The following is a 57,671-nucleotide window of genomic DNA, read 5'->3' as shown; positions in this document are numbered from 1 at the left end:
ATGGCTGTTCGGAGTCCTTTGTTGCCCCATAAGAGCGAGCGCTCTTTCCGATACCTGCACTCATTCATACCCCTTGCGACCCCGTTCGGGCGGCATCTTAGGGGGGCGGAGCTGCCATGCTGGAGAAGGTGGTTTACCGGCCGTCCGCTCTTGGGAGCGCCGAAGACGTAGCCTTCGGACAGGATGCGGCCGCTAACGACCACTTTCAGCCACGTCCCGATGGCCCGGGAACGTCTGCTCACCCCCAAACCGGCCACTGGCTTTCCATTAAGAGGTCAGACAGCAGTGCCGGTTCACGAAGCACCGCCTGTCACCGGCTATTCTCGAAAGCCGCCAATCTTCCAGATGTGCGGTTACACGCAGAGAAAAGGCTTGAAATGTGGCTAACGGTCCGCCGCTCGGGATCAGATTGGGATCGTTGATGACCGCGGGCTTGCCTCGTACTTCGCCTCTCCGTCGGCATCCACAGCCATCGCCTTCAACAGCGCGTCGAGCAGTCCGGGGAAGCGCGCGTCCAGCTCGGCGCGGCGGAGCGCGTTGAAGTGCGTGGTGCCTCTGGTCCGGGTGCAGATCAGCCCGCTATCGCGGAGGACGCGGTAGTGATGGGACATGCTCGATTTCGGACGGCCGGCGTTGAGCACGGAGCAGGTCGCCTCGGACATCTTAGCCAAGCGACCGACGATTTCGATCCGAACGGGATCGGTGAGTGCCTGGCACACGTTCTCCAGTGAGATATCGTCGAGGGCGGGGTGGGAGATGCCTTTCACCGGACGGTCGATAGCACAGGTCGGTAGGCCGCACCATTGTACGCTTGTAGTCGAACAATAGAACGACTACTCCGCTCGCCTGCTTTTCCCGCCGGAGATCGCGCGTGCCTACGTTATTTGACCCGTATGCCCTGAAGAGCGCCACGTTGCGCAACCGCATCGCCGTTTCGCCCATGTGCCAGTACATGGCCAAGGACGGCGAGGTGAACGACTGGCACCGCGTCCATTACGAAGGCCTGGCTCGCGGCGGCGCAGGGCTGGTCGTAGTGGAGGCGACGGCGGTTGCGCCGGAGGGGCGGATCACGCCTGCAGACCTCGGCTTGTGGAACGACACGCAGACGGAGAAGCTGCGTCCCGTCGTCGAATCGATCAAGCGCTGGGGCGCGGTGCCCGGCATCCAGATCGGGCATGCCGGTCGCAAGGCGAGCGCAAATCGGCCTTGGGAAGGCGATAATCACATTCCTGAGGGCGATCCGCGTGGATGGGAAACGATCTCGCCCTCTCCGCTGGCATTTGGCGGCGACCTGCCACGCGTGCCGAGGGAGATGACCGTCGATGACATTGTCCGTGTCCGCAGCGACTTCGTCGCCGCCGCCAGGCGCGCCCGCGACCTCGGGTTCGAATGGCTCGTGCTCCACTTCGCGCATGGCTATCTCGCCCAGAGCTTCTGGTCAGATCACGCCAATCAGCGCGCCGACGGGTACGGCGGCAGCCCGGAGAACCGCGGCCGTTTCCTGATCGAGACACTGGCGGCCGTGCGCGAGGTCTGGCCGAAGGACCGCCCCCTTACTGCGCGTTTCGGGGTCATTGAATTCGACGGCCGCGATGAGGAGACGCTGGCACAATCGATCGGCCTCATCCGGCAGTTCAAGGCTGCGGGGCTCGACTTCGTCGATGTCTCGGTCAGCTTCTCGACGCCGAATGCCGAAATCCCTTGGGGCGCTAATTTCATGGCCCCGGTCGCCGAGCGTGTCCGACAGCAAACAGGCCTGCCGGTTTCGACCAGTTGGTACATCAGCGACGCCGAGCAGGCGAACGCACTGGTGGCAAACGGGCAGGTCGATCTCGTCATGCTCGGTCGCCCGCTACTTGCGGATCCGCATTGGCCCTACGCCGCCGCGCGCAAGCTCGGCATCGACAAGCCCGCCTGGGTCCTTCCTGCACCCTACGCCCACTGGCTGGAGCGATATCGCTCCGCCTGAGCGTCATGATTGGCCTCGTCGCCTGTGGCGAGGTCAATTTGGTCAATTCCACACGCACGACTGCCGGGACCAATTATCACAGGGCCCGGCGTTCCGCGTTTTTTAGAACCCCGGCCGGTGCCAGAAAGGCGGCGGTCCGAACGAGAATGGGGCGGACGACAGGGTAATCACCTAGATGCAGGCCGCGCGCGGGACTGGCTGGGGTGCCCGGACCCAGGCTCGCATCAATCGATCCGCCGCAAGCGCTCCACTGCCGGTGGCCCGGCCAGCAGCGTGTTGAACCGCGCCGCAAGGCTAGTGAAAGCTGGCGCCTGCATGTGGGCGTCGAGTGCGGCCTGATCTGCCCAGGACTCGATCATCACAATGACGCCGGGCTCGTCGCGGCTCTCATGTGCAGCATAGGTGAGGCACCCAGGTTCACGGCGCACCTCGGGTATGATCGCCCCAACCGCTGCGGCGAGATCGGCGGCCTTGCCGGGCAGGGGAACAAGGCGAGCGACCACATGGACCACGGCATCAATCAATGTCGGCCTCCCAGCCCTCAAGGACGATCTTCCCCCGCGTAGTCGTGCTCTCGAGCTGGCGGTGGGCGGCGATCAGGTTCGTGGCATTGATCGGCGATAGCCGCTCGGTCAACGTTGTGCGGATCGCGCCGGCATCGACCAGGTCGGCGACGGTGTCGAGCAGGCGGCCTTGCTCGCCCACGTCGGGTGTGTCGAACAGCGGTCGTGTGAACATCAATTCCCAATGGATCGACACTGCTTTGCGCTTGAACGAGACCACATCCAGGCTCGAGGGGTCATCGATTAGGGCGAAGCGGCCCTGCGGCGCGATGAGTTGGGCAATATCGGCCAGGTGCCGATCGGTGTGCGTCGTGGAGAAGACGAACGCCGGCGCGCCCAAGCCGAGCGCGTCCACCTGGCCAGCAAGCGCCTGCCGGTGATCGATCACGTGGTGCGCGCCCAGTGCACGGACCCAATCCCGGGTCTCGGGCCGAGAGGCAGTGGCGATGACCGTCAGGTCGGTGCGCGCGCGGGCAATCTGGATTGCGATCGAGCCGACCCCACCAGCGCCGCCGATGATCAGGATCGTGGCCGCGCCGCCAGAAGGCTTGTCATTGACGCGTAGTCGGTCGAACAACGTCTCCCAGGCGGTAATAGCGGTGAGCGGCAGTGCCGCGGCCTCCGCTGCGCCAAGACTCTTCGGCCGGTGACCGACGATGCGTTCGTCGACGAGCTGATACTCGGCGTTGCTGCCGTCGCGCGCGATGTTGCCGGCATAAAAAACCGGATCGCCAACCCTGAACCGCGTGACATCCGGACCCACCATTTCAACGACGCCGGCCGCATCCCATCCCAGGATGCGCTCCGATCGGCCCTCAAACGGTTCCGCGCCGGCACGGACCTTGGTGTCGACGGGGTTCACCGACACCGCCTGCACAGCGACCAGGATGTCCCGACCGCCCGGAACGGGACGCGGGAGATCCAGATCGATCAGTGCATCAGGCCGGTCGATCGCTCCGGGCTTGCGATAGGCTATGGCGCGCATCCTGTATGCTCCTCCCGTTGGTGACAATCCCGACATAGCTATAGCGGGACGTGACGGGACACATACAATCGGGCCACGGTGTAAATGTATTCGCTCTGACCGCTAAACAACGCCATTGTGCGCTCGATCGGCCGGCGAATGCGACGCTCATCGGTTAAGCGCCGCCATCTGCGGGGCGGCATAGCGGGTGCCGGCCGCCGCGCCGGGCGGCAGCACCTCATCAATTCGGGCGAGGTCGGCTCCGCTCAGCATCACCTCAAGCGCGCCGAGATTGTCCTCGAGATATTTGCGGCGCTTGGTGCCGGGGATCGGCACGATGTCTTCGCCCTGGGCCAGCACCCATGCGAGAGCTAGTTGCGCGGGCGTGCAGCCCTTGTTCGCAGCCATTCCCTCAATCGCCGCCACCAGGTCGAGGTTCTTGCCGAACGCCTCGCCTTGGAAGCGCGGGGCATTCCGCCGGTAGTCGTCGGCTGGCAGGTCGTTGGGGCTCTTGAACTGCCCGGTCAGGAAGCCTCGCCCCAGCGGGCTGTAGGGAACGAAGCCGATCCCGAGCTCGCGCACGGTCGGCAGGATCTCGTCCTCCGGATCGCGGCTCCAGAGCGAATATTCCGTCTGCAAGGCGGTGATCGGGTGAACCGCATGTGCCCGGCGCACGGTTGCCGGCGCCGCCTCGGAAAGTCCCAGATACTTGACCTTGCCCGCCGCTACGAGCTCCGCCATGGCGCCCACCGTCTCCTCGATGGGCACATCGGGGTCGACTCGGTGCTGATAGTAGAGATCGATCACGTCGAGCCCCAGGCGCTTCAGGCTGGCGTCGCAGGCCTGGCGAACATAGTCGGGGCGCCCGTTGATCCCGCGAAAGCTCCCGTCGTCGCCGCGCACGTTGCCGAACTTGGTGGCGACGACGACCCACTCCCGCCGGTCGCGCACCACGCGGCCGACCAGCTCTTCATTGGCACCCACGCCGTACATGTCGGCCGTATCGAGGAAGGTAACGCCGAGATCGAGCGCACGGTTAATCGTGGCGATCGACTCGGCATCGTCCCGCCCGGCGTAGAATTCCGACATGCCCATGCAGCCGAGGCCGAGGGCTGAGACTTCGAGGCCCTGGGAGCCGAGCTTGCGCATCTTCATGGTGTCGTTCCTATCTGGGGCCGCATCGTCCGCCACGAGACGCAGATCTGGTGCGGGTGCAGCGATGCGGTTGTAAGTCGTGCCAACACACGTGACCGTCTAGAGTTGCGTAGCCCTGCCATCGGCGAAGCGTTGTTGGCGGACGATCTGCCGCCTTCGTCGGCTCAGCCAGGCAGGGGCCACCGCGCTGATGGAGCACGGATGTCTGGAACACAGCACGCGGAGCATTCAGCTCATCCCGGCAGCCCGCCGCACAGCCATTGCTACGCTTGCCCAGTCGATGTCTTCGCCTTCTTGGGCGATCGCCGCGCGCAAATGATCGCGGATGACGCCGAGCACCGGCATCGCCACGCGCGAGGCCGTTGCCGCCGCGTCGACGAGGTTCATGTCCTTCAGCCCCAGAGGCGCTGCGAAACCCGCCGGGCGAAAGCGGTCTTCGACGAGGATATCGCCATAGGTTTGGTACACTGGGGCACCGAACAGGGTTCCCGTCAGTACCTCGAGCAGGGTCGCCCGGTCGACGCCGCCCTTCTCTGCGAGCGTCATCGCCTCGGCCATGGCTTCGACGGCGGACATGATCATGAAGTTACCGCTGAGCTTCACCAGGTTCGCTGCCGAGGGCGTCGTGCCGACCCGGAACACGCGCTGCCCGATCGCCATGAAGAGCGGCTCGCACGAATCGACATGCTCGGCAGCGCCTGCGGCGACAACGAACAGCTTGCCTGCTTCAGCCGCCACGGGTCTCCCGAACACAGGAGCCGAGACAAAGCCGCCCTCGCCCGTGTGATCCGCTGCGAGCCGGTCGGCAAGCGCCACGCTGATCGTGCTGTGCGAAACGTGAAGCGCGGGGCCGCCGAGAATACCATCTTGTCCGTAGACCGCCGCTTCCACGGCTGCGTCGTCAGCAAGCATCGTCATGATAACATCACCGTCAGCCGCATCGGCCGGGCAGATTGCTCGGCGGGCACCCGCGTCGACCAGTGCGTCGGCCTTCCCCGGCGTGCGATTCCACACCGCCAGCTCATGCCCAGCCTTGAGCAGGTTGGTGGCCATGGCGCTGCCCATTCGGCCGAGGCCAACGAAACCCACCTTCATGCCGCACCCCCTTCCATGTGCGCCTTGAACGCTTCGGCATGATCTGGATGCCAACGCGATAGCGCCGGACGGTTCTCGATGATGTCGCCTGCGCCCCAGGCGATCCGGCGCTCGTCAATCTCGCGGGTGACGTCGTTGTCCGGGCACAGGATGTAGAAGTCGCCCTGTGCCATGCCCGCGAGCATGAAGTCGGCGACCTGCTCGGCCGTCCATGCCGCTGCGGGCTTCTCCGCGACGCCGCGACGCTTGGTGAAGCCGGTGTAGGTGAAGCCGGGGATCAGCAGATGGGCGCTCACCCGGCCCCTTGTCTCGAGCAGGTCGTGCGCGAGCGACTCCGTGAGCGCCTTCAGACCGGCCTTGCTGACGTTGTACGCCGTGTCTCCGGGCGGAAGAGTGATGCCCTGCTTGGAGCCCGTGTTGACGATCGCGCAAGGCCAATCCGCCGCGATCATGCCGGGAAGGAACTGCTGCACGCCGTAAACCACACCCATCAGGTTGGTTGCCATCGTGCGCTCCCAAACGTCCGACCCCGCGAGGATGCCGCCGCCGCCCTCGCGACCTGCATTGTTCATCAGCAGCGAGACGGGGCCGAGTGCATCGGCGGCCTGTTTGAGCGCCTCGACCTGATCTCGGTCGCTGACATCGGTGGGCACCGAATGCACGTCAACGCCTTGCCCCCGGAGATCATCCGCAGCAAAGGCCAGCTGGTCCTCGTCTATGTCGGCAATCACGAGGCGCATGCCGGCGGTACCGAGCCTCTGAGCAACTGCAAGGCCGATGCCGCTCGCGGCGCCCGTGATTACCGCAACGCGATCCGCTAAGATGGCGGGATGCTGATCCATATGTTGTCCTCGGAAATCAGGGAAGAATGCGCTGCCGCTTCAGACTGTCGATCGCGCCTCACCCAACGCGCGAAAGGCCAAGAAGGCTCGGCAAAGCGCCGCGGCTAGAGCACAGGCTGACGAGCGCGCTTATCTCGTGAGGAATACCTGCTTTGGGCTATGCATACTGACAACGGTTGGGCGCTGGGAGATGTCGGCTCCAAGCGGATGCCGATATCTTCCGGAAGGATCAGGAACGACCGCAATGTTCTTCGACGATTCGCAGTTCGTTCGCGGCGGTAATCGACCAGAACCGGTCGTTCAGATCAGCAGCCGCGAACGTCTCCTCGTGACAGAAGCTGTCGATGGGGCGCCCTGAAGCGGATCGTCAGCAAGGCGCTCCAGCTTCGGTCATTCAGGCTGACCCGCCGCAAGTTCGTAACCTGCCGTTTGCTAATATTGTCCTCTACACCTCAAGACGCTGGCCAAAGGAGCGCACCTAATCGTTGTGCGGCCAGTGTACATGCTCCTCCGCTTTGCCGTCCAACCACAGCAATCCATTGTAGCGGACGCGGATATCTGGGTGCCGTTTTCTCTTGAGCGTTGTCGCACGGCGTTCGCCGATCACCGTCCAAATCGGCTCGAGGTCGTTCTTCCGTGCCAAGTCTAGGAAGGGGTCGCGGCGGACAAGGACGTAACTGCCCCGATCGCCACCCCTGGCACTCCCCGTGACGATCGTCGGTACTCCTTTCGCATCGAGGAAGACGCCGAGGTTATTCGTATCCGCCGTGAGTCCCAGACCACGGATCAACCAGGGTATCGGCACGTGCCGGGAGAACCCGTTGGGCAGGCTTCCGTCGAGATGGCTCTCCCAGAGGAAGTCTGCGATGGGCCGTATACCCCTGTAGCTGCAGGCCTTTCCGATCAGGCGAGCGTCGAGTGTCGTCCACGGTTCATCGCGCCACGTGTCGCGTCGCGCCAGCTCGCCGATGTAGGGACCGTCGGTCGTCTGGCCCGGAAGCCATTCGTGGAAGTCGTATGCGTCGGCGACCGCGTCTTTGATCAGGCGCGCCCTGTCGTCAGGAGAGAGGAGGACGGCGGCGAGGGAGTGGAAGTCGCTCTGGAGCCACGGCGCATCCAAGTGCCGGTCCTCTTGTTCGGCGTCGATGTCGTGTCCTGCGTAGCGATAGAGGGTCAGCCAGCCCGGCTCGCTAACGTCACGGCATGTCGCCAGGGCGAGACGGCTGCTAGGCAGGCCCGGATCCGCCACCCAGTCGCCCCTCCGCTCGACCGGCAGCGGTTCGCAGACGAGTGGCGGGACCTGCGGCAGATCGGCTCGCGTCGTCACCTCCTGGTCGGCAGGCATGATCGAAGGTTCGAGGTCGCGGGTGAACTCGACGTCGAGCGGATTGTCGTAGATCGCGGCACCGCTTCCCCATTGCGGCTTCATCCAGAAATTGTCGGCCAGGCGCGCCAGCAGTTCCATCATGGCGATCCGTTGATACTTCTTGCCGATCCGCTCGATACGACCGCCCCGCTCGCTTCTTCCGGAAAGATCGGTCGCAAGGAAAGCGATCCGCCGTCCAGCCGAACGAAAGCGCTCGGTTAGCTACCCAGACCTTGCATTTCTGCGCATCGAATTTCGCGCCCTTGCCCTTTCCTGGGATGATCCACTCGTGGCCACCGCTTCCCGTCACCCAAGCGTTCGCCTCGGCCGCGTAGCGCCTGCGCTGCGCCGGCGTCAGGAGCGCCAGGAGCGATGCCGTCGCGCAGACGATCCGGCGACGGTCGGCGGGAGGGACGATTACCTTAAAAGAGTCGCGATCGAAGCTGACGCGCCTTTCTGCATAGGCGGCACGGAGCTCAGAGAACGCGCTTTCGACGTCGCTCCGGCCGGCGACGATCTCCTGAAAGAATGCCTCCCCGCTTTCTTCGGCCGTCACCGGACGCGGCCCGGACAGGCGAGCTTCCGAAAAGCGATGCACGCGTCCTTCCAAGACGTAGCGGCCGAAGTCGGCTAGGCCGTCGTAACAGGAACTCAGGATCGAACGCGCGCCAACCCGCTCGCCGCGGGCGTCGACGCGAGACTTCGTGACGTTGAAGCTGGGTGCTGTCGATCCGCAAGGCGGGCGGCAGCGCGCTAGATCGATGGATGGATCGCACAAGCCCGCCGATACGGCCAGTTCTATGGTGCCGCGCGCATAGTCCCTGGCAAGCAGGTGAACCGGGGGGGTGCCCTCGAAGCAGTTGCTCCAGGCAACGCTCGCGAATTTGCTTAGGGTGGCGGGATCCAGCGTCCTCAGCGCTGCTCCGTACAGCGCGGCGTAGAGCCGTTCCACGACGTAAGGATCGTCGCAGCCGGTGAACCGCTCGAACAACGGCGCGGCAAGCACGGGGCGGGTCGCGAGGACCGAGAGAACCGCTTTCGACGCCGTGTCGCGGATGCGGGCGCTCGTGCTGGCGCAGCTCCAGGCAAGGGTCACTAGCGCGAGGCCCAAGGTAGCGTCGGAGGCTTGGCCGACGCCTGAATTCAGGCTCCAATCCGTGAGGCGGACGAGTGGGTGACCAGGATCGTCATGGGCGGCGTTGATCGCGACTGTCCAAAATGCGTCGCGCTCGGCGATGGTTCGCGAGATGAGGTTGCGGTGGAGGAGCTCGACGTTCCAGGGGTGATCCTCGATGACCGCGAGTTCGACCAGCAGCGCGGTGATGTCCTCCTCATGTCGGCTGAGGCGGTTGAGCAGTTCGAGCGTCCGATCGGAGAAGGCCGTTGGCGAACGCCAGCGGATGCTGTCGACGAAGGCGTCCTCCACCGGCCACTTATCCCACCAATCGTCGAGTCCGCCCGGCAGCTCATCGACTAGTTCCACGCCATAGCGGTCGGCGAAATGCAGGAAGAGCGCGTAGAACAGCCCGCTCCACTCGTAGGCGACACCATATTGCGCGAGGAGAAAGGCGAGCTTGCCGCCGGGATCGAACAGGCCAGCGGGGGATGGCACCCCTTCGAGCAGTGCGCGGGCCACGAGATGGTCGCCGAACCGCTGGAACGAGAAGCGGACCACGTCGACAGGGACCGCGAGCGGATCCTTGGTGTCGGTGTGTGGGTCGGGATCGTATCTGAGCAGCCCTCGGAAGCGCAGGGTCTCGAGCCAGGTCTTGCTCGCTGGAGGGGCGAACCCCTCGAACGCCTGCTCGACGATGCGGTGCGCGTCGCCGCGCGGGACGCTGTCCCGCATCGCGTCCCCCATGGACGTCGCCAGCGCCAGCACGGCCGAGCGCAGCGCTCCGACAAGTACATCGCTACCGTCATAACTCGTGCCGAGATGCCGACCGGTCGACGTCAAGTAGAAGTTCAGCACCTCGCTGGTGCCCCGCATCCCGCGGGGGAAAGCGGTACGCCCCTCGGCCTGGAGCGCAAGGCACGTTGTCCGCAGAAACAAGGGATTGGAGAATTCGGGGTTTAGCCAAGGCGTTGCCGGGCGTACGATCCCGCGTTTGTCCATGTAGACGCGCGCGGCCCGCTCGATGTCGGCGGGGGTCTCGAAGCCCGCGATCTCGACGGTCGTCGCCATCTGCGCGACCGCGGGCATGATCAGGTGGTCCAAATATTCGCGCCGGCATGACACGCACAGCGCCAGATTGGGAAACGCAAGCACCCGTCGCGCAAACCCCTGCAGCGTGCTCCTCCAGAGCGCCGCACCGGCACCTTCATTGAGCGCGTCGATCGCGACAAGTCCCCGTGTCCCTTCCGCCTCGGCCCGGGCCGACAGCGCACCCAGCATCTTGTCGAAGGTGGACTGGCCCCATTCGAAGTGCGCGAGCATCTGGTTCTCGGGCGTGCCGTGAGTGGTGAAATCCGTCCCGATCATGAATAGCGCCGGCGCGCGGCTTGCCAGCGCGCGCTCGATCTCGGAGGCGATGAGGTGCGATTTGCCCGAGCCTGCTCTCCCGTCGAGCAGGGCGAAGCGTGTCGCATCGGCCCTGCACGCGCTGGACGCGGTCAGTTGCAGTACGTCGCCGACGGCGTCCTGCAATTTTCGTAGGCCGTGGAGATGATAGTCGAGGGACGCTCGGTCATAACCTTCCTCGATAGGAGTCGGCGTCGCCTCATCGAACGGAGTGGCCTTAGTCTTGTCCTCGGCCTTGCTCAGGAGGTCACCGTCGGCTTGGATCGACTCGAACAGTAGCTTCCGCAGTTCGAGTGCGGTGCTCTCCCAGCCGGAGTATGCTGCTGCGTCGCGCGGGCCGGGAGGCTGCGCCATGCTGTCGATCAGCTTCGTAACCAGCGCGTCGACCGTATCCAATCGCGCGCCGTAGGCGCTGTCGAGCAGGGCCGGTCTACGGCCGAGTCTTCGTACATCGACGAGAGTTGCACGCGTGGTCGCGATGGTCTGACCGAGGGCCGAGTTGTGCAGCAGCCCGTCGAAGACAGACCGAGTTGAAACATCGACGTGATCCTCGGGATGGTATCGTTCCTCTAGTGCGTCGACGGTTCGTTGGCATTCCGCCGCAAGCCGCTTTGGCGTCAGTTCGATCGCGCCGAACCAATAGTCTGAGAGCCCGATCGTCTCCGGTCTGGTGAGCAGTTCCTCCAAGTCGGGAGCAGTCCAGGGGACGAACTCGACCACCCGCCCTAGGGCCACCGCATTGGAGGTCCACTGGGTCCGGTGCGCATCCCAATCGCTCCAGCCGTTCGCGGTGGGCGCGCCCGCCTTGGTTCGCCGCTTCGTAGGTCCGGTGAGAGAGCAAGCGATGGCGATGTGCATCGTCGTCATGGCCGGGTGGGTCGAAAGCGCGGTCTCGACCGAATTGTCGATCGCGGCCCAGTCGATGCCGGCGGAGGTGACGTAGTACTTGGCCTGATATCCAACTTCCTCGCCGTTCTTCAGCAGCCAGACGGCTTCCACCCCGCCGTCGCCCCCCGCGCCATGGATCCGTCGGAACTCGGCGCTTCCGTTCGGCGGCACGCGCCTGGCGATCTGGCAAACTAATTCCTCGAACGTCTCACGCTGACCGGCAACGCCGGCGATGATCCGGGTAAAATCAAGCATCCCGTGGCACCTGATGGACGTTCCCGCTAACTCTTGTCGCGATCTTCATCGGCACACTGAAGTCACTTTGTGGCGCCTTGTCGATACCCGCGGTACCGACTCAACGGCTTCTCGCAGGGAAAGCGCCTCCGCTTTGATCGCGATCCGAGCGTACGCACGGCAGTTCGCGACCAGAATGCGTCGTTCGCCGATTGAGCTCTGAACGGCAGCTTCCGCCAGAACCGGTCATTCGATCAGCGCGAAGGCGTCCGGCTGCAATGCGCCAGTAGCTGCCGCTCCGAGCTCCACCCCTGCTTCCCGTAAGCTGCCATCCGTTCACATTAGCCTCTTGATCGAAATGACCCAGAAGGCGACGTTCTTGGTTGCACCCGCGCTCTTCAGCCGACCGGTTACGTCCGGAACTGGGCCGAAAGGAAACCGGCGGCTTTCAAGTGAAATCACGCGGTAAGCCGCCCTTCGCTCATCTTGCCAGATTCAATGCAGTCGGGCGACGGGCCCCGGGCCTGGCTGGCGCCGTAGAGCCGGAGCATGCCGTCGGCATCCGCACTGCACGACAGACCGCAGAAATTGGTGATGCGCAGCCGCCCGGCATTGTCTGGATCGGCATGCGTTGCTTCGACGACGATGACAGTCGCTCCGGCGGCTTCGGCGGCGGCGATGCCGGCAGGGGCGTCTTCCCAAACCAGGCAGTCGCGGATCTCGACGCCGAGTGCCTTGGCCGCGGCGATGTAGCAATCGGGCGCGGGCTTGCCGTTGACGATGTCCTCGGCCGTCACCAGGAGCGGCGGTGACGGAAGCCCCGCAGCTTCAATCCGCCGGGTCGCCAGGGCCCGTGGGGCCGAGGTGACGACAGCCCAGCGATCGTGTGGCAGGCTTTCGAGAAAGGCCCGCGCCTGCGCGATCTCGGCAATCCCGTCCACTTGCGCAATCTCGGCCGCGGTGATGCGCTCGGCTTCCCGATTCACGTCCATCGCACCGGTAGCGAAGCGCTGCACCGTGTCGCGAACGCGCACCCCGTGCAGCACCGCGATGACCTGCTCCGCGTCGAGCCCATGGCCCTCCGCCCAGTCGCGCCACACGCGATTGGCGACGGTGGTGCTGTCGAGCAGCGTGCCGTCCATGTCGAACAGGAACGCCGCGAAGCTGCGTGCCAGAGGGTGCGGTGATGTCATCGGGTCGCCTTTCACCGGATTAGCGCACATCGACGCGCGTTCCCGTGCGAAAGGCGCCGAGCGCGGCATCCCAGCCCTGCGCCTTGCCACTATCGTCGGCGTTCGCAGGCCGAACCGCGTAGCGCGAATCGTTCGCGAGGCGCGCGCCGGGATCGGGAAAGGCGACCAGTAGATCATAGGTTCCGCGCGGCATCAGGCGCGGCAGCGTCGTTGCGAGCGGCAGCGCCTTGCTCTCCCCCGGCAACCATCCGCGCAAATCGACATCGCCGTTCAGGCGCACCAGCGCGCCGTCCGCACGGTTGCGCAGGATCAGCACGGGCACGCGCGGATTGAACGGCCGCGCCCAGCCGTCGTTGCGAACCGTCAGGTCGAGGCGGAAGCCGCCCCCCGCTACGGCCTGCGCCGGATGTGCGACCGAAACCAGCGCCAGCCGGTATCCCATCTTCGCCGCGACCGCCTCGTGGCAGCCGCCGCGCGCCCACGCTTCGTGGAACAAGCGGCGATAATAATCGGCGTTGAGATAGGTCAGATTGTACCGCGCGCCTTCGCGAAGAATGTCCGCGCACGCCGTTCGTGGCGTCGCGCCGGGATCGTCGGCGGGGTTGCACGTCTCGCCGCCGAACGGAGCGACCTCGCCGAGCCGGTCGAGATAGGCGTGCTCGGCCGTACGCGTGCCCGCATCCTCGCTGAACGTGCCGACATCGGTCTGGCTGGCGAGGAAGCAGTCGTTATGGAAGCCGATCCGGAACCCCTGCGCGATCGTGGTTGCGGGCGTCGGCAGCTCGGGTGCCCAGTCGCGAATATAGGGCGGGTAGCGGAACTGAACGAAGCGGTCGGCCGGCGCAGCGTCGAGCAGCGCGTCCTTGATCGCGCCGCGCGCCGCCGGTTCGGTCAGCCCGTTGGACGAGGTGTGCCACTCGCCCCACGCCCCGACAAAACCCGCCTGCACGAATGCGATCGCGTCCGCATTGGCCTGGAGCACCGGCTTGAGCTGCGCGAGATGGCGCAGCACCATCGGCAGCGCCGCATCCTTGGCATCGCGATACTCGGTCTCGCCGCGGGGATAATTGTACACCGCACGGACGATCAATTTGACCCCAGCGCGGCGAGCAGCGGCAAATCCGGTCTCGAGGCGGCCCAAAAAGTCGGCGGGCAGCGGCGCGGTCCGATACGGCTCGAGATTGATCCGCGCATAGATCAGCCGATAGCCGTCAAGATAGGCAGCATCGAGGAACGCCGGATCGATCCGGTCGAGATCGCCCCGGCTCGCGCGGTAGAAGCCGCGCTCTGGGTTGGCCAGCGGCGCCTCGCTCGGGGCGAAGCGGGCCTCCACCCCCTCTTGCGCACCGGCGTGCCCGACCGCTCCCGTGGCGGCGAGCAGCGCCAGCGCCGCCCGGCGCATTGCACCTGACCCACGCATCAGCGCAGCGCCGCCTCGGCCCACGTCGTGACGAGCGGCAGGTCGCTGGCGCTACCCTCCGCCGTCACGACGATCTCGACCAGCTTCGCTCCGCTAATATCGGCGCTGAGCGGCCGCGCGGCATCGCCGAAGCGCATCGGCGCGCTCTCGGCAAGCAGGCGCCCGTCCCCGTAGACCCGGAAGCGCGCCTGGTCCTTGGTATTGCGAGTTGAGTCGTCGACCCCGACCAGCGCCTCGAAGCGCTTGCGCCCGCTGGTATTGCGGATCTCCAACCGCGAGCGGGCAAGGATGCCGATCCCGGTATCGAAGCGCCGCCCGGCGATCTGAAGCGCCTGATCGTAGGGGGTGGCATCTGCCTGCGCCCCGCCCCAGCCGGCGTAGATCGGCCGCTCGCCATTGTCGCGCGTGCCGCTCCACTGGCCCATCATGCGATGCACCACCGGATCGGCTTCGGGCGCGACGATCCCGTCGGTGGCGACGTTGATGTCGCCGGGGATCTCGGAGAGATAGACGCCATCGGCCAGGCGGCGCTCGCCGGTCGCCTCGAAGATCAAAGTCTGGCGCGGCGCCAGGGTGAAGCGCGTCTCGCCCTTGAACGGCGCCAGCGTCGACTTGTCCCACAGGTTGCGCAGATTGATCGGCGCGTTGTCGGCGAATTTGAGGTGAGCGGCGGTCAGGTCGACCTGCGCCTGGCCTTGCCCGCGGTTGAACAATGCGACCGCCTTGCGACCGCCGCTCAGCGTCTTGACGATGATCTGCACGTCGTCGCTGGCATAGGCGATCACGCCCTGGTGACCGCCCTTGTCCTGGTTCACCGCGACGATGTCGGCGTTGCTCCAGATATCCATCAGGCTTTGCGGCGCGTTGCGCAGGTCGTAGCCAATCAGCAGCGGCGCGTTGATGATCGCCCATAAGGCGAAGTGCGACTGCGCCTCGATCAGATGGCGCTCATCGAAATCGCCATGGCCGACGAACAGCATGTCGGGGTCGTTCCACGCGCCCGGCTTGGCATAGAGCGCGCGGGTCGAGGCGCTGTCAAAATTGTGTAGCATCCGCGTCCAGTTTGGCGTGATATCGCCGCTGGTGCGCCACATATGGCCGACCTGCTTGCCCCAGCTGCGGACATCGGCGCTTCCCCAGGCGCATAGCGAGAAGATATAGTCGCCGTCGGGATTATGCCGCGCCAGCGCCGCGCCGACTGCTTCATAGAGCCCGCGCACCGCCGGAACGTCGGTGCGGTTGATCGAGGCCTGGTCGATCAGCGGCGTGACCGGAGTGTAGGCATATTGCTTCACGATCGCGCTGCCGGGCGCATAGACGTTGATCCCGCAGGCATCGACCTTGAGATAGTCGAACCCCCATTCGCGGAAGTAGAGCGCGACGTCCTGGTCGACATGCCCGAATAGCCCGACTTCGCGCTCGGCGGTGGTGCCCTCGGGCAGATTGGGCGAGTGGAGGTCATAGGCCTGCGAACAGGCATTGCGGCCGATATCGCTGTAGAGCCCGGCCTTGAGCCCCACCGAATGGATCCGGTCGACGAACGGACGGAAGCTGGTGTTGCCGCCCTTACCCGCTGCTGAGGGAAAGATTTTGGTGCGGATCTGCATCCGCCCGTCGCTCGTGCGGCGCTTGAGCCACCAGCCGTCGTCGACATTGACATAGACATAGCCGAGCTTGGCGAGCCCGCTATCGACCAGCTTCTGCGCCGAGCCGATCACCTTCGCCTCGTCGACTTCGGTGCGGAACGCGTTCCACGAGCTCCACCCCATTGGCGGAGTCAGCCCCTGCTTGCGCTCGGGCAGGCTCCAGCGCCCGGTCGGCGCGAGGGGATCGGCGGCCGCCTTGGTCTGCGCCGCAGCTGGCGACGCGGCGGCGAGCAGCAGCCCGAGGGTAAGGAAGGAGGCCGAAAGCGTGCGCTTGGACATGGATGGACCTGTACTGGAGGGAGCGTCCGGCCGCTGCGTCACGCGGCAGCCTTGCTGATGCATTGATCGATATAGGCGGCGTGGTCAGGTAGCCCGGCAAGCCGCGCGGCGACGGCCTTCCGCATCCGGCCAAGCTGGGTGTCGAGCGCCTCGAGCGGCGCCGCGTCAGCGACCGGGTGGTGGCGCTTGGGCATCATCCCCTGCCCGATCAGCACCGAAGCCCAGCTCGGCTCCTTGAACAGATCGTGCGGCTGCTCGATGAACAGGCTCTCCTCGGCGAAGAGGGTGAGCCGCTCGGCCAGGCTGTCGGGCACCGCCATGTTGCGGCAGTGGGCCCAGAACGGCGTGTCGTCGCGCTCGGTGACCTTGTAATGCGCGATGATGAAGTCGCGCACCCGCTCCCATTCGGTCGCCATCATCGCGTTGAAGCGCGCGACCGTCGCCGGGTGCGCGCGTTCGCCGCGCGGGAACATCGCCATCAGCTTGGCGAGCGCCGACTGGACCATGTAGATCGACGTGCTCTCGAGCGGCTCGACGAAGCCGCCCGCCAGTCCGAGCGCGACGACGTTGCGGTCCCAGCTTTTGCGCCGCCGCCCCGTGACGAAGCGCAGCATTCGCGGTTCGATCGTCGCGGGGCCGTCGAGCCGCGCCAGTAGCGTTGCGCTCGCTTCGTCTTCGGAAAGGAAGGCGTCGCAAAACACATGGCCGTTACCGGTGCGGTGCTGGAGCGGGATCCGCCACTGCCAGCCGGCATCAAGTGCGGTCGAGCGGGTGAACGGCGACAGTTGAGAGAGCCGCCCGCTCTGCACCGCCACCGCCCGGTTGCACGGCAGCCATTCGCTCCAATCGTCATAGCCCGCGCCGAGCGTCTGCTCGATCAGCAGCCCGCGAAATCCCGAGCAATCGAGAAAGAAGTCGCCGGCGATCTCGGGCCCGTCGCGCAGCACCAGCGCGGTGACCTCGCCGGTTTCGCCGTCGCGCCGCACCTCCTGCACCATCCCCTCGACGCGAGTCACCCCGAGCCGCTCGGAATAGCGCCGCAGCATCGCGGCATAGAGCGCCGCGTCAAAATGAAAGGCGAAGTGGAGCTGCTGCTCACCGGGCTGGCGCAGCGGGGTCATCCCGAACCGCCCCGCCATCGCGGCGCGGCTTTCGAGATTATAGTCGATATAGGCACCCGCACCGCCTTCGGCACGGTGACGCAGCCAATGTTGCAAAAAGCCGACGCCGTTGAGGTCGGCACCTATCGGCCCGAACGGGTGCAGATAGCGCTCGCCGCGCCGGCCCCAATCGACGAACTCGATGCCAAGCTTGAAGGTTGCCTCGCAGTTGCGCAGCACGTCGAGCGCGCTGATCCCGAGGATCTGGTGGAAGGTCTCGATCAACGGGATCGTCGCCTCGCCGACGCCGATCGTGCCGATCTCCTCGGATTCGACCACGGTGATCGAGCGCCCTTCGGTACCCAGCGTGCGCGCCAGGCCCGCCGCGGCCATCCACCCCGCGGTGCCGCCGCCCAGGATCACGATCCGTTGCATGCCTCTTCCTTCCGAACAGCGCCACACGCCGATGTCTTTGAACATCGGCGCCCGACCACCCCAGGGGTCAGAACTTGGCGCGCACGCCAAACTGGAAACGACGATCATACTCGAACTGGCCGCCGGGCAGGAACATTACTTCACGATCGGGATCGACATCGGTGGGTCCACTGACCTGCGACTTCATCTTGATCCGGGTCTTGAGCAGGTTCGACCCTTGTAAGTTGAACTCCAGGCTCGGCGTGATCGCAACTCGCAGCGACGCGTCGAGGAACCCTTCCGCCTGGTTCCACACCGGGAAGCCCAAGCAGCAATCGTTGATCGAGTTCACATATTCGGAGCGCCAATTATAGGCGAGGCGGGCGCCGACCGGCCCCTTCTCGTACAGCAGCATGGCGTTAAACGAGTGATCCGAGAGATTTTCCAGGCGATCGACCTGGATCATGCCGGACAGCGCCGAGCGGGCAACCGCACTGCCGCCGGTGGTGTCGACCACCAGCTGTGCATTCTTGACGCCGTCGTTCTTAATATAGGTGTAGTTCGCCTGCACGCCGAACCCGCTGAGCAGGCCGGGCAGGAAGTCGAAGTAGCGCTGGAAGGCTGCTTCGAAACCATAGATCGAGGCACCATCGCCGTTCACCGGTCCGGTAACGATGACATCGCGCGTCACGCCGCCATTGGTCACCGGCACGGAGAAGGTGCCGTTCTGGATATAGTCGCGGAACCGTTTGTAGAAGCCGGCGAGACTGAACGATCCGACGTCACCTGCGTATTTTTCAATCGAGATGTCGAACTGATCCGCCTGAATTGGCCGCAGGCGCGGATTGCCTGTCTGAGCAGTATAGGCATAGTTATACGCGATCGCGTTGCCGCCCGCCTCGAGAACGATGTTTGGATTCCCGACCCGGATCTCCGACTGCGGCAGGCCGCCACGGCGGATTTGCGTGAAGTTCTTCAGCAGGCCGATATCGGGCTTGGAAATCGCGCGCGATGCCGCGAAGCGCACGAACAGATCGTCGCCCAGGCCGAAGCGGAGGTTGAGACTAGGCAGCCAGAATTCGTTCTTGTTCTCCACCGTCGAGGCGAGGCTGCCGCCGGTCGAGAACGACTGATCCGAGGTCGAGCCCGCCGCAAGGCAGCCCGGCGAAATTGCATATTGACCCGGCCCAAGCTGACCGATCTGCTCGGGGGTCAGCGGAACGCAGAGTGTCTCCGCTGCAGTGAACGCATCGGCGTAGATCAGCGAACCTTCGCTACGGGTGCTCAGGTTGACGTAGCGAACCCCGATGTTGCCGGTCACGCTGATGCCGCCGAGCGTCGCGCTGTCGCCGCCGAACTTGGCCATGACGTATCCCGACTTGGTCTTCTCCTGCACGTTGAGGAGTTCACCCGGCGTGAAGCAGCTGCCCTCGATCTCCTCCGGACGGTGGCAGATCGGGTTCCACTGCGAAGAGGCGACGCCCCCGTCGTCAGTCTGCCCGCCGATGCTGAAGCGGTTGTAGGTTTCGTTCGGATTGGCAAGAATGTCCGAACGCATGAACAACAGGTTCGGGTTGGTGATCACACCGCCGCCGAAGATCTGCTGCCCGTACGGACGAACCTCCCAATAGGGGGAACCGTAGCCCTCGAAGAGGATCGGATTGCCGTCCCCATCCCGTCCGGTGGTATTACGGCCGCTATTCGCGAACACCGAGCCCGCCGGGTTGGTCTGCCAATCAGAGGTGATGCTCTGCCAATTGTAGACGGACCACTGATGCTCCTGCTGCCGATTGGCATAGCGGCCGCCGAAGCGGATTTCGGAGAGCCATGGCGACTCGAAGCTGTAGCCGCCATCGAGACGGAACGCGTCCATCTGGCCGGTGCTGTCGGTAATATGGTCCATCGCCGAGGCGGGCGTGTAATTGTTCGGGTTGGTCAGCCAATCCGAGCCCGTGGTGTTGTAGCCCGAGGGTGAAAGCAACGAGACCTGCGGAGTCGCGCCGCGCAGATCCAGGCCGATGTCCGCCCAGCTGCGCATGTTGAAGGTGATGTCGTAATTATAATTGGTCGCCTTCACCCGCTGATAGTCGAAGTTGAACATCAGCCGGTCGGTGGCCTGCCAGACGAGGTTGAACGAGGCGTCGGAGACAACGCGGTCCTCGTTGGAATACCGCGTGGCAATGTCCAGAGGGGAGCCCGCGCGGCAAGGGCGGCCGCCGGTCGTGACATCGGTATTGAGGCACGGCTGATACAAGGGCAGCCCATTGGGTAGCACGCCCAGATTATCGGTCGATCCGGGAACGTATTCCCCGGTTGCCCAGTCGGCGATGCCGCCAAACCCCCAACCACCACGCGAGGCGGTGATGGTGCCCGTCTGGAACAGCCCATCCTCCCCGAAGGTGAAGGGCGTTCCATTCGGTGCAGTCGGCCCAAGTGGGCGAGGCGACTGGATCAGGGTGGGGTCGGTCCAGACCGTCGAGTGATTGGTGTTGGCCGGATCAACCCAGGTCCAGTAGCTGAGGAGCTGGTGCTCGACCCAGGCCGTCTTGTAGCTTGAGCGATTGTACTGGGCGGTCGCGACCAGGCCACCGTCGTTGCTCTTCCACTGGCCTGCGACGGCGATCCCGAAGCGCTTGCGGTCATAGTCAGTCTCGGAGAAGCCGATCCCCGAGGGGATATAGACCATCCGGTCCTCATAGACGCCGGCCGCGAACGGCATGATCCGCGGAGTGGTGATGCCTTGCGACCGGGTCACCACCTGCGAATAGGCGGCATTGGCCAGCAGGCCGAACTCGCCGATGCCGGTGGACCATCGGTCGGAAAACAGGCCCGAGATGTCGGGCGTCGCGCGCTGGCTGATGTCGCCGTAGTTCTGCGTCGCACTCAGCGTCAGTACGCGGCCGGACTGGTCGAACGGCTTGCGCGTCCGCAGGTTGACCGTGCCGGCGATGCCGCCCTCGATCATCTCTGCGGTCTGGTTCTTGTAGGTGTCGACGCCCGCCATCAACTCCGGGGAGACGTCGCTCCAGCTCAGGCCATAGCCCGAAGTCGCCGAGAAGCTGTCGCGGCCGTTGAACTCGGAGCGGACCTGCTGGAGCCCGCGAATGACCACGCCCGAGGGTTCCGCCGAATAGTGCATCACGTCATCCCGCGCGGCCGAGCGGATGACGGTGACGCCGGGGACGCGCTGGAGCGCTTCGGCTACGGACTTGTCGGGAAAGGCGCCAATGTCAGTAGCAGTGATCGAATCGACCACCGTGTCCGCATCGCGCTTGAGCTTGGCTGCGGTGGCGAGCGCCTGGCGCTGGCCGGTAACGACGATGTCCTCGGGTTCCTCAGCCCCGGGGGTCTCTGCCTGCGGATCCGCGTTCTGCGCGAGCGCGGGAGCAGCGGCACCGATCAGCCAGAGCGCGGTCCCCGCGACCAGGGCGTTGCGAAAGCCTGCACGTTTCATGTTAGTCATCCCCCAGGCAAATTAATAGAAATCTGACGTTTCGTTACATTGCTATTACACTGGCTCGCATGATCTCTACGGCTTCGCAAGCCTAAAATTGTCAGATTAATGCGAATCTGCTGCGTCAGGGAAACAAAACGAAAGATTGGCGACGCGTGTAGCGCGTCTGAGCCGTCGTTCGCATGCCCCTTTCAGAGCCGCCCGCGCACCCCGATGAAGAACGAGCGACCGGAATACTCGTAGAAGTTCGGCACGTCGCGATAGGTGTTGAAGCGGCGGATGTCCGAGCCGAGAAGGTTCGATCCCTGCACATAAACCGAGACATTGTCGGTCACGTCGTACGAGAGGCTCGCCGACATCTCGTGATACGGGTCTTCCTTGACCGGCAGGTAACCGAGATTTCCCGATTGCGCGTACACGTAGCGGGACTGGTAGCTGTACGAGACCTGCGCGCCGATGCCGTTCCTCTCGTAGAACAGCTTGGCGTTGGCCGAGAACGGGATCGCTCCGGGCAGGTCGGTGGTGACGTCGCCCGATTTAGCGCGCGAGCGATTGTAGGTCAGGTTGGCCTGCACGCCGAAACCGTTATCTAGGAAGTACTGGCCGCCGAGCTCGACGCCATAGACGTCCGCCGCGTCTCCGTTGACCACCTGATATTCGACGAACGGGAAGCTCTGCTGCTGGTTCGCGGGCTGCGCGCTCGGGGTGATCAGCACGTCGACGGGCACGTTCGAGACGAAATTGGTGATATGCTTGTAAAAGCCCGCCAGGGTCAGCGCGAGCCGGTTCGACGGGTAATATTCGAGCGAGATGTCGAGCTGATCCGCCTCGGTCGGCTTGAGGTTCGGGTTGCCCGCATCATAGATGATGTAAGTGCCCGATTGCGCCGAATTGGCGTCCTTGGCGGGCGAGAGCTCGCCGAAAGTTGGCCGCGAGATCGCCTGCGACGCGGCGAGCCGCACGCGCAGCCCATCGGTGATGTCATAGGCGAAGTTCACCGCGGGCAGCAGCCTTGTATAGTCGCCGCCACCGTTAATCGCATCGACGGGATTGAAGTTGACGTCGTTGTCCTGCGTGCCGGCGCGGGGGATGATGCTGGCGATCGTCGCGCCATAGCCGGTCGAGGACACCTTAGTCGAAACCAGCCGCGCGCCGATGTCGCCGCGCCAGCGCTCGCCCGCAAGGTTGATCTGGAGATACCCTGCCCAGGTCCGCTCCTTGATCCGGTACGACGCCGGCAGATCGGGCTCGATCAACTGCGTCGAATAGCCCGCTGGGTAAGGCGATAGCGAGCATCCCGGGATCGGCGCGCCGGTTGCATCGAGGCAGCTGTTCGGGTCGAGGATCGCCGGATTGTTGTCCGCGCGCGGCAGTGCCGCGAGATAAGTGTCGATGTCGAACATCGGGAAGTTGCGTGGGAAATCGCCGCCCAGCTTGCCGAGGATGCCGTTGCCGCTCCCCGGCCGCACGACGTCGGCGTCGAGCTGGCCGAAGGTGAACGGGTAGCCGCAATAGTTGCACGAGGTGGTATATTGGTTGTCGATCGTCGCGACGGTCTTCTCGCGATCGGTCCACGCCCCGCCAAGGCTGATCGACTTGAACGCGCCACCCAGCTCATAGGTCGCGTCGAGCTTGGCGCCCTTGGTCTCGTCCTCGATATTCTGGCCCTGGATGCCAATGTAATGCGCGCGGAAATCGTCGTTGGTCGCCTGATCGAGCGAGCGGCCGCCGGGGATCGTGATCGCCAGATCGGGGATGCCCCCGGGGCGTGCCGCGAATTCGGCCGAAGCACCGGGGATGCCTGCGACGACGAAGCGATTCTGCCCGCCGGTGTTGTCGCGCGCCTTGCCGAAATAGCCGTCCAACCCGAACTTGAGCCGATCGGTTGCGCGCCAGTCGATATGCCCGCCAAGCTGCCAGGTCTGGCTTTTGCGCGGCTCGTCGGTGGTGAGCACTTCGCTGACCAGATCGTCGATCGCGAAATTGGTGACGACGTGGCTGGTGTCCGTCTCAATCGATGCGGGATCCCACCGCAGGGAGCCATCGTCGCCGAGCGGATTGAGGTAGTTGGAGGACCGGTAATTGTGCTGGGTCACCTCATAGCGGCTGTACAGCCCGTCTATTGTTAGCTCGAAGTTCGAGGACGGCTTCCACTGGAACGCCGCCGCCGAGCCGATCCGCTCGCGTTCGCCACGGACATAGCCGACGCTGTAATAGTCCGGCCAGATGAACGCCGGCCCGTTCTCGTCGGGATTGACCTGGCCGTCGCCGTCGAAGTCGACGCCGTACCCTGCCTCGGTGCCATCCGTGATCGAATACTCACCGAGATTGTCGGTGCGGAACTTGTACTTGTTATAGCTCGCCCCGATCAGGATCCCCATCGTGTTATTGGCGAACGTCGTGCTGACCACGCCCGAAATCTTGTAGCCCCCCTTCTCGACCAGGTCGTTATACTGGCCCTCGATCGCCGCCGAGAGGTGGAACCCCGGGCGATCGAGCGGACGCGCCGTGCGCAGGTCGACATTGCCCCCGATGCTGCCCTCGAGCTCGGAGGCGCGCACTGCCTTCTGGACCTGCGCGCCCGAGATGATCTCGGACGGCAGCACGTCGAACGCAAACGAACGGTCGGAGCCGTCGGTCGGAAGGATGCGCCCGTTGAGGGTGGTGATCGCGAAGTTCTCGCCGAGCCCGCGGATCGTGATGTCGCGTCCCTCACCGCGGCCATCGCGGCCAACGGTCACCCCGGGGATGTTGGCCAGCGCCTCTGCGACGTTGCGGTTGGGGAACTTGCCGAGCTCCTCGGCGGAAATCGCGTCGACGATCGTGTCGGCGTCGCGCTTGGCCTGGATCGATCGCAACAGGCTGCCGCGCACGCCGCGGATGACGATTTCGGGCTCCTCCGCCGAGCTTGCCTGCTCTTCGGCTTGGGCAGTAGCGGCGGCCGGTGCGCCATCGCTCTGCGCCAGTGCGCTCGAGGCTGCCAGCAGCGCCGTCGCGCTCGCGCCGCCCATCATCAGATCGCGGAACAGACACCGTCCAGTCATCACAACTCCCCTCGCGCATGGCAGCGCCATTCCGGATCAAGCCGGTCAGCGCGATATGTTGCGTTTCGGTAACTTGCCGTGCGCCAAACAGTCAAACAGAAATGAAACGAAACTAGCCAGTCGGTTGTCGGCGCCGTTATGCGCTGATAAGTAAGAGTTTCGGGAGGGTTTCATGTCCGTAATCCGGGACACCAGCGAACGACGTCAACAGATCAGCGCGCTCGTCCGCGAGCGCGGCAGCGTGCAGGTGGCGCCGCTCGCCTCGCGTTTCGGCGTGTCGATGCAGACGATCCGCAAGGACCTGCATTATCTCGAGAAGCGCGGCGTCGCCGAGCGATCTTATGGCGGCGCGATCTCCGCCGATGCGGTCAACGTCGTGGCCGAGCCGCCGCTCGAGACCAAGCGCGCGAGCAACATCGACCAAAAGGCGCGGATCGGCGCGCTCGCGGCGTCGATGGTCCAGCCCGGCGATTCGATCGTGCTCGATTCGGGCACCACCACGCTCCAGATCGCGCACCACTTGCCCGACGACGAAGACATCACCGTTCTCACCAACGATCTCGACATCCTCTGCGCGCTCGCCCGCAAGGAGCGGATCCGCGTCGTCATGCTCGGCGGGACGCTGCGCCGCCGCAACCGCGCCTTCTACGGCGCGCAGACCGAGAACGCGCTCGACGATCTCCATGTCGACAAGCTGTTCCTCGGCGTAGACGGCTTCGATCTCGAACGCGGCATCACCACCCATTTCGAGCCGGAGGCGATGCTAAATCGCAGGATGGTCAAGGCTGCGCGCCAGGTCATCGCGGTCACCGATAAGTCGAAGTTCGGACGCGTCTGCCTCCACCGAATCCTCAACGTTGCCGAGATCGACGACCTGATCACCGACGGCGACGATGCCGACGGCATGCAGGCGGGCGCCGAACGCGCGGGCTTCCGCCTCCACATCGCCTGAGGCGCTCCGGGCGTGGATGGGCGGAGGCCGCGGCACCGGCTCCGCCCCGCCCGCTCAGGTCATCCGCGCGAAGAAGCGCCTGGCATTCTTGCTGTAGATCTTGTCGATCACCCCACGCGGCAGATCGAGTCCTTCAGCATCGGCCTTGATCGCATCGACTCGCTGGCTCAGCGGGGTCGCCAGATAGCGCCAGTCGTTGCGCCATACCCGATCCGCCTCGCGCGCGAAGTCGTTAGTCGCCGGCGGGTTCTGCGCGCGCGCCGCCGGATCCAGCGGGCTGTCGGTCAGGTCGGTACCGTAGAGGATGCGGTCCTGGTAGCGGATGAAGAAATTGCGCACCCGCGCGCGGTCGCCGACCGACTGCGCCTGCAGGTTCGACATTCGCGCGGCGAGATCGACCACGGTGTTGGGATGGCGATCGAGGAAGCGCGCTAGTTCGTCCACGCTCCACTCCAGGCTCGCCATGTGCGCACCGTCAAAGGCGAGCTTGGGATGCCGCGCGGCGAAGCGGTCGCGCGCCGCCATCAGCGCCTCGTAGCTCGGCTCCTCGGGGTGGAGGTACATGTAATATTCGGGATGCGCGCTGAAATAGGCGCGGTCGTTCTCGGTCGTCATCTGATCGAGCGGCAGCCAGCAATTCTTGGGCTCGCCCTGGTGGACGATGAGCGGGATCTTGCGCCGCTCGAGATGCGCGATCACTCCGTCGAAGCGGGGGTCGTCGATGAACACGCGCTTGCCCTGCGCGTCCTTCTCCACCATGCCGATATTCTTCCAGACCTTCACCGCCACCGCGCCGCGCGCGACCGCGGCGTCGATCGTGCGGATCGTCCGCTCGGTCCAGCCCGGCGTGCCGAAGCCCTGCATCGAGAAGGTCGTGGCGAACTGCAGCCGCGGATCGGCCTTGCGCATCGCCTCGGCGATGGTCGCCTGCTCAGGCACCGGCGGAAAGTCGGGATAATCGACGTTGATCGAGAGCAACTGGAAGCCGTCGCGCCTGGCCACTTCAAGGAAGCGCGGGTCATTCACATTGGCATGCACATGCGCATCGAACTTGGCGACGTTCGTGAAATCCCCTTCCCCATAGCCGCGCTCCGGCGCGGTCGCCCCGATCAACGCGGCTGTCCCCACCAGCAGCACGCTGCGCCAAATCTGCATCCGCAACTCCTACCGATGTGAATCGAAACGAAACGCTATATTTTGTTGCGTTTTGATTTGCGCCGCATGGTTGCTTCGTGCAAGCTCTTTCTCAAGTGGCGCATCGCGTATGGGAGCGGTGGCGCCCGAGCGGGAGAGTCAGCCAAATGCCGTGGAATATCGTCACTCGTCGAACGATGCTGCGGTCGCTGATGGCAAGCGGTGCGATCGTCGCCACGCCCGCGCTCGGCACTCGCGCCTGGGCCGCCGCACCCGCCGGCGCCCGCATCTCCGACGGCGTCCTGACGATCGACCTCGACGCGCAGCTTCGCGCGCACCTGCTCCATGACGGCCGCGCGATCACGCCGGCGACGCCTATCGCGACGCTGCTCACCAATCGCGGCGCCATCGACCGCTTCCTGCTGCTCGATCACACCCAGGCGGCTGCCGAAGGCCCGCATGGCCCCGGCCGGCAGCACCGCATCCGCGCTACCGCGAGTGGCGGCGTCGAGCTCGAACTCGGCATCACCCTGTTCGATCGCTATCCCGGGCTGGCGCTCTACGAGACCCACTTCCGCAACACCGGGTCCGCGCCCGTTCAGGCCACCGGGTGGAAACTCGCGACGCACGAGTTGCTCGCCGCGCCCGGGGGCGCGTGGAGCTTCTCGGGGGCTTCGCATCCCGATCGCCGCGATTGGGTGCAACGCGTCAAGCCAGGCTTCGACCAGCGCAACTTCATGGGGATGAACAGCTCCGATTATGGCGGCGGCACACCGGTGGCGGTCGCTTGGCGTCGTGATGTCGGGCTAGCGGTCGGTCATGTCGATACCGTGCCGCGGCTGATTTCCCTGCCAATCGCTGCGCGCCCGAACAGCACCAGCATCGGCATGTCGGGCGACGAGGCGGTTCGGCTTGCGCCCGGTGAGGCCCTCACCCTCCCCGCAAGCTTCGTGATGGCGCATGTCGGCGACTATTTCCGCCCGCTCGATGCCTATCGCCGGATGATGGCCGAACGCGGCGTCGCCGCGCCCAAGATCCCCGAGTCGAGCTATGCGCCGATCTGGTGCGCCTGGGGCTATGAGCGCAACTTCACCCCAGAGCAGGTCTATGGTACGCTGCCCAAAGCCAAGGAACTCGGCTTCGAATGGGCCGTGATCGACGACGGCTGGCAGACCGCCGAGGGTGACTGGCATGTCGATCGCAAGCGCTTTCCGCGCGGCGGCGCCGACATCAAAGCCTTTGCCGATCGCATCAAGGCGGACGGCATGCGCCCGCGGCTGTGGCTGGCGCCGCTCGCGGTCGATCCGGGCACGGATCTGCTGCGTGACCGTCCCGACATGCTGCTGCTCGATCGCAGCGGTGCGCGCCAGAAGGTCACTTGGTGGGATGCCTTCACCTTGTGCCCGGCCTATCAGCCGGTGATCGACTATCACCGCGAGCTCGTCCGCCGGATCATCGGCGAATGGGGGTTCGAGGGACTCAAGCTGGACGGGCAGCATCTCAATGCCGTCGCGCCCTGCTACAATCCCGCGCACAACCATGCGCGTCCCGAGGAATCGTACGAGAAGCTCCAGGACTTCTGGAAGGCGCTCTACGACGAGGCGGTTGCGAGCAATCCGAACGCGATCATGGAGCTCTGCCCGTGCGGCGACAGCTTCGCGTTTCACAACCTCATCGGCACCAACACCACGCCAGCGTCTGATCCGCTCTCGTCGTGGCAGGTCCGCACCAAGGGCAAGACCTTCAAGGCGCTGATGGGACCCTCGGCTCCCTATGCCGGTGACCATGTCGAGCTCAGCGACGGCCGCAACGATTTCGCTTCGACCTATGGCATCGGCGCGATCCCCTCCACCAAGTTCACTTGGCCCGCCGACACGCCCAACCCCACCGACAAGCTTCCGCCCGGCGGCTATGTGCTGACACCCGCCAAGGAAGCGATGTGGCGCAAGTGGATCGACCTCTATCGCGCCAACATGCTCGCCAAGGGCGATTATCTCGGCGGGCTCTACGACATCGGCTTCGACAAGCCCGAGGCACATGCGATCGCCAAGGATGGTGCGCTCCACTATGCCTTTTACGCCGACACATGGGACGGCCCGATCGAGCTGCGCGGCCTCGGCAAGGGGCGCTATACCCTGACCGACGCATTCACCGGCGCGGTGCTCGGCACGGCGGCGCGCGGCGCCAATAGCCTGCGTGCTTCGTTCCAGCGCTTCCTGCTGGTCCGCGCCACCCCCATGGGCGGAACCCCGGCATGACTGCAACCTCTGGCCGAGCCTGGCTGATTTACGCGCTCGTCACCGTCGTCCTGTGGGGCATCTGGGGCGCCTTTTCGGGGCTCTCGCCGCAGCGCGGCTTCCCCGAGACGCTGGTCTATTGCGTCTGGGCGCTAACCATGATCCCGCCGGCGCTCGTCGTGCTCGCCCAGGCCGGATGGAAGCTCGATCGCACGCCGCGCGCGGTCGCCTATGGCCTGGCGATCGGGCTGCTCGGCGCGGGCGGCCAGATGCTGCTGTTCTATGCGGTCGCGCGTGGCCCCGCTTATCTGATCTTCCCGGTCATCTCGCTGTCGCCGGTGGTGACGATCGCGCTGTCGGCGCTGTTGATGCGCGAGCGCACCGGGCGGCTCGGCGCGATCGGCATCGTGCTGGCGCTACTCGCGCTGCCGACCTTCGACTTCGCGCCTGGAAGCGCCGGTGGTTCTTCGCTGACCTGGCTGGTGCCCGCGCTCATCGTGATGCTGTGCTGGGGCGTTCAGGCCTATTTCATGAAGGCGGCGAACCACGTCACCTCGGCCGAGAGCATCTTCGTCTACATGACGATGTCCGGCCTGCTGCTGGCGCCGGTCGCCTGGGCGATGACCGACTTCACCGCTCCGATCAACTGGGGCTGGGACGGTCCCGGGCTCGCGACCGTCATCCAGTCGCTCAACGCGATCGGCGCGCTGAGCCTGGTGTTCGCCTTCCGCTACGGCAAGGCGATCCTTGTCGCCCCGCTCGCCAATGCCGGAGCCCCGCTCGCCACCGCATTGTTGTCGCTGGCGGTCCTCAACGTCGTCCCGGGCCCGCTCAAGATGCTGGGTATAGGGCTGGCGCTAGTTGCCTCGCTGCTCCTCGCGCTTGAGCCTGACGCCAGCGAGACGCAGCAGGCGGAAACCGTCTAGTTTCGTTATATTTCGCTTAATTGCGTTTCGTGTTCCGCTCGACTATGTGAGCGAAGAAAGGGGAGCCGAGGTGGAATTGATTCGAGACATCGTCGAGCGTCACAAGGCCGGGGAGCAGATTGGCGTGACCTCGGTCTGCTCGGCGCATCCGCTGGTGATCGAGGCGACCTTCCGCCAGGCGCTGCGCACCGCGCAACCTGTGGTGCTGATCGAAGCAACCTCGAACCAGGTCAATCAGGACGGCGGCTATACCGGCATGGTTCCCGCCGACTTCCGCGCCTTCGTCGAATCCCTCGCCGCCAAGACCGGCTTCCCGATCGACCGGCTGGTTCTCGGCGGCGACCATCTCGGCCCCAACGCGTGGACGGCGCTCCCCGCTGAGGAGGCGATGGACAAGGCCGAGATCATGGTCGGGGATTATGTCCGTGCCGGCTTCCGCAAGATCCATCTCGATTGCTCGATGAGCTGCGCCGACGATCCGGTGCCGCTCCCCGAACGCGTCATCGCCGAGCGCGCCGGCCGGTTGTGCCGCGCCGCTGAGGACGCTTTTGCCGGTGATCCTGCCGACGCCCCGGTCTATGTCATCGGCACCGAAGTGCCCGTCCCCGGCGGCGCCGCCGAGGATCTCGAAGGCCTCGCGGTCACCACCCCGGAAGCCGCAATCGCCACCGTCGCCATGCATCGCGACCTGTTTCGCGATCTCGGCCTTGCCGACGCGTGGGAGCGGGTGATCGCGACAGTGGTCCAGCCCGGCGTCGAATTCGACCACGACAAGGTCGTCGAATACCGCCCCGAACGCGCTACCGAACTCAGCCGCGTGATCGAGCCCGTCGACCACCTCGTCTTCGAGGCGCATTCTACCGATTATCAAACCCCCGCCGGCCTCGCGGCGCTGGTCCGCGACCATTTCGCCATCCTCAAGGTCGGCCCCGGAGTCACCTTCGCGCTGCGCGAGGCGCTGTGGGCGCTCGATGCGATCGAAGCCGAAACCGTGCCAACGGACCAGCGTGCCGGGCTGCGCGCGGTCGCGCTTGATCGCATGCGCACCGATCCCCGGAACTGGCAAAAGTACTATCACGCCACCGGCAACGCACTGACGCTCCAGCTCCAGTACAGCCTCTCGGATCGCATCCGCTATTACTGGCCCGACCCGGCGATCGCCGCTGCGCAGGCGCGGTTGTTCGAGAATCTTCGCGCGACGACGCCGTCTCTGCCGCTGGTCAGCCAATATCTGCCGGTGGCCTATGCCGCCGTGCGCGCCGGCGATTTCTCTCTGGACCCCGCCGAGCTGGTCATGGCGCATGTCTGCGCAACGCTCGATGCCTATTACGGAGCCTGCTATCCTCATGCCTGACACTCTTCTCGCGACGGACGCCGACAATCCCGGCACCGAGCTGTGGACGCGCCGCGAAATCGAGCAGCAGCCCGAGACCCTACGCGCCACCCAGCAGGTCCTTCGCGCCCGGCGGGCCGCGATCGAGGCGTTCGTCGCGCCGTTGCTCGCCCGGCCCGAGCTGCGCATCGTCCTTACGGGCGCGGGCACCTCGGCCTTTATCGGCGAATGTCTCGCGCCGTGGCTGTCGAAGCTGCTCGGCCGCTGCGTCGAGGCAATCGCCACCACCGACATCGTCAGTGCGCCTCAGTACCACCTGCGCCGCGACACTCCGACGCTGCTCGTCTCGTTCGGCCGCTCGGGCAACAGCCCTGAGAGCCTTGCCGCGGTGGAGCTGCTGGATGGGCACATCGCGGAGGCCTATCACCTCGTCATCACCTGCAACGCGGCGGGCGCGCTTGCGCAACGCGCGGGCGCCAACAGCCTCGTCGTCATGCTCCCGGAGGCGACGCATGACCGCGGCTTCGCGATGACTTCCAGCTTCAGCGCAATGATGCTCGCCGCGCTGTCGATCCTCGGCGGAATCGACGCCTTGGATCCGCGCGTTCCGGTGATCGCCGCCGGCGTGGAAGGCGCTTTGGCGCAGGCCGAAGCGCCGGCCGAGCGGCTGGCCGAGCGCGGGTTCAAGCGCGTCGTTTATCTCGGCAGCGGTGTTTTCACCGGCCTCGCGCGCGAGGCGGCGCTTAAGATGATGGAGTTGAGCGACGGAGCGGTCGTAACCTGCTTCGATAGCGCGCTAGGCTTCCGCCACGGCCCCAAGACGATCGTCAACGCCGAGACGCTGATCGTCGTGTTCGTAGCAAACGATCCGCTGGTGCGCCTCTACGATCTCGATATCGTCCGCGAACTTCGCCGCGACGGGCATAGCGGCGAGGTGATCGTCGTATCTGCGCAGCCCGCGGACGGCGCAAACATCACCATTCCAGGCATGGCCCAGGCTGCGGACCCCGACCTGCTCTTCCCGTTCATCGTGCCCGCCCAGCTGCTCGGCCTGCGCGTGTCGCAGCTTCTCGGCCTCACGCCCGACAACCCCAATGCGAGCGGCGCAGTCAATCGCGTCGTCCAGGGCGTGCGGATCCACGCTGCTCAGGCATGAACGGCGCCCGCTACCTTGGTGTCGACGGCGGAGGCACCAAGACCGAGTTCGTCTGTATCGATGATGCGGGCGAAGTCGTCGCGCGCGCCGTGACCGGGACGACCTATCATCTCGAGATCGGCGTCGCCGAGGTCGAGCGGCGGCTGGGCGACGGCATCGGCGCGCTTTGCGGACAGCTGGGGATCGGGCCGGCCGAGTTCGACCAGGCCTTTTTCGGGCTGCCTGCCTATGGCGAAGACGGCGCCATCGACCCGGAACTGCACGCGGCCTGCGGCCGACTGCTCGGGCATTCGCGCTACATCTGCGACAACGACATGGTGTGCGGCTGGGCGGGTTCGCTCGCCTGCGAGGACGGAATCAACATCGTCGCCGGCACCGGCTCGATCGGCTATGGCGAGCGGCAGGGCCTGTCGGCGCGCGTCGGTGGATGGGGCGAGGTCTTCGGCGACGAGGGTTCGGCGCACTGGATCGCCACTCAGGGCCTCGCGCTGTTCTCGCGGATGAGCGACGGCCGCGCCCCCAGGGGCCCGCTTCACGCGCATGTCACTCAGGCATTGGACCTGCGCAGCGACCTCGAACTATGCGAGTGCGTGATGGGCGGCAGCGGGATGCCCCGCGGCCAGGTCGCTAGCCTCGCCAACCTCGTCTCTCAGGCCGCCGCCGCCGGCGATGTGCAGGCACATGCGATCCTAACCGCGGCAGCGGTCGAGCTATTCGCCTTGGCTTCTGCACTCCGGACACGGCTCGGCTTTCCTAACGATGAGGCGACGCCGATTTCATGGTCGGGCGGGGTGCTGCTGCGGCAGTCCGTCGTACGCGACGCGTTTGTCGCGATGCTGGACCTTGCCGGCGGTTTCGTGAGCGTCGAGCCCCGCCACTCGCCCGCTTACGGCGCTGCGCTGTACGCGCAGAAGCGAAAGATGGCCCACAAGTCGTGATGAGAGTCGCAAATTGCCATGATTCTCGCATGTCTGATTCGAACCGCGGGAAGGTGCCAAGCGACAGGCCGCTGCCCACACTTCGCTTCTTGGCAATCGATTGCACCAATCTTGAGTTTTATGGAAGAAGCGCCAAACTCTGCCATTGCGGCGTGCTCGAGCGCTTCCCGTTTTCTGCCATTCATTCATCTTCGCGGGGCCACCCGCCGTATCGGTCGGCGCCTCGAGCTTAGTCGTTCTAAAGCGCTTCTGATTGAAGGAGGACGGACGGCCTATCCGCCTAGAAGCAGCGTCGGCTGCCGTCTCGCCCATCGTCTGAACCGCGCATCGACTATCAGAACGACCCACGCTATCCGGCTCGTCGACGTTGTGGGCTAAGCCGACTGCGTCGATTACTGAGAGACTAACGGTGACAGGGGGAACGCATGCGCATTGATCTTATTCCGGTCGGGAAGAGCCCTCCAGACGACCTGAACGTGATCATCGAAGTTCCGACTGGCGGTGAGCCGGTGAAGTACGAATTCGACAAGCCGAGCGGTGCGCTTTTCGTTGACAGGATTCTTCATACACCGATGCGCTACCCCGCCAATTACGGCTTCGTGCCTCACACGCTGTCGCCAGACGGCGACCCGCTTGACGCGCTGGTTATCGCGCGTTCGCCGTTCATCCCAGGATGCGTCGTGCGAGCACGGCCCATTGCGGTTCTAAATTTGGAAGATGAGGCTGGCGGTGACGAAAAGCTTATTTGCGTACCGGTTGATTCTGTCTTCCCTTACTACAAGAACGTCGACGGCCGGGCCGATGTGCCGGAGATTGTATTCGAGCAAGTCGAGCACTTCTTCACGCACTATAAGGACTTAGAAAAGAAAAAGTGGGTGCGTGTGGGCACTTGGGGCGACCGGGACGAGGCGCGGAGGATCACGCTTGAAGCAATAGCGCGTTACGACGAAGCGAAGCGGCAGGGCGAAGAGCCGCACGATTCACCTGAGGTCGCGGGACGCAAGTAGGTGGATAGTCACGACGTTGTATTTATTATGTAGAGATGTCAGCCGTGCCAGCGCTATTTCGCTGGCTCGGCGAAGTGAGTGCTATTGGTGTGAAGATGAGGTTGGCCTCGCCTAGGCGGCGAGTGCAGCTACACTGGGCCGCCATCCGGTTGCAGCGCGTCGCTGCGCAAGCGCCTGGCGTTCAGCGCCTGCCTCCGTCACGCTTTGCAACTCGTCTGCTGTGATTGGTGTTTCGAAGGTGCAGCCGAACCGGACGCCGCTCTGCCAAACAACCGCTGCAGATCTCGACTGCACTCGCGGCAATTCGACCCTGATAAGGTCTCCTGGTGTTAGCGGGGCGACCGAAATCATTCCAAAGCCAGCTTCGGAGATGTCCTCGAGCAGAACAATAGCCGATTGCACCGGTCCATCTGTGATCATCGTCTCAAGAGAGGACTCTTGCCGTTCTGCGATGCGCCGTTCGGAGTGCATCGTCACCACATGCTTCATGCTTAATCTCCTAGCGCTCGCCTAAATGCGTTAGCGTGAAGGTGGTTGATATTCCGTGAAACTCCTGACGCTAAAATGATTGAGGAAGGGCGTCGGCGTCAGTAAAGCGCCAAATGCTGCCTTTGGAGCAAGCCTTCTGGCCTCCCAAAACCGGTCATTCGTTAATATGAGTGTCTCCTCGGGCAGGAACGAATTCGAAATCGGCGGGTGGCCTCTCAATCAACTTCGGGTTGCAGGAGGGCGATAGCGCGCCAAGAGCTCACTTCGACAGGCGTTCTCGTAGAAGTGACCACCGGCGAGGCTGCCGCCGTTTGACGGCGATGGCCAGCGCCTTGCGTGAACCAACCAGCACCAGAAGCTTCTTGGCCCTTGTGACTGCCGTGTAGATGAGCTCGCGTCCGAGCATAGTGTAGGCTTGCGTTGTGAGCGGTACTACGACGGCCGGGTACTCCGAACCCTGCGACTTGTGGATGGTCGTGGCATAGGCGAGCTGCAAGGCATCCAGCTCTCCGAAGTCGAATGTAGCTTCTGTGTTGCCAAACATGGCCGAGAGCTCATTCTCAACATGGTCAACGCGGGTGACCACACCCAGATCGCCGTTGTAGATGTCTCTCTCGCGATCGTTGACGATGTGCATCACTTTGTCGCCAACACCGTACCGATGACCGAAGCGCTCGATCGACTTGTCAGTGGGCGGATTGAGAGATTGCTGAAGAAGGGTGTTCAGCGCTCGGGCTCCGGCGCCTCCGCGCTGCATGGGCCCGAGCACCTGCACCTCGCGGCTTGGATCAAGCTTGAAACGGCGTGGGATGTGCCGGGAGACCAGTTTGACCACCTTCTCGGCGACGTCACCGGGTTCATCAGCCTCGACGAAGAAGAAGTCGCCGTCTCCACGCGCGGTCAGATCCGGCATTTCGCCTGCGTTGATCTTATGAGCGTTGATGATGATCCGGCTTGTTGCGGCCTGTCGGAAAACCTCCGTCAGCCTGACCACCGGTACCGCGCCGCTCGCTATCACGTCCTTCAGCACCTGTCCGGGCCCGACGGATGGCAGCTGGTCGACATCACCTACCAACAGCAACGCCGCACGGGCCGGGAGCGCCTTCATCGTGGCGTACATCAGCATGACGTCGACCATGCTTGCCTCGTCGACCACCAACAGCTCACAATCGAGCGGGTTCTTCTCATCCCGTTTGAAGCCGCCTTCAGCGGGATCGCTCTCCAGAAGCCGATGAAGAGTGGTGGCCTCCATTCCACTCGTCTCCGAGAGCCGCTTGGCAGCTCGTCCGGTAGGCGCTCCCAGGGCGATTTGCACCCGCTTGGCAGCGAGTGCCTTCAGGATTGAATTCACCAGTGTGGTTTTGCCGACACCTGGGCCGCCGGTGATGACACAGACCTTCGAGGAAAGTGCCAGCTCGAGCGCTGCGCGCTGGCTAGCGGACAACTGGAGCCCCGTCTTGCGCTCGACCCAAGGGATTGCCCGTTCAGTATCGATGGCTGGCCATGGGAGAAGCCCGGCCCGCAACCTAGCAATCCGGTCGGCTATTGTTTGCTCCGCTCGGTACAACGCAGCGAGGAATATCACCTCTCGACCGTCTGTCTGTCCCGCCATGACTTCGCCGGCCGCCAGCTCATCTGAGAGCGCCTGACTAATCAACCGGGGTGGCACCTCGAGCAATTCTGCACCCGTGCGGACTAGATCATCTCGAGGAAGGCCGCAGTGGCCACCGTTCATTGCACTCGTAAGTGCGTGCGCCACGCCAGCTCGAACCCGACGAGGATCCTCCTTCCCGTAGCCGATGCTTGAGGCAATCGCGTCCGCCGTCTTGAAGCCGATGCCGTGGATGTCCCGAGCAAGCTGGTAGGGATCCGCCTTAATGGTGGCGATTGCCTGATCGCCATAGGTTTTGAAGATCCGGACGGCCCGGGCAGAGCTCACACCGTGGCTGTAGAGCCAGACGATGATCTCCCGGATCACGCGCTGATCACTCCAGCCCTTTATGATCTTCGCCTCACGACCCGGACCGATGCCCGTCACCTCCCGCAGTCGTTCCGGTTGCTTCTCGATGATGTCGAACACGTCCTGGCCGAAGGCTGCGACGAGTTTTGCCGCATACACAGGACCGATCCCCTTGATCATGCCGGACCCGAGGTACTTCTCAAGACCGCGAAGAGTGGTGGGCACGGTAGCCTCGACGCGGTCCGCCTTGAACTGAAGACCGTGATTACGATCATTCAGCCAGATGCCTAGTGCCTCGACGTATTCACCTGCGCCGATAGCCGCAGCGTGACCCGTCAACGTGACGAGATCCCGCTGTCCCCGTACTTTCAGCCGGAGGACGCAAAAACCCGTGTCGGGATTGTGGAACGTGACGCGTTCTACCGTGCCAGCTATATTCTCGCGAACAGGGCCTGAACCAGCTCCTGAGGCTCCTCTGGGCACTGCGTGGCCGGTCATAGCTTAAGGCCATTCGGAAAGAAGCGAGCGCTGATCGACCGTCGCGATGTAGCCAGGATCAGGCTGTGTGGTCATCTGTCGCCAGGGATACAAGGGATGGCGCCTTGCTCATAAGCAAGCACTTGTATCTCTTTTGGCATAGATCGAAGGTCGACAAGCACACCATTGATTTGCGCAAGCCAGATCAACGGATTTCCGTTGATGAGGCTAGGAAGAGTCCAGGCGGGATCCATAACCGTGATGCGAAGTGCTTCGGACACCACACGAGCCTTAGCACTGGCGGTACTTTGAGCGACACCGAACGCAGCACACAGGTCCGCCATAATCATGTAGGGCTGAGTAGCCTTGTCAGATAGGAAGTTCGTCTGGCCGAGCGCGTACACTATGGCGCATGCCCATGTGCGAGGCTTTCCTGACAATAGGGGGCTTGGTCTCTTGCGGCACAGCGCGGCCGCCATCCTTCGAGCCAACTCGCGGTAATCCTCATTCAGATACGCCACACGAAGGGCATCCGATATGTCGGTTATTGCTTCGAATGTTGGCAGCATGGCCTAGGGACAGACTGAGCGCGGTGGGGCAGTGGCATGCCAGACCTTACTCTTCCGCAGCCAGGTTCGTCGAGCGAGTCCGACGCCTCCCCAACCCAAGAGCTTTGTGTTGATCTATTCGATCTAGAAAGGATCGCACGTCGATCGCCAACCCTAGCCGCTAAGCAGCCGGCGCAGAGTTGGCCCACACACTCGGCGCCGCGGCCCTGTTTTCGCTTGGAAAGGGAATCCGGCGTCGAAACTCTTCGCTGAACACGCCGTCCACCCTGATGCTGAACGACATCTCGCCGCTGCTGTCTGCGCCGTGGAACTGGTTGACTGTATCGAACCACGCCGAGTGGCCGGCAACATAGGCGCGCTCACCCGTCGCGGGATCGAGCATGTAGAAGGGCTTGCTCAGATTGGTGCGAAACCAGATGAATTCGTGGCACAATTCAATGCTGTCATGATCCTTGTGCGCGGATACCGCGCGCCCGCGGGGATCGTACATGATCAGCATCCGACCCGTTGCGGCGAACGGCAGGGTCGCGATGAAGTCCATCAGCGGCGCGAACTCCGCCGCCTCGGGTGACGGCTCCCAAATCCCCGTACGATCGAGGTCGTAGTAGTTTTCCGGCGCCTGCGAGCGCGCCAGTTCGATCATGCGTGATCCGGGAAGGCTGGGCGCATCGGCATCAAGCAGGAACGGTCCGGTGTGAAATTGCCGGTCCTCTGCCTGGGCGAGCCGGTGGTGCAGTCGCGCAGTGATGAACCCGTCGAGCGCCTTCAAGCGATCAACGTCGATGAACGGATCGATGCTTTTGTAACTGGGAATACGGAATGTGGTCATGACCGCCGGTTTTACAGGCAATGATGGCGCGTAGCTATCGACGCCTTCGCTCTATTTATTCCCTCAACTTGACCAACGGTGAGACGAGATTATATAAATCTATAATAAGCAACCGCATCACGCGCCGCACGCTGCGCAACTCGCCTCCCGCTTTTGGGTTACCGGGCCGTCGGCTACAATTTTGGAAGATCGATGAAAATCTACGTGAGCGGGCTCTACGCCGGCGGCAATCCGCAGCCGGGTGTGGGGATCGTCCGATCGCTGCGGCAGGGGTATCCCAACGCGACCATTGTCGGCGTCGAATATTCGAACCGCGTGTCGGGCATCCATTTCGGGAAGCTCGACGAGTTGTGGATTCAGCGGCCGTGGAGCGAACTCGACCTCGACGCCTATGGCGAGAAGGTGCGCGAGGCGCTCGACGCTGGCGGGCTTTGGATTTCGGGCAGCGACCTCGAGGCGATGTGGTTGGCGAGCGTCTTTCCCGATGGCCACCCGAATCTGCTCGCCCCGCCGATGTCGGGCATCAAGCGCATCACCAAGCCCGTGGTCGAGGCCGCGTCCGGCCTGCCGATAAAGATCCCGACCTATCTGTCCACCGAGCATAGCGACTGGGATCTCCACGCTTTCTGCCGCGAGCATAACTGGCGGGTGTGGCTGAAGGGGCCGTATTACGACGCCTCGCGCACGCCGACGTGGGACACGTTCACCGCCGTCCGCAATGCGCTGAGCAAGGTGTGGTCGACCGAGAAGCTCTTCCTCCAGGCGCATGTCAGCGGTTACGAGGAATCGGTTATGCTGTCTGCCTTCCGGGGCGAGCTGCTGGGCGCGGTCAGCATGCGCAAGCGCGACATTACCACGGAGGGCAAGACCTGGGCCGGCGACGTTTCCGAAGTGCCTGCGTCGTTCATGGAGCCGCTGCGGCAGATGGTGCGCGACACCAACTGGACCGGCGGCGGCGAGCTCGAGATGGTGCGCGATGCGTCCGACCAGCTGTGGCTGATCGAGATGAACCCGCGCTTTCCCGCGTGGGTGCACGGCGCGACGATCGCCGGACACAACCTGCCGGCGCTCCTGGTGCAGGCGGCGACGCGGGTGGCCGCGCAGCCGGTCCCGGCCGTGGCATCCGAGTTCACGCGCATCGTCCTTGAAGTGCCGGTGCGCCCCGATTATCCGCTCCCGCCGCTGCCGGAACCCTTCGCGGGCGCGGTCGGCCATTCGATGAAGCATCCATCGGGCCTGACCTCGCTTGCCGCGCGGCTGCACGAGATCGATCCCCACATGCTCGACGTGGCGCTTGCCCCGGATGCCGCGGCGCCGCCGAGCGGGGTGGCCGAGCTTCCCGACACCTTCGTCGCGGACATTGCGGCGCAGGATTTCGACGCGATGCAGACGCCGCAGTACATCTACATGGACACGACAGCGACCAGCCTCTTCAAGCGTGCCGCTGACCGCGCACACAGCCTGAGTACCAACGGGGTCGAGGTCATCAGCGGCTATTCGATCAAGACGAACCCGGACAAGCGCCTCATCAAGCTGGCGCTCGACAACGGCTTCTACGCCGAGGCGATCAGCCTGGGCGAAGTTCAGTCGGCGCTTGAGGTCGGCTTCCGTCCCGATCAGGTGATCCTCAACGGCCCCGGCAAGTGGTGGCCCGAGGGGCTGATGCCGCGCGAGACGATGCACGCCGTGTTCTGCGACAGCATCGCGGACCTGGACCGAGTCGTTGCTGCGGTCGCTGCTGGCGACATGTCCGCCAAGCACATCGGGGTCCGCATCCGCACGCCGAACATAACCTCCCGCTTCGGCATTCCGCTCGACAGCCCGACCACCTTCGCCAAGCTCATCGCGGCGGTGAAGCGTCTGCCCAACGACAGCGCATTCGGCGTCCACTTTCACATGGCGAGCAGCCACGTCGGCGTCGCACAATGGTGGCATCTGTTCGAGTCGATGCTGCGCTGGTGCCAGTCGATCGAGAAGCTCAGCGGACGCACGATCGAGATGCTCGACATGGGCGGCGGATGGTACCCCGACGACTGGCACGAGGACCAAATCTCCAAGATCGCCCGCGCGGCCGAACGAGTGCGTACCATGCTCCTCGGTGTGCGGCAGATCGCGTCCGAGCCGGGTAAGGCGATGGCGCAGCCGTCCATGGCGCTGGCGATGCGCATCCTGGAAATTCAGGAGCATGAGGATGATTATATCGAGGCGGTGGTCGATGCGTCGATCGCCGAGATCCCGATGCACTTCTGGCAGCCGCACCGCATGGTCCGCCAATGCGCCGAAACCGGCGAATTGCAGCCGATCGGACGCGGCAAGACTCATTTGATGGGCCGTCTGTGCATGGAGCACGACATCATTGCGTCTAACGTTCAGCTTCCCGAAGGGACGCGCGCCGGCGACCTTCTGATCTTCTGCGATGCCGGCGGTTACGACAGGAGCATGTCCTATGTATTTGGCCGCGGATAAAACGAAGCCCGAGGGAGCCCAGCTCGAGGACGCTCATTGTGGCGACGACGTGGATCTTGCCGCGCCGACGACGGCGCCCGGCGGGAAGTGGCAGACCTTCCCCAACAGCCACATTTCGCACCACGGAGCGGCGTGCTGCGACATCGCGCACCAGTGGCTGATCGCCTTCGACTATGCGCAGCTGAATGGCGGCGACGTGCTGACCGGGCCGCGGTGGATGCGCGAGCAATCCGCCTGGGGTCCGACGGCATGGCCGATCCACTGGTGCGAGGCGGTCGGTGCCAAGACCGTCGACTGCGGCGTCCACGCGGCGATCGCGCACGAAGCTTTTGTCGCGCGCGGGGTCCGCGCCTTCCGCGCCCAGTTCATCCAGCGCTACAGCGCCGATGCCACGGCGTCATGGCGCCAAAACTGGGGCAAGGAGAGCGTGTCGGATCACTGGATCGACGGCGAGGCCATCTATCACGAAGGCAATGCGATTCTCATCGGTGACGACGAGGTCAAGCTGTGGGATGGGTCCGCCGGCTGGTGGATCAACCCGCGCGGCGATGCCGGCTACGGCAGCCTCGCCGCGGTTCGGATCGAGGCGCCGGACATAGACGGTTTCGCGGACGGGCTGCTTTGGGGCGAGCGCCGCATCATGCTCAACCAGTGGGTTGCAATGTGATCGAGGAGCCTTGGCTCGTCATTCCCGACGCGCCGGGCGAAGCGGATCGCGAGGCGATCCTCTCCGAGCTAATCTTGTTCAATCGCAGGCATGTCGATCCTGGGGCGACGGGTCCGCTCGCGGTCCTGCTCAAAGATGCGGACAGCAGCACGATCGGCGGCCTGTGGGGATCGACCCTCTTTGGCTGGCTGCATATCGAGCTGCTCTACGTACCCGAAGATCGGCGGGGTGGTTCGGTCGGCTCCATCATCCTCCGGCGGGCGGAAACGCTTGCCGCAAGCCGCGGCTGCATTGGCGCGTCGCTCGATACGTACAGCTTCCAGGCGCGGGGCTTCTACGAGAAACTGGGCTACTCCCTGGTCGGTTCTATCGCCGACTGTCCGCCGGGCGGAGCACGCCACTTTCTGCAAAAACGTTTTGATCGGGCGGCGTTAACCCGGCCGGGAGCAGCCATCGAGGCAAGTTGCTGCCCGACGCACGAGTAACTGCACCGGGCGCTTCAGAGCTTTCACAAGGGCGTTGTATGAGAGCCCACCAGTGGCCACCATCCGAACAGAAAGCCGGCCGGCAAGTTAGACCCACTGTTACCCACCGCAGCACCTCTCGATCACGAACACTGCCATACGTTAGTCGGAAGAGTTGCGGTAGGATGTTGGATGTTATGCCGCCGAGTGCAGTAGCGCTGGTGGGCCTGGCAGGACTCGAACCCGCAACCTAGCCGTTATGAGCGGCCAGCTCTAACCTTTGAGCTACAGGCCCCCAGCGCACACCGCGGTAGAGGAGGTGGAGGTCGTACGACAAGCGGTCTGTGACTACGAACTCACCGCGGCAGCTGAGCGCCAGTAGCGGCCTTTGCAGGCCCCTGTGACGATCCCGTTTTGTGCAATTTGTTCATCTTGCCTACGTGCCTGACGCCGCCTCGGTCCGCTCGGCAATCGCCGACGACAGGTGCCGCCATGCGGCAGGCCAGCTTCGCGGCAGCCAGGAAGGGCCACCTCCCCGCTTTTACGGGGCTGAGAGGCCGTAGCTGCTTAGTCGCGGCTGTACCGATCGATGAGCCCCGGTCCAAGCGCCGCCCTTACGCAGATCGGTTCTATCATTGCTGACCGTGCAAGCTATTGCGAGCGCATGAAGCTGCACGGATCGATACTCGACAATCTTGAAGGTCCCTTGGCAAGCGCACGTCGGTTACACGGGCACCCGGTCTACAAGGACACACTCTAATTCTGGGGTGAGTTGCTGCAGGAGGCGCACCGCGCTCGCCACGATTCTCCACCACAGCAGAAGGCCGCCATCGATGCTGCAATTGCGAAGCTCGGAGTCGAGCTTGCAACCCGTCCGAAATAATCGCCCGCGCCTTCAAGCTCGCGCCGGCTAGGCGCCAAGAGCTGCCGCTCCGAGCCCCTCCCCTGTTCCCCGTAAGCTGCCGTCCATTCAGGTTAGGGTTCGGCAGGTCAGACGTCGGTGTCTGGTGAAAGCGGAACGACGGCTCCTGGTGGGCAAGTCCTCCGAAGCAGCCCGTCGTTGACGTGCGCAATAAGCTAGAGGTTCTCGATCAGCGCTCGACCAGAATGCCGTTTCGGTATGCACCTTTCAGTTCGCCATAAGTGCTGCGATGCGCTCCTCCAGTTCGGCGCTTCTGAACGGCTTTGTAAGGCGCGGCAGGCCGGGAGCGATCCCCTCGACCTCTGCATACCCGGATACACAAGCACTGGCAGCTCGGGGAATCGCTCCCGGAGCGTCGAAGCCAACTCCACTCCATTCATGCCCGGCATAAGGTGATCCGTGACAAGGAGGTCGGGCCTGATGCCTTGCGCGATGAGCGCCAGTGCGGCTTCGCCTGAGTCAGCTTCCTGCACCTCGTAGCCGAACTCAACGAGCATATCCGCAGTGCTCGCTCGCACAACTTCCTCGTCATCGACCAGAAGCGCAAGTCCGCGCGCATCGCTGGTGAACACCCGGGCATCAGATGCTTTCTCGGTATCTGGAACCATCGTGCTGATGGGAAGCCACAGCTCGACGTTGGTGCCTACGCCTTCTCGGCTGTGTATGGTAAGTGCGCCGCCCAGCTGGGCAGCTAAGCCGTGTGCCATGGAGAGGCCGAGACCTGTGCCCTTGCCGATCCCCTTCGTGGAGAAGAATGGCTCGATAGCGCGGGCGAGCGTCGGCTCGTCCATGCCAACACCGGTGTCGGCCACCGAAAGCCGGACATCGTGCCCACGCTTGAGAGCGCCGCGCGGGCTGCGAACGCTTTCACGCGTTGCGGTGATCCGCAGTGTGCCGCCTTGCGGCATGGCGTCGCGCGCGTTTACCCCCAAGTTCAGCAGCGCCATTTCGAGTTGATTCGGATCTGCCTTGGCGGGCGGCAGGTCGTCCGCAACCTCGACGACCACCCGAACCTGAGGGCCCGTCGTGCTCGCGAGCAGATCGGCCATGCCGTCTACGAGTTTCACAACATCAACGGCAGCTGGTTGAAGGGGCTGTCGACGCGCAAAGGCGAGAAGGCGTTGGACCAACGTCCTCGCCCGATCTGCCGACTGGAGTGCACCTTCAATCAGGCGCTGCTCGCGCTCACCACCCAAGCCTTTGCGCTGAAGCAGGTCCAGCGAGCCGACGATCGGGGTCAGCAGGTTATTGAAGTCGTGCGCAACACCACCGGTCAGCTGGCCCATCGCCTCCATCTTTTGGCTTTGGCGCAGCGCTTCCTGTGCGTTCTCCAGTTCCTCAGCCGCTTCCTTCTCGGGCGTGACGTCACGGCCGACCGCATAGAAAACGTCGCCCTCGGGCACGAACGTCCAGGAAATCCAGCGCCATGAGCCATCGGCATGTGCAAGCCGATGCTCGAACCGCTCGACCGCTTCGCCACGGAGAAGTCGCCTTAGCGCGTCCTCCCCTGCTTTATGGTCGTCAGGGTGTATCTGCTCGCGGAAAGACAAGTTCAGCAGCGTGTCCATGTCCCGCCCCAAGGTGATTTCCCATGCCGGGTTTATGACCTTCGGGCGACCATCGAAGCCCAGGATGGCGAGGAGGTCGCCGCTCATCTCCCACACCCGGTTGCGCTCGGCTGTTCGCTCGGTGACTTCGAACTCAAGCCGCTCATTCAGCTCGCGCAGCCGAATTTCACTAGCCTTTCGCTCCGTGACATCGATGGCAGTTCCTATCACCCGGAAACAGGTGCCTTGGGCATTAAACAGGCCGCGCCCCTTTGCAGCGACCCAACGGATGATCCCGTCTTCCTTGCCAACCGTCCGATACTCGACGTCATAAAGCGCTCGAAGGTCGGGGTCGCTCGCGGCCTCATATGCCGCCCGCGTTCTCTCCCGATCCTCGGGATGCACTCCGTCGAGGAAGTCGTCCAAGGTGACCGGCACGTCAGGCGAGATGCCGAACATGGCCTTCACCCGAGGTGGCCAGAACATGCGGCCGGAGGCGTGGTCGACATCCCACTGGCCGATCTCGGCCACCTCGAGGGCAAGCCGTAGCTGCTCTTCGTTTAGCGCGAGCTTCTCCTCCGCCTCCCGCCGCTCATCGATGTCGATCACCGAGCCAACATAGCCGAGGAACTCTCCATCATCGCCGAAGCGCGGGCTCGCGGCATCTATCGCCCAGCGATAGGCGCCGGACGCGTGACGAAGACGATACTCAATGCGAAATGATGTCCGACCTGAATTCGCGTGCGTGAACGCGCGCTCGGCAAGCTCTCTGTCTTCCGGATGCGTCGCCTCCAGCCAACCATAACCTTCCGCCTCCGCGGCAGTCTGGCCGGTGAACTCGTACCACTGGCGATTCAGGTAGGTGCAACAGCCGGTGGGATCGGTGACCCACATCATGACCGGAGCGTGGTCGGCCATGTTGCGGAAGCGACCTTCGCTCTCCCGCAGCGCCGCCTCGCGTGCCTTGTCCTCGGTTAGATCACGCACTTCGATGATCGTGCCGACCGGCTGACCATCATCACCGGCAATGGGCGAAGCAGTAAAAGCGACAGGGTAGAAGTGCCCGTCTTTGTGAACGAAAACCTCTTCCCCCCGCATTCTTCCGCGTTCGGGAAAGGCTCGATCGATGGGGCAATCCTCGATCGGGTATGGTCTGCCATCAGGGTGTTGGTGGTGAACCACGTCGTGCAGAGGCCGGCCCATCGCTTCTTGCAGCCGATAGCCTGTGAGCTCCTCTGCCGCCTCGTTCATGAAGACGCAGTGCTGATGTTCGTCCATCAGGAAGATGGCCATTGCGGAGTTGCTCACGATAGCGTTCAGTCGCCGCTCAGTGGATTGCACCTGACCTACCCTTTGTTTCGCCTTGACTCGCGTGACCGCGTGCTGCGCTCGCGTCAATTACCTGGCAACAAACCCCCTCCCGTCAAGAATTTGCTGAACCAGCATCGCTACTATTCCACTGCGGATGCTTGCATCCATGTGACCAAAAGCGATGTATTCGCGCGATCCCCTCCCATCTGAGGGACACCATCAGCGGTGGGAATAGTCCGCGCAACGTTCGGCGACGATCGTGAAGATCATGTGCTCTGCACAGCCGACTTGGATGTCCGGTGATGGGGCGACAGCCGACAGGCTGCTTCTCGCTCCAGGAGCGGACCGGCGGCTTTCGGATGGGCTGGCGGTAGCCTGATCCTTAGCCAGTCGCGATCAAACGATCAGCAATGGGCGAACTTGCCGTCTGGCATCGTCCTGCGGCAGCAGGGCGCCAAGAGCTGCCGCTCCGAGCCCCGCCCCTGCTTCCCGTAAGCTGCCGTCCATTCAGGTTAAGGTTCGGCAGGTCAGACGTCGGTGTCTGGTGGATTGCAGACTGTCCGCTTTTGTGTGGCATTGGAGGATAGCTGCCGCTCCGAAAACAATGGTATCTCCGGAAAGTGAATGCATCTCGCTAGTCGCTGATACTGCCGGCGTGTAGCGGCGTTTGCCGGAGGTTTGTCATGCCGCTATCACTGGCTCTGCTTATATTCTCGTTGTCCAGCCCGCCGCAGAAGGTTGTGGAAGATCGGTGTGCAACGATGCAAGCTCGCCTAGACACGGCGACGGCAAAGCCTCCACCTCAGACTGAAATGTCGCACCTGTACTCTGGCATTGTAATTGTTACGGCCACACAGCCGTTCTGCATGGGGTGGACTGTCGTAACTGTGTTCCGAGATCAAGACTTCCATTGGGCGCTACGCAGGACGTCAGTTGGCCACGATCTTACCATAGCTCCGGACGAACACTGGGCCTACTCGACAGCTTGCCCAGCGATCATTGATTGGCTTGAGCGGCTCGAACGCTTGCCGATCCGCTTCGGCATTGGCCCTATTCGCCAGGCTCCGAAGTCCCGAAAATCAATTCGTGTACCGGTGTTGGACGGCACTGAATATACCGTGCGCGGCTATGGCTGGGTGACGCAGCCCAGCGGTGCTCCGGCGTCGCTCTCGTTGTCGAGCAACGATGGTGAGGTTGCCGCTTGGACGCGAGGCTTGCTGCAGGCGACGGTGCCGTGCTGGACGGCCGGCTAAAACGGCGAGTTGGGCGCAACGAGCGGAACGAACGGCGCATTTTGATGAGCTTGTTCGCTCGTCTGAATGTCGCAAATTGGGGCGACAGCCGCCCGTCCGCTCACAGGGTCCGCTTTGTCGACGGTGAATGGCAAGACCTGGGCTATTCTGTTGAAAAAGTCGGAGCGCGAAATCTTATTGCGTAAAGGCGCAGGGATAGAACCAGGTTCACGCCATCTTTGCATCGATCGTGCGCGCCAGAAGTATTCAGAGTTCAGATATTTCGCGATGTTCTGATGGGCCGACTTTTTCAACACAATAGGGCGTTACCGGCCCTCTGCTAATTGCCTTCCGCTTGGCCGATTGCGGGCCTCAATGGGCCTCTGCGGGCTCGCTTGGCTGCAGGTCGTGCCGGAGTACATCGAACAGATCCCGCGTGTCGAACCACCTCCCGCAGCTCATGCATCGCTCGAGGTGAGCGCACCGGTTAAGAAGGATTCGCGGCAATTCGGGTGCGTGATTGTAAGTCTCACGATTCAACATGGCCGATCCTGAACGCTACCGGTGCATGTGGGCTGCACCACACTCAATTATAGACAGGAAATTGGCGTAGGAACGCGAACAGCTACTCCTTATCCTCACTCTGACAGAGCACCTGCTTTTTCGACATCCCCCGACGGGGGCGAGCGCTAGGCGCGGGGTCGTGCGCTGATGATGTTCGACTTGTCCGCTTTGAGCGACGTCTGGAGCCACTCTCAATGTCCGGAAATGGAGCGAAGCGGAAGACGGCATGGTCCAGACCGGACGCTGCTGGACGCATACCATCGACCTACAGACCCCAGCGCGCGCGGCCGCTAAGAAGCGAAAGGCTGTGCCGCAGGGATTGCAAAACAATCGAGCCGCCGCACCAGCTAAGCGCCAAGAACTGCCTTTCCGAGTCCCTCACCTGCTTCCCAGAACCTGCCGTTTATTCAGCTTAGCTTATCCGCAGGTCTGAGGTCGATGTCTCGATGGGCCGCGGCCGGCCCGCTTAGACGCATTGACGTCGCAATAGCGGTGTTCACGCCCGCCAGTGCAAGTGGCTGAGTAGCTGAACATGCTTCTCATCGCCTCCACACAGGCTTGCACGCAGCATTATCCCAGCGTTCAAACATTTCGGCTATCCGACTACGATGCTTACCGTCGATCCAGATGAACCCGCCGAGCTAATTGAATCCATTCACCAACCGTGGAAAGCAACATTGGCCCAATGCCTGCACCGCTGGAGCGGACTAGACAAATTGTCACGCGCGCAAAGTTATCTCGTAATTCAGGGATGCATTGGAAATCGCCGCACGCTGAACGCTGCAGGGATCGCAGCTTCGGCGAACCGGGCAGCAGTTCCCTTCGATTGAAGAACCGTGCGAGACGCCGCGACTGGATGAATAACCCCGAATGCCCGCGCCTCATGGCGCGTTTCGCGACCTCCGATTTAGACGCGAGAAGCACGTCGTTTGTGCCAAGCAGCATGGCCGGGGAACGCTGGAATAGCTAGCTGGTTGTTGGTCGGTGATATCCGCAGTGAGCAGTTCCATGCAGCGCCGTCCACGCCAAACGATTGGGTTCGGGATGCTCTTCGCTGTCGTGAGTACGATTGGACTAGCGGGATGCATCAACCCGTCTGAGCAGATAGCGACTTCTCTGGCCCGCTACGGCTTAGATGAGCGTCAGGCAAGATGCGTCGGCGATCGGCTTGAGGCCAATCTTTCGATTAACCAGCTCCGGCAACTTGGGCGCGCAGCGAGCGAGATTAGCAAAACTGAGGCGGATCGTAGGAAGTTGACGATCGGTGATCTTATCGACGCCTCCTCGCAATTCGAAGATATCAAGGTGCCCATAGAGGTTGCGAAGGCCGCTGCTAGATGTGGCGTACTTACTGGCGTGTCCGCGACACTTCCCTCCAGCTGATGTATGTCCTCCTGGAGGACTTCGGGGTAGTTCAGGTCGATAACAGGGCTCCCGACCTTAACCTGGTTGGTCTGAGCGGCATCTTGTTGGACCGGTCGCGGTTGCCCTGTTCATCTCGGCCTGGCAGATCCTGACCGAGCAGCGCAACGCCTCGCGCGCTTCTCACCCCGCCGGGCGATGTCACGACGGAATAGCCGCTTCCAAGGCTGCGTTCGCAGACTCTTCGCCGTGGTCGAAGCTCTCGTTCTCGGAAGGTGCATGTCCTCTTAGGTCGCTGATGCCGCTGGCTTATACGCACGCAAACTTATGGATTTCGTAATCTTCCTTTCCAAGCCATCGTCCCGCGTCCCGAAGCTTCGGCTTCCGGGTGGGCGGGTCGGAATACTGCTCCGGTCGTCTTCGCCCCCCGGGGCGACCGAATGGTGCTCCGACCCCTCTGCTCGTCCGGACTGTGAGCGGTTGTAAGGTGGACAAATCAGTGGTGCCGCGTCCAGCCCTCAGCTGTTCCTTCAGGCTCGAGGTACAACGAATTGCCCAAGTCTAGGAGACGATCCTCGGCTCGATAATCGCAGACGGCGCCGAACACCGCAGTCGCTGGTGAGGCTCTACGGCCGATCATGAGTAACGCTGAAAATGCCGCCTACCGCTCCCAGGACACGTCTCACCTCGTCACACGCGATCGAGTAGTAAATCTTCTGACTGTCACGCCGCGCTACCACGACGCATTCTTTCCGCAGAAGGGCGAGTTGTTGAGAAACCGCAGCCTCTCTGAGGCCCGTTGCTGCAGCTATGCCTCCTACTGAAACCTCTCCATCCCAAAGGTGCCGAAGTATGAGCAGCCGGGTTCTACCAGATAGCAAGGTGAACAGCGCCTGTGCACTCGCGATTTCATCGACTTCGTTCTTGTTCATGTGCGGCGGTCAATAGCCTAGCCGACCGACAGGGGGCAATTGCGAGCTTCATAAGCATTCGGCTCTCCGCGTTCGAGGCGCAGTTCTTTAGCGGTTCCCAAGCCTGCTCCTTCATCTCCTGCGGTGCCGTTCCAACGGATCCGCGATCAGCGCGGAGAGCCCATCTCCTGCAATGTGTCTATGAGTGCTTGAGCCGCGAAGGGCTTCCGAAAGAACCGATCCGCCCCAGCAGCTTCAGCCTCCTCGGGACCTCCATGACCCGAAGCGACTATGATCTTTGTCGATGGCCATCGAAGCCGCACCAGGTTCGCGAGTTTCAACCCGTCCATCGAACCCGGCATGCGCACGTCGGTGAAGAGTATGTCCACCGGTCCAGTGCGCTCCAGGGCATCAAGCGCCTCGTCGGCATCCGCTGCCTCGACTGCCCGGAACCCTGCTTCCTCAACAAGCTCCATGGCGACCATGCGCACGAGCGTTTCATCTTCAACCACTAAGACTGTGCTCAATGCGGTTTCCTTTGCGCGGAAGCAGGTAGTCGGAAGGTCATCGGTTCGTTAACGTGTCCCACCTCAAGAGGCTCGCGCGGACTTTCGCTCAGGCGATAGCCAGAAGCGGACCGTGGTGAACGGCGAGCACGTATTTCGCGCATGCCGTTGCCCGTCGCGTCAGGTTCAAGCTGGTCTCAATGTCTCTGGCGTAAAGGCTGAGCGCTGCACGAGACGTGGGATCGTGAAGGTCTGCCGTGAGGCGCTGCACACGCTCCAGTTCGCGGGCTAAGTCGTTAGCATTATTCATTTTCGGCTCCGGCCCCCCGGAAGTAACTAACCTCTGATCAAGCGAGGTAAACAAAAGGTTAACAAGCAACGCCAGGCCTGTTGCTGATGTCAGACTGGATGAGCGCGGCGGCACCTCAGGCCTTTCAGCTGCGCGCTTAATTTCTTAGTTGGCCACGTCGGGTGGTGGAGCAACTCGCAAAGCAGAGCAGCTCGTCGACTGGAGGCCAAGGTAGGCGGCGGCGTCTGGCATCATTCTCCCTGCCGGGTTGTCGGAGGCCGTCGGCTGCACCGAAGTCGCATTTGGCCGTGCGCTATCCTTACGGACTGGCCTGCCGCAGGTCAGCGCCCGCCTTTGCGCGATACACTTGTACGTCTAGCGCTGCTCCAAGCAGGAAAGCATAGACGCTGAGCCAAAGCCATGTCAGCGCGACGATAATTGCACTAAGCGACCCATAGGTTGCGCCATAATCTGCGAAGTTCGCTACGTAGATGCTGAAGCCAGCACTCGCCAGCAGCCACACGGCCGTGGCGGTTACTGTTCCCGGGGTCGCCCAACGCAGACGCGCGCGTGGCCTGTAGGGACCAAATCGGAATAGGAGCGACGCGCCGGTGATCACCACCAGCGCCAGCAGCGCGTATGTTGCGACCCTTATCACGATCAGCGCCGCACCGGGATACCAAGGAACAAGTGCGCCAAGGAACGCAGTCAGTGCGCCTGCACCGATAGCAACAAACACCAAGAGGATGCCACCAAGCACGATGGCAAAGGAGGTCAGAGTCCAAACGATCAGGTTGCGCTTGTCTTTGACCTCATAGGCGACGTTAAGTGCCGTCATCATGGAGGTCGCCGCCTTGCTGCCGCCGTACAGTGCAATCAGCAACGCAACGAGCAAACCGATGCCTTTCTTGCCTTGGGATCCGGAGACCACCGTATCCAGCTGCTCACTGATAAGCGGGGCAACTTCCCTCGGTACGGTCGCGAACAGCCCGCGGATACTTTGCTGAACCGTCTGGGCATCGGCGAAGATGCCGTAGCTCAGGACGATCGCTGCTAAGATCGGAGCAATAGCCGCAATGATATAGAACGCGGCGCCGGCGGCGATCATCCCAAGGTTATCGTCATTCGAGGCAACCCAGGCGCGCTTGCTTGCACCCCACCAGTCCCTGCGGAAAGATCGCCAGAGATCAGTGGATGATAGATCAATCTTCATGAACTAGCCGAACGAAGCGGGTCGGCTGAAGGTCCTCACCATAATGCTAAACGGCCTAGCCAACTTGGCGCCCAAATCGCTTTGCCGCGCCGTCGACCCCGTCGGGATTTATTTCCTAGCCAACCTGTCGGTTAGCCGCCTCTTCGTCCACCCACTCCAATAAACAGGGGCGGCTGAGCCCGAGAGGACAAGCGTCCCGTATTCGCAGGTCTTTGGGTTTAGCCCTTCCACAATGAAAAATGGATGGAGGGCGACAAAGCCATGTGCGTATGCGCCATCGGACCATGGCAATATCGGGGTGTCATCCGGCGGGCCAAATCTATCTCGATCGATCGCATCCATGCCCTGTTCTACTTGCGAACCCGTGCGATGTCAGCTTCCGGGCTAAACCGCCTGTGGAATGAGCGGCAACATCTGGGGCGCTTGCGGACAGGCGGTTTTGAGAAACGGCGGCCTACGTCGGACGCTCCTCTCAACTCGCGGCTCGCGCCTTCGCAAACAGCTGGCTGAAGTCCCTCTTATCGATTGCGCCCACCACAAGAAGCGGGCCGGCGATGAATCCCGGGGTGCCAGATAATCCGATACGAAAGGCCTGCTTGGTATTGGCTTCGAGACGAGCCGCAATCTTCGATCCGTTGGACTTGAGATACTCCTGAGCGCGCCCCCATTCGCCGCCGGCCTCCGTAAGAGCCTCACGGAGCACGGCCTCGTCGATGCTCCGATTGTCCGTCATCAAACGATGATGAACTTCAACATAGATCCCCTGCTCCGCACTCGCGAGGGCTACACTCGCGGCACGCTCTGAGATCGGACCGAAAATGGGCCAATCCTTGTAGATGACCTGCACGTCACCGTCGTCACGTACCGCTTCCTCCATTGCGGGGTAGGCCTGCCGACAAGCAGGGCAACGGTAATCGGTGAATACAGCGAGACGCAAGGAGGCGCTGGCAGGACCCGAGGTCGGCGATGCACCACCTTTCAAGATTTCAAGCAATGCATCAGAGCCGCTAACGTCACGCCCGATTGGTGCCGTTCGCCTCAGGACCTGTCCGATTGCCCAGCCGCCGCAGAGTACGGCACCGAGCTGTATCGCGTGTCGACGGTTGAGCGATGCTTTGGCTCTCATGTCGTGCTTCATCGCAGGTGAGCAGATGTCTGCAAATAGGCGGAAGCGGAAGAGCAGCTTTTAGGAAGGAACGGCCCTGACCGGACGCCTTCCGTCATTCGCGTGCGGGAAGGGATCCAAGGTCAACCTGCTGCCCGCGCTTGGCGATGCAAGTTCCGGGGCGTCAGCGACACCTTTGAGGCGCTGGATGACGCCGAGCGCGCGTGGCTGCGCCAATGAGGATCATGCTCGCGGACGAGCGCCGGGCGCCGCTCGGCGAGCTTGTGCGGACCTATGGCAACACGTCCGAGCTGTCGCGCGTCCTCGGGCGCAGCGCCGGATACCGACGCCCCCTCGCGAACCGAGGCTTGAGGAACCGCAGCTAGCGGAACTGCCGCAGCTGGTGCTGCCCTTGAAGCAAAGCAGCAAGACCACGACTTGGCCGTACTCACACAGCGTGAGTACGCACATGTCCGATAGCCAGCGCCGGTTCGCCAACCTGACCCACGACGATGTTCAGGCCGTCACCGCACAGGCCCAGCAGACCATTGCCGCGATGAACGCTACGGCCAATCAGGGGGCTACAACCGACGCCTCTTAACCTAATCGAATGGAAAACAGGTGGCGCCACGTGAGGCGCCGCCTCATTGTTCAACCGCGCACGATCAACTCGCCGTCCCGCTGCCCAGCGCCGACGCTGTGCCACGACGATGGGACTTAATGACAACCGGGGCGTTGATGGGCGGGATGCGGCCGTAAGCAACACGGTGGGCGCCCAACATCATCGGCGTTCGCGACACAGGAGACAGGACCATGGTTCGTAAAGCTTTCACTTTGCTGCTCGTTGCCGGCAGCGTCATGGTGGCCGCCTGCAACACTATCGACGGCGCTGGTAAGGACGTGGAGTCCGTTGGGGAGACGGTGGCAAACACCGTCGACTGAAGCACCCCCGCTCGGCCGCCGGAGCAGCCTGCGGACGTGTTCCTAAAAACTACTTGGCCTGGTGTGTTAGGCCCGCCATACAGATAATGGGTTTCCAAACGCCCATCTGACTAAAGGTCGAGCCGCGTTCATCCCTTTCGTGGCTCGCCTCGCCGGTCTCAAGACGAGACACATACTCCGAAATAACTAACCGTCGTTATGGCAGCGAAACCGCCTGTCGAAGCATTGTAGGCTCGGCTTTCCCGGGGCGCCCTCCTGGAAAAGCCTGGTTACTTGGCGGGCCGCGCAGACCTACGAAGCCGCGCGGCCCGCCGCTTTCAGTCGGCCGGCTCGAAACAAGTCTGCAACGCGGCAGTGTCAATGGGCTCACGCCACGCTGTGATCCCTCTCCGCGCGGTGATGAAAAGCTCCTGCGCTCGGCCGATCTCGTGTTGGTCGAGCGCTTTTTGTTGAGCTGCCTTGTGCAGGTTTGAGCGCGGCGGCGGGGCTTTTGTGGCATCTTGGTCGCATCAAAATCTGCCCGACAGACACGCGAGCTACAGGCTCCCAGCGCCCGCCCCCTAGAGGAGCCGGAGGCCGTCCGAGCAAGGGCCTCCAAACGTCGAATCGACTGCGGCAACTGAGCGCTAGTAGCTGCCGTTCCGAGCCCCTCCCCTACTCCCCACAACCTGTCATTCACTCAGCTTCGCTTGTGGCAGTACAAGCGTCCGCGCAGGGCCGTCGGAAGCCTAAGGAGTTGAAGCCGAGCCACCAACATGTGGAGGGTGAACTAGAGGGTGCAGCCTAACGGCGCGCCCAGGAGACGTCGCGAGAGAGAGCTGTCGACCTAGTGCGCGAGGAGCATCCCTAAGTTCTATTCTGATCGCGGGAAGCCACCGCCACCAGGTTTACAAAGCCGGTAGCGGCGTCGATGAGCTTCGGCATGCGAGAAGATGATCACGCCAAGGCGCTTTTGGTAGCGAACACACACGTTCCGGCCCCCGGATCAGAGTTGGCTCCGTATCTACTTCGCGCTCTGGGAGGCGCGCTGATCCTTCTGATCTGCTTCAGCTTCTTGAAGCTCTATACGCCTCAGAGCTTAGCGTTCGTTATCTGCCTCGTAGCAGCCGGTGTCGTGACATGGATTGATCACCATCTCTGGGATCGAAAGCATGAGAACTGCTACCAGGCGGAACTGAGGTCGCGAAAAGCGCGAGCACTTCATGAAGGGCAGTAGCCGCGCTTAGTTGCTGCCTTTCCGACCGGCTGACCAGCTCCCTTGCACCTGCCTCAGGTTCGTGTTCGAAATGGGGGTAGCGGGCCCGAAAGCCTCTGGCTTTGTCAGCGATGTAAGCTATCGCGCTCAGCATGGAGCTTCACGGATCGATCGTCGAGAATCTTGATGGCGCCGCGGCAAGCGCACGGCGCCTCCGAGGCCATCCGGTGTACAAGGACACTTTGTTATTCTGGGGCGAGCTGCTGCAGGAGGCTCGGCGAGTGCGTCAAACGGCCTCAGACCAGCAGTTGGCAGCGCTCGATATGGCGATCACGAACCTTGAGAGCGAGCTCGCTGATCGGGCTGCGTAGCGGACCCACCTCGCCATGGGATCTTTCGGGATCTCAAATCCGCGACCTGAACGTCCATGTTTGGGCGGAAGCTGACAGGCCGCTTTCGGGGTCCGCTTTGCCGATTAGAAACGGCTGAGATTAGCGGAGGCTGGTCGATGTCACGCTTCCAACCTGCGGCCTACAATCCCGAAGGCGTGAAGCTATAGACACTGGCGAGTAGTATCGCGCCGAACAGCATCGCGAGCACGCTGGACAAATCCAGCGCGGCCCAGATCCACCGTCTGGCTCTCAGATCAATCAGAGAGGCGCGACATGTAGCAACGAGACCGGCCAGCATGAGCAGCGAAAGGAGGTAAGCAGGAACCATCCGGTAAGGATGCCAACGTCACTGGTCGTCGGCAAGCGGGGGCGGCCGACATCCGAGAGGAGCCGGCGAAGGTCGGATGATGGGCGTGAGCCGACAGGCCGCTTTCGGCGTCCTCTTTGCCGCTGTGAGCGTCGCTAAACGGCGGCGAGCAGTACGACAGCTCCTAGGCGAAGGTTCTGGAACCCAGACGATGTCCCTGATAGCCTCTCTCGATGCATCCCGCTCGAGCCTGCATTGCAGCGATACTCGTGACCTTGGTTGCGGCAGCACCGCGTGTACCAGTCACGGCGCAACAACAGCCCGCATTTTCGGACGTTCAACTGACCCCGCCCTTTGACAACGCCCCAGTACCCGATCCGTCTTCGATGCTGGGCTACAAGTTTGCCCAACTTGCCTCGATTGATCCTAACCGACCTCTCGCACAGGACATGCACAATCAGACACTAAGCTTGTTTGGAAGAGAGGATTTGATCTCACGCACCAGCCCTGATTACAAATCGAACTACTGCGGCACATTGGCCAATTCCGGTGACGTTTTCTCAGAAATCGTGAGCCGCGCTCGAAGAACATCGATTGTGGTTATCAATGAGAGCCACCAGCGCTCCGAGCATCGGGGCTTCACCGCAGAAGTCGCCAAACGCTTGCGCCCACTCGGCTATGACATTCTAGCCTTAGAAACGCTGTCGAACCCTTCACCCGGGATCCCAGCTCAATACCTTCCCAGCTTTCTCAAGCAGCCAAGTCTGCCTTATCTCATCGACGAAGATGGCTTCTATCTCTCAGAGGCCGGCTTTGGCAGGCTCGGGCGGCTAGCGAAAGCCTTGGGCTATCGGCTCACTCCTTATGAATACAACGACGAGGGTCGGTCGCGGTCCTTACCGGTAGCCGAGCAGATTGCCCTTCGTGAGGAAGGGCAGGCAAACAGCCTGGCGGCGTTCCTGCGGAGTAATCCCGCCGCCAAGCTGCTGATCCATGTCGGCTACTCGCATGCGGGAGAAGTCGCGCAGAGTGACGGGAGTAGGTGGATGGCTGCGCGGCTGAAAGAGAAGACGGGCATCGATCCGCTGACCATTTCTCAAACGACCTGCCGGGGTGGCCACGACAGGCTTGGCCTGTCAGTGCCGCCTGCGGGTGAGCCAGCGGGAATGTTCGACCTGATCGTCGATCATCCGGAGCCTCACTTCGAGCGGCACCGGCCGAAGTGGCGAACGTGGTTGGGCGACCAAGCCGTGAGTATCCCAAAGGCCCTGCGCCCCGCAGTTGGCTGGCGCGTTATCGAGGCGCGTCCGGTCAGCGAAACCAGCGTGTCCGTCCCGATGGACCGGGTCGCTATCCGCCCCGGCGAAGATGTTGCGCTGATGCTGCCACCCGGCCGTTACAAGCTGCGGATCATAGATGTTGTAGCTCTCAAAAAGACGTCCTGAACTCCAATCAAGGAAGCGAGCGTTGCTCACCATAGGTTGGAACGTCCCCAGCTTTCGCGGTTCAGTGCCACTTCAACGGGCGACTGCTTTCGAGATCGGCGGTCAGCCGCGTAGATGTCTGCTATTGGGGCGTAAGCCGCTGAAGCAGCTAGTACGATGGTCCTCTAGTGAGTGCTTCGATTAACCAGCCCAAGAATACAATAAGTGCGCCGCCCCACGCAGCGATAAACCAGTTGTGACGCCGGACATCGCGATAGGTCTGCACGAGGCAGTAGCCCAGGAACGGGAGCAGCATCAGAACGGTAATGGTCTGCATAATGCCTCCGCGATTGGGCTTGTGCGAATAGACTACGGCGATTGTCAGCGAGAAAACGGTTCAAGCCGCCAACTCGCAGCATGAACGGATGGCTGCTTCTGGGACTGGGTTCGATCGCTCCATACGGCAACAACTGGGCGGAAGCGGAACGGCTGCTTCTCTATCGCGGCCTGAGTCAACAGGCGAAGGCTACTCTCCGCTGCCGCAAGGGCACCGGTGTGGTGGATTGGGAAGCGACAATACATTACTGGCTTCTGCCCAGCTTTAGATCGCCACACGGGGTTCGTGCTTCTCTCCGGGGTCGGCACGTAGCCGCCCCATGATGGGGTAAGACAAAGTAGCGTGGATCAATCTTTTGGAC

Annotated in this window: 39 protein-coding genes and 1 tRNA gene; 15 read left to right on the top strand and 25 right to left on the bottom strand. The window is 63.2% G+C overall.

Annotation, left to right across the window (positions count from 1 at the left end; all coding sequences use genetic code 11):
• Window positions 1-404: 404 nt before the first annotated feature.
• Window positions 405-767 (bottom strand): helix-turn-helix transcriptional regulator, encoded by a 363-nt coding sequence (locus tag FHT02_RS17940; RefSeq protein WP_184090943.1) that lies wholly within the window; start codon window positions 765-767, stop codon window positions 405-407.
• Window positions 768-871: 104 nt separating this feature from the next.
• On the opposite strand from FHT02_RS17940, the gene FHT02_RS17935 reads away from it, so the two are divergent.
• Complete coding sequence (locus tag FHT02_RS17935) at window positions 872-1,969, top strand: oxidoreductase (protein WP_184090941.1); 1,098 nt, start codon at window positions 872-874, stop codon at window positions 1,967-1,969.
• 224 nt (window positions 1,970-2,193) lie between these two features.
• On the opposite strand, the gene FHT02_RS17930 is transcribed toward FHT02_RS17935, so the two are convergent.
• From FHT02_RS17930 to FHT02_RS17870, 13 genes are all read right to left on the bottom strand, one after another.
• Entirely contained in the window at window positions 2,194-2,493 is a 300-nt protein-coding gene (locus FHT02_RS17930; RefSeq protein ID WP_221239555.1) for a putative quinol monooxygenase, read from the bottom strand.
• The gene (locus FHT02_RS17925; protein WP_184090939.1) at window positions 2,486-3,517 is read right to left on the bottom strand and encodes a zinc-binding alcohol dehydrogenase family protein; all 1,032 of its coding nucleotides are present in this window, start codon (window positions 3,515-3,517) and stop codon (window positions 2,486-2,488) included. Before FHT02_RS17925 ends, FHT02_RS17930 begins: the two co-directional genes overlap by 8 nt.
• Window positions 3,518-3,664: 147 nt before the next feature.
• On the bottom strand, window positions 3,665-4,651 hold the full coding sequence (locus FHT02_RS17920) for an aldo/keto reductase (protein ID WP_184090937.1): 987 nt from the start codon (window positions 4,649-4,651) through the stop codon (window positions 3,665-3,667).
• A 228-nt stretch (window positions 4,652-4,879) separates the two neighbouring features.
• A complete protein-coding gene (locus tag FHT02_RS17915) occupies window positions 4,880-5,746 on the bottom strand; it encodes an NAD(P)-dependent oxidoreductase (protein ID WP_184090935.1) in 867 nt (288 codons plus the stop codon).
• The gene (locus tag FHT02_RS17910; RefSeq protein ID WP_184090933.1) at window positions 5,743-6,588 is read right to left on the bottom strand and encodes an SDR family NAD(P)-dependent oxidoreductase; all 846 of its coding nucleotides are present in this window, start codon (window positions 6,586-6,588) and stop codon (window positions 5,743-5,745) included. The genes FHT02_RS17915 and FHT02_RS17910 overlap by 4 nt, the downstream gene beginning before the upstream one ends.
• 478 nt (window positions 6,589-7,066) lie before the next feature.
• The gene (locus FHT02_RS17905) at window positions 7,067-7,837 is read right to left on the bottom strand and encodes a hypothetical protein (RefSeq protein ID WP_184090931.1); all 771 of its coding nucleotides are present in this window, start codon (window positions 7,835-7,837) and stop codon (window positions 7,067-7,069) included.
• The gene (locus FHT02_RS17900) at window positions 7,815-11,618 is read right to left on the bottom strand and encodes an NACHT domain-containing protein (RefSeq protein ID WP_184090929.1); all 3,804 of its coding nucleotides are present in this window, start codon (window positions 11,616-11,618) and stop codon (window positions 7,815-7,817) included. The genes FHT02_RS17905 and FHT02_RS17900 overlap by 23 nt, the downstream gene beginning before the upstream one ends.
• Window positions 11,619-12,055: 437 nt before the next feature.
• A complete protein-coding gene (locus tag FHT02_RS17895; RefSeq protein ID WP_184090927.1) occupies window positions 12,056-12,790 on the bottom strand; it encodes an HAD-IA family hydrolase in 735 nt (244 codons plus the stop codon).
• A 19-nt stretch (window positions 12,791-12,809) separates the two neighbouring features.
• Complete coding sequence (locus FHT02_RS17890) at window positions 12,810-14,210, bottom strand: DUF4832 domain-containing protein (RefSeq protein ID WP_184090926.1); 1,401 nt, start codon at window positions 14,208-14,210, stop codon at window positions 12,810-12,812.
• Window positions 14,210-16,135: an NPCBM/NEW2 domain-containing protein gene (locus tag FHT02_RS17885; RefSeq protein WP_184090924.1), complete on the bottom strand. Its 1,926-nt coding sequence runs from the start codon at window positions 16,133-16,135 to the stop codon at window positions 14,210-14,212. Before FHT02_RS17885 ends, FHT02_RS17890 begins: the two co-directional genes overlap by 1 nt.
• Window positions 16,136-16,173: 38 nt before the next feature.
• Window positions 16,174-17,670, bottom strand: coding sequence for a tryptophan halogenase family protein (locus FHT02_RS17880; protein ID WP_246352507.1), 1,497 nt, complete (start codon window positions 17,668-17,670; stop codon window positions 16,174-16,176).
• Window positions 17,671-17,737: 67 nt separating this feature from the next.
• Entirely contained in the window at window positions 17,738-21,103 is a 3,366-nt protein-coding gene (locus FHT02_RS17875) for a TonB-dependent receptor (protein WP_184090920.1), read from the bottom strand.
• Window positions 21,104-21,294: 191 nt separating this feature from the next.
• Entirely contained in the window at window positions 21,295-24,147 is a 2,853-nt protein-coding gene (locus FHT02_RS17870; protein ID WP_184090918.1) for a TonB-dependent receptor, read from the bottom strand.
• A 172-nt stretch (window positions 24,148-24,319) separates the two neighbouring features.
• Here FHT02_RS17870 and agaR point away from each other — a divergent pair, with 172 nt between their 5' ends.
• Window positions 24,320-25,099: a transcriptional repressor AgaR gene (agaR, locus tag FHT02_RS17865; protein ID WP_184090916.1), complete on the top strand. Its 780-nt coding sequence runs from the start codon at window positions 24,320-24,322 to the stop codon at window positions 25,097-25,099.
• A gap of 54 nt (window positions 25,100-25,153) precedes the next feature.
• Here the strand turns inward: agaR and FHT02_RS17860 are convergent, their stop codons facing one another.
• Window positions 25,154-26,254 (bottom strand): amidohydrolase family protein, encoded by a 1,101-nt coding sequence (locus FHT02_RS17860; RefSeq protein WP_184090914.1) that lies wholly within the window; start codon window positions 26,252-26,254, stop codon window positions 25,154-25,156.
• Window positions 26,255-26,400: 146 nt separating this feature from the next.
• Here FHT02_RS17860 and FHT02_RS17855 point away from each other — a divergent pair, with 146 nt between their 5' ends.
• The 6 genes from FHT02_RS17855 (at window position 26,401) to ppa (ending at window position 33,830) form a co-directional block, all read left to right on the top strand.
• On the top strand, window positions 26,401-28,491 hold the full coding sequence (locus tag FHT02_RS17855; RefSeq protein ID WP_184090912.1) for a glycoside hydrolase family 36 protein: 2,091 nt from the start codon (window positions 26,401-26,403) through the stop codon (window positions 28,489-28,491).
• On the top strand, window positions 28,488-29,396 hold the full coding sequence (locus FHT02_RS17850) for a DMT family transporter (RefSeq protein WP_184090910.1): 909 nt from the start codon (window positions 28,488-28,490) through the stop codon (window positions 29,394-29,396). Before FHT02_RS17855 ends, FHT02_RS17850 begins: the two co-directional genes overlap by 4 nt.
• A 70-nt stretch (window positions 29,397-29,466) precedes the next feature.
• The gene (locus tag FHT02_RS17845; protein WP_184090908.1) at window positions 29,467-30,750 is read left to right on the top strand and encodes a D-tagatose-bisphosphate aldolase, class II, non-catalytic subunit; all 1,284 of its coding nucleotides are present in this window, start codon (window positions 29,467-29,469) and stop codon (window positions 30,748-30,750) included.
• Window positions 30,743-31,885 (top strand): SIS domain-containing protein, encoded by a 1,143-nt coding sequence (locus FHT02_RS17840; RefSeq protein ID WP_221239554.1) that lies wholly within the window; start codon window positions 30,743-30,745, stop codon window positions 31,883-31,885. The genes FHT02_RS17845 and FHT02_RS17840 overlap by 8 nt, the downstream gene beginning before the upstream one ends.
• A complete protein-coding gene (locus FHT02_RS17835) occupies window positions 31,882-32,823 on the top strand; it encodes an N-acetylglucosamine kinase (protein WP_184090904.1) in 942 nt (313 codons plus the stop codon). Before FHT02_RS17840 ends, FHT02_RS17835 begins: the two co-directional genes overlap by 4 nt.
• 425 nt (window positions 32,824-33,248) lie before the next feature.
• A complete protein-coding gene (gene ppa, locus FHT02_RS17830) occupies window positions 33,249-33,830 on the top strand; it encodes an inorganic diphosphatase (RefSeq protein ID WP_184090902.1) in 582 nt (193 codons plus the stop codon).
• 111 nt (window positions 33,831-33,941) lie between these two features.
• Here the strand turns inward: ppa and FHT02_RS17825 are convergent, their stop codons facing one another.
• The 4 genes from FHT02_RS17825 to FHT02_RS17810 form a co-directional block, all read right to left on the bottom strand.
• Window positions 33,942-34,319 (bottom strand): hypothetical protein, encoded by a 378-nt coding sequence (locus FHT02_RS17825; protein ID WP_184090900.1) that lies wholly within the window; start codon window positions 34,317-34,319, stop codon window positions 33,942-33,944.
• A 259-nt stretch (window positions 34,320-34,578) separates the two neighbouring features.
• Window positions 34,579-36,777, bottom strand: coding sequence for an SF1B family DNA helicase RecD2 (gene recD2, locus FHT02_RS17820; RefSeq protein WP_184090898.1), 2,199 nt, complete (start codon window positions 36,775-36,777; stop codon window positions 34,579-34,581).
• Window positions 36,778-36,848: 71 nt separating this feature from the next.
• Complete coding sequence (locus FHT02_RS17815; protein WP_184090896.1) at window positions 36,849-37,325, bottom strand: DUF6398 domain-containing protein; 477 nt, start codon at window positions 37,323-37,325, stop codon at window positions 36,849-36,851.
• Window positions 37,326-37,485: 160 nt separating this feature from the next.
• Entirely contained in the window at window positions 37,486-38,175 is a 690-nt protein-coding gene (locus FHT02_RS17810) for a hypothetical protein (protein ID WP_184090894.1), read from the bottom strand.
• A gap of 171 nt (window positions 38,176-38,346) precedes the next feature.
• Between FHT02_RS17810 and FHT02_RS17805 the strand changes: the two genes are divergently transcribed.
• The 3 genes from FHT02_RS17805 to FHT02_RS17795 are packed head-to-tail and all read left to right on the top strand — an operon-like array spanning window position 38,347 to window position 41,772.
• A complete protein-coding gene (locus FHT02_RS17805) occupies window positions 38,347-40,620 on the top strand; it encodes an ATP-grasp domain-containing protein (RefSeq protein ID WP_184090892.1) in 2,274 nt (757 codons plus the stop codon).
• The gene (locus FHT02_RS17800) at window positions 40,601-41,287 is read left to right on the top strand and encodes a hypothetical protein (RefSeq protein WP_184090890.1); all 687 of its coding nucleotides are present in this window, start codon (window positions 40,601-40,603) and stop codon (window positions 41,285-41,287) included. Before FHT02_RS17805 ends, FHT02_RS17800 begins: the two co-directional genes overlap by 20 nt.
• Window positions 41,284-41,772, top strand: a complete 489-nt coding sequence (locus tag FHT02_RS17795; RefSeq protein WP_343056989.1) for a GNAT family N-acetyltransferase — start codon at window positions 41,284-41,286, stop codon at window positions 41,770-41,772. Before FHT02_RS17800 ends, FHT02_RS17795 begins: the two co-directional genes overlap by 4 nt.
• Before the next feature lie 198 nt (window positions 41,773-41,970).
• Here the strand turns inward: FHT02_RS17795 and FHT02_RS17790 are convergent.
• Together FHT02_RS17790 and FHT02_RS21370 are read right to left on the bottom strand one after the other, a co-directional pair.
• Window positions 41,971-42,046: transfer RNA gene (locus FHT02_RS17790), tRNA-Ile, on the bottom strand.
• Between the two features lie 782 nt (window positions 42,047-42,828).
• Window positions 42,829-45,498: a hybrid sensor histidine kinase/response regulator gene (locus FHT02_RS21370; RefSeq protein ID WP_425506458.1), complete on the bottom strand. Its 2,670-nt coding sequence runs from the start codon at window positions 45,496-45,498 to the stop codon at window positions 42,829-42,831.
• Window positions 45,499-46,625: 1,127 nt separating this feature from the next.
• Here FHT02_RS21370 and FHT02_RS17770 point away from each other — a divergent pair.
• Window positions 46,626-46,784, top strand: coding sequence for a hypothetical protein (locus FHT02_RS17770; protein WP_184090888.1), 159 nt, complete (start codon window positions 46,626-46,628; stop codon window positions 46,782-46,784).
• A 2,531-nt stretch (window positions 46,785-49,315) separates the two neighbouring features.
• Here FHT02_RS17770 and FHT02_RS17765 read toward each other — a convergent pair.
• The 4 genes from FHT02_RS17765 to FHT02_RS17750 form a co-directional block, all read right to left on the bottom strand.
• On the bottom strand, window positions 49,316-49,621 hold the full coding sequence (locus FHT02_RS17765) for an ArsR/SmtB family transcription factor (protein ID WP_184090886.1): 306 nt from the start codon (window positions 49,619-49,621) through the stop codon (window positions 49,316-49,318).
• A gap of 146 nt (window positions 49,622-49,767) precedes the next feature.
• Window positions 49,768-50,127 (bottom strand): response regulator, encoded by a 360-nt coding sequence (locus FHT02_RS17760; RefSeq protein ID WP_221239551.1) that lies wholly within the window; start codon window positions 50,125-50,127, stop codon window positions 49,768-49,770.
• 587 nt (window positions 50,128-50,714) lie between these two features.
• Window positions 50,715-51,608 (bottom strand): YihY/virulence factor BrkB family protein, encoded by an 894-nt coding sequence (locus FHT02_RS17755; RefSeq protein WP_184090884.1) that lies wholly within the window; start codon window positions 51,606-51,608, stop codon window positions 50,715-50,717.
• Between the two features lie 472 nt (window positions 51,609-52,080).
• On the bottom strand, window positions 52,081-52,746 hold the full coding sequence (locus FHT02_RS17750) for a DsbA family protein (protein WP_246352506.1): 666 nt from the start codon (window positions 52,744-52,746) through the stop codon (window positions 52,081-52,083).
• 436 nt (window positions 52,747-53,182) lie between these two features.
• On the opposite strand from FHT02_RS17750, the gene FHT02_RS21965 reads away from it, so the two are divergent.
• From FHT02_RS21965 to FHT02_RS17740, 3 genes are all read left to right on the top strand, one after another.
• Window positions 53,183-53,314, top strand: coding sequence for a hypothetical protein (locus FHT02_RS21965; RefSeq protein ID WP_281393277.1), 132 nt, complete (start codon window positions 53,183-53,185; stop codon window positions 53,312-53,314).
• A 212-nt stretch (window positions 53,315-53,526) separates the two neighbouring features.
• A complete protein-coding gene (locus tag FHT02_RS17745; protein ID WP_184090882.1) occupies window positions 53,527-53,655 on the top strand; it encodes an entericidin A/B family lipoprotein in 129 nt (42 codons plus the stop codon).
• Window positions 53,656-55,935: 2,280 nt separating this feature from the next.
• Window positions 55,936-56,994 (top strand): hypothetical protein, encoded by a 1,059-nt coding sequence (locus FHT02_RS17740; RefSeq protein ID WP_184090880.1) that lies wholly within the window; start codon window positions 55,936-55,938, stop codon window positions 56,992-56,994.
• Window positions 56,995-57,671: the final 677 nt, after the last annotated feature.

This window comes from Sphingomonas xinjiangensis (assembly GCF_014199255.1).
Lineage (GTDB): Bacteria > Pseudomonadota > Alphaproteobacteria > Sphingomonadales > Sphingomonadaceae > Sphingomonas > Sphingomonas xinjiangensis.
Note: the sequence above shows the minus strand (reverse complement) of the source record. Positions and strands in the feature narration are given on the sequence as shown.

Excerpts from the sequence above, each read along its gene's own strand:
- recD2 (WP_184090898.1), bottom strand. The coding sequence starts at position 36,777 with ATGACCGGCCACGCAGTGCCCAGAGGAGCCTCAGGAGCTGGTTCAGGC.
- FHT02_RS17880 (WP_246352507.1), bottom strand. The coding sequence starts at position 17,670 with ATGCAACGGATCGTGATCCTGGGCGGCGGCACCGCGGGGTGGATGGCC.
- FHT02_RS17805 (WP_184090892.1), top strand. The coding sequence starts at position 38,347 with ATGAAAATCTACGTGAGCGGGCTCTACGCCGGCGGCAATCCGCAGCCG.
- FHT02_RS17740 (WP_184090880.1), top strand. The coding sequence starts at position 55,936 with ATGCTGGGCTACAAGTTTGCCCAACTTGCCTCGATTGATCCTAACCGA.
- ppa (WP_184090902.1), top strand. The coding sequence starts at position 33,249 with ATGCGCATTGATCTTATTCCGGTCGGGAAGAGCCCTCCAGACGACCTG.
- FHT02_RS17855 (WP_184090912.1), top strand. The coding sequence starts at position 26,401 with ATGCCGTGGAATATCGTCACTCGTCGAACGATGCTGCGGTCGCTGATG.
- FHT02_RS17870 (WP_184090918.1), bottom strand. The coding sequence starts at position 24,147 with ATGACTGGACGGTGTCTGTTCCGCGATCTGATGATGGGCGGCGCGAGC.
- FHT02_RS17885 (WP_184090924.1), bottom strand. The coding sequence starts at position 16,135 with ATGTCCAAGCGCACGCTTTCGGCCTCCTTCCTTACCCTCGGGCTGCTG.
- FHT02_RS17815 (WP_184090896.1), bottom strand. The coding sequence starts at position 37,325 with ATGCTGCCAACATTCGAAGCAATAACCGACATATCGGATGCCCTTCGT.
- FHT02_RS17910 (WP_184090933.1), bottom strand. The coding sequence starts at position 6,588 with ATGGATCAGCATCCCGCCATCTTAGCGGATCGCGTTGCGGTAATCACG.
- FHT02_RS21370 (WP_425506458.1), bottom strand. The coding sequence starts at position 45,498 with ATGGACGAACATCAGCACTGCGTCTTCATGAACGAGGCGGCAGAGGAG.
- FHT02_RS17765 (WP_184090886.1), bottom strand. The coding sequence starts at position 49,621 with ATGAACAAGAACGAAGTCGATGAAATCGCGAGTGCACAGGCGCTGTTC.
- FHT02_RS17800 (WP_184090890.1), top strand. The coding sequence starts at position 40,601 with ATGTATTTGGCCGCGGATAAAACGAAGCCCGAGGGAGCCCAGCTCGAG.
- FHT02_RS17745 (WP_184090882.1), top strand. The coding sequence starts at position 53,527 with ATGGTTCGTAAAGCTTTCACTTTGCTGCTCGTTGCCGGCAGCGTCATG.
- FHT02_RS17925 (WP_184090939.1), bottom strand. The coding sequence starts at position 3,517 with ATGCGCGCCATAGCCTATCGCAAGCCCGGAGCGATCGACCGGCCTGAT.
- FHT02_RS17840 (WP_221239554.1), top strand. The coding sequence starts at position 30,743 with ATGCCTGACACTCTTCTCGCGACGGACGCCGACAATCCCGGCACCGAG.
- FHT02_RS17890 (WP_184090926.1), bottom strand. The coding sequence starts at position 14,210 with ATGCGTGGGTCAGGTGCAATGCGCCGGGCGGCGCTGGCGCTGCTCGCC.
- agaR (WP_184090916.1), top strand. The coding sequence starts at position 24,320 with ATGTCCGTAATCCGGGACACCAGCGAACGACGTCAACAGATCAGCGCG.
- FHT02_RS17850 (WP_184090910.1), top strand. The coding sequence starts at position 28,488 with ATGACTGCAACCTCTGGCCGAGCCTGGCTGATTTACGCGCTCGTCACC.
- FHT02_RS17895 (WP_184090927.1), bottom strand. The coding sequence starts at position 12,790 with ATGACATCACCGCACCCTCTGGCACGCAGCTTCGCGGCGTTCCTGTTC.
- FHT02_RS17755 (WP_184090884.1), bottom strand. The coding sequence starts at position 51,608 with ATGAAGATTGATCTATCATCCACTGATCTCTGGCGATCTTTCCGCAGG.
- FHT02_RS17835 (WP_184090904.1), top strand. The coding sequence starts at position 31,882 with ATGAACGGCGCCCGCTACCTTGGTGTCGACGGCGGAGGCACCAAGACC.
- FHT02_RS17920 (WP_184090937.1), bottom strand. The coding sequence starts at position 4,651 with ATGAAGATGCGCAAGCTCGGCTCCCAGGGCCTCGAAGTCTCAGCCCTC.
- FHT02_RS17900 (WP_184090929.1), bottom strand. The coding sequence starts at position 11,618 with ATGCTTGATTTTACCCGGATCATCGCCGGCGTTGCCGGTCAGCGTGAG.
- FHT02_RS17750 (WP_246352506.1), bottom strand. The coding sequence starts at position 52,746 with ATGAAGCACGACATGAGAGCCAAAGCATCGCTCAACCGTCGACACGCG.
- FHT02_RS17825 (WP_184090900.1), bottom strand. The coding sequence starts at position 34,319 with ATGAAGCATGTGGTGACGATGCACTCCGAACGGCGCATCGCAGAACGG.
- FHT02_RS21965 (WP_281393277.1), top strand. The coding sequence starts at position 53,183 with ATGTCCGATAGCCAGCGCCGGTTCGCCAACCTGACCCACGACGATGTT.
- FHT02_RS17915 (WP_184090935.1), bottom strand. The coding sequence starts at position 5,746 with ATGAAGGTGGGTTTCGTTGGCCTCGGCCGAATGGGCAGCGCCATGGCC.
- FHT02_RS17860 (WP_184090914.1), bottom strand. The coding sequence starts at position 26,254 with ATGCAGATTTGGCGCAGCGTGCTGCTGGTGGGGACAGCCGCGTTGATC.
- FHT02_RS17875 (WP_184090920.1), bottom strand. The coding sequence starts at position 21,103 with ATGAAACGTGCAGGCTTTCGCAACGCCCTGGTCGCGGGGACCGCGCTC.